Source organism: Lysobacter sp. M15 (assembly GCF_022662515.1).
GTDB lineage: Bacteria > Pseudomonadota > Gammaproteobacteria > Xanthomonadales > Xanthomonadaceae > JAKPBU01.
Genome location: NZ_JAKPBV010000006.1, coordinates 172007 through 228995, shown reverse-complemented (window position 1 = coordinate 228995; position 56989 = coordinate 172007). Strand labels below are relative to the sequence as shown.

50 protein-coding genes and 3 pseudogenes (1 of these 53 only partly in view) are annotated in these 56989 nt (G+C 67.4%); 31 read left to right on the top strand and 22 right to left on the bottom strand.

Annotated features, from left to right (window positions below):
* Both MC380_RS06245 and MC380_RS06240 read right to left on the bottom strand, forming a co-directional pair.
* Positions 1–679, bottom strand: the 5' portion of a protein-coding gene (locus MC380_RS06245) for a hypothetical protein (RefSeq protein WP_242163684.1). It extends 377 nt beyond the left edge of the window; only the first 679 of its 1056 coding nucleotides appear in the window; the start codon lies at positions 677–679; its stop codon lies beyond the left edge, outside the window.
* Between the two features lie 34 nt (positions 680–713).
* Complete coding sequence (locus tag MC380_RS06240; RefSeq protein ID WP_242163682.1) at positions 714–1427, bottom strand: helix-turn-helix domain-containing protein; 714 nt, start codon at positions 1425–1427, stop codon at positions 714–716.
* Positions 1428–1520: 93 nt separating this feature from the next.
* Between MC380_RS06240 and ubiE the strand changes: the two genes are divergently transcribed.
* The 5 genes from ubiE (at position 1521) to MC380_RS06215 (ending at position 7338) form a co-directional block, all read left to right on the top strand.
* A complete protein-coding gene (ubiE, locus tag MC380_RS06235; protein ID WP_242163680.1) occupies positions 1521–2285 on the top strand; it encodes a bifunctional demethylmenaquinone methyltransferase/2-methoxy-6-polyprenyl-1,4-benzoquinol methylase UbiE in 765 nt (254 codons plus the stop codon).
* Positions 2286–2473: 188 nt separating this feature from the next.
* Positions 2474–3385: a GGDEF domain-containing protein gene (locus MC380_RS06230; RefSeq protein ID WP_242163679.1), complete on the top strand. Its 912-nt coding sequence runs from the start codon at positions 2474–2476 to the stop codon at positions 3383–3385.
* A gap of 61 nt (positions 3386–3446) precedes the next feature.
* On the top strand, positions 3447–5501 hold the full coding sequence (locus MC380_RS06225) for a M1 family metallopeptidase (RefSeq protein WP_242163677.1): 2055 nt from the start codon (positions 3447–3449) through the stop codon (positions 5499–5501).
* 2 nt (positions 5502–5503) lie between these two features.
* Entirely contained in the window at positions 5504–6487 is a 984-nt protein-coding gene (locus MC380_RS06220; RefSeq protein ID WP_242163675.1) for an alpha/beta hydrolase, read from the top strand.
* Positions 6488–6618: 131 nt separating this feature from the next.
* Positions 6619–7338: a hypothetical protein gene (locus MC380_RS06215; protein ID WP_242163673.1), complete on the top strand. Its 720-nt coding sequence runs from the start codon at positions 6619–6621 to the stop codon at positions 7336–7338.
* Between the two features lie 384 nt (positions 7339–7722).
* Here MC380_RS06215 and MC380_RS06210 read toward each other — a convergent pair whose 3' ends face one another.
* On the bottom strand, positions 7723–8655 hold the full coding sequence (locus MC380_RS06210; protein ID WP_242102456.1) for a carbohydrate kinase family protein: 933 nt from the start codon (positions 8653–8655) through the stop codon (positions 7723–7725).
* A 269-nt stretch (positions 8656–8924) separates the two neighbouring features.
* Between MC380_RS06210 and MC380_RS06205 the strand changes: the two genes are divergently transcribed.
* The 14 genes and pseudogenes from MC380_RS06205 (at position 8925) to MC380_RS06140 (ending at position 25641) form a co-directional block, all read left to right on the top strand.
* Positions 8925–9968 (top strand): rod shape-determining protein, encoded by a 1044-nt coding sequence (locus MC380_RS06205; protein WP_242102457.1) that lies wholly within the window; start codon positions 8925–8927, stop codon positions 9966–9968.
* A 203-nt stretch (positions 9969–10171) separates the two neighbouring features.
* Positions 10172–11200: a rod shape-determining protein MreC gene (mreC, locus tag MC380_RS06200; protein WP_242163671.1), complete on the top strand. Its 1029-nt coding sequence runs from the start codon at positions 10172–10174 to the stop codon at positions 11198–11200.
* Positions 11197–11673 carry a rod shape-determining protein MreD gene (mreD, locus tag MC380_RS06195; RefSeq protein WP_242102459.1) on the top strand — a complete coding sequence of 159 codons (477 nt, stop codon included), beginning with the start codon at positions 11197–11199 and terminating at the stop codon, positions 11671–11673. The genes mreC and mreD overlap by 4 nt, the downstream gene beginning before the upstream one ends.
* A gap of 10 nt (positions 11674–11683) precedes the next feature.
* Positions 11684–13534 (top strand): annotated as a pseudogene (gene mrdA, locus MC380_RS06190) (penicillin-binding protein 2); the annotation flags it as partial.
* Positions 13535–13647: 113 nt separating this feature from the next.
* Positions 13648–14751 (top strand): rod shape-determining protein RodA, encoded by a 1104-nt coding sequence (rodA, locus tag MC380_RS06185; RefSeq protein WP_242102460.1) that lies wholly within the window; start codon positions 13648–13650, stop codon positions 14749–14751.
* An 892-nt stretch (positions 14752–15643) separates the two neighbouring features.
* A complete protein-coding gene (gene mltB / locus MC380_RS06180; protein ID WP_242163669.1) occupies positions 15644–16780 on the top strand; it encodes a lytic murein transglycosylase B in 1137 nt (378 codons plus the stop codon).
* On the top strand, positions 16777–18207 hold the full coding sequence (locus MC380_RS06175) for a septal ring lytic transglycosylase RlpA family protein (protein ID WP_242163667.1): 1431 nt from the start codon (positions 16777–16779) through the stop codon (positions 18205–18207). Before mltB ends, MC380_RS06175 begins: the two co-directional genes overlap by 4 nt.
* A 94-nt stretch (positions 18208–18301) precedes the next feature.
* A complete protein-coding gene (locus MC380_RS06170) occupies positions 18302–19546 on the top strand; it encodes a D-alanyl-D-alanine carboxypeptidase family protein (protein WP_242163665.1) in 1245 nt (414 codons plus the stop codon).
* A gap of 120 nt (positions 19547–19666) precedes the next feature.
* Positions 19667–19945: a DUF493 family protein gene (locus tag MC380_RS06165; protein ID WP_242163663.1), complete on the top strand. Its 279-nt coding sequence runs from the start codon at positions 19667–19669 to the stop codon at positions 19943–19945.
* A gap of 11 nt (positions 19946–19956) precedes the next feature.
* Positions 19957–20622: a lipoyl(octanoyl) transferase LipB gene (gene lipB / locus MC380_RS06160; RefSeq protein ID WP_242102966.1), complete on the top strand. Its 666-nt coding sequence runs from the start codon at positions 19957–19959 to the stop codon at positions 20620–20622.
* Positions 20623–20628: 6 nt separating this feature from the next.
* Positions 20629–21153 (top strand): hypothetical protein, encoded by a 525-nt coding sequence (locus MC380_RS06155; RefSeq protein ID WP_242163660.1) that lies wholly within the window; start codon positions 20629–20631, stop codon positions 21151–21153.
* A 7-nt stretch (positions 21154–21160) separates the two neighbouring features.
* A complete protein-coding gene (lipA, locus tag MC380_RS06150) occupies positions 21161–22186 on the top strand; it encodes a lipoyl synthase (protein WP_242102466.1) in 1026 nt (341 codons plus the stop codon).
* A 435-nt stretch (positions 22187–22621) separates the two neighbouring features.
* Positions 22622–24694 (top strand): annotated as a pseudogene (locus tag MC380_RS06145) (carboxy terminal-processing peptidase); the annotation flags it as partial.
* A gap of 125 nt (positions 24695–24819) precedes the next feature.
* On the top strand, positions 24820–25641 hold the full coding sequence (locus tag MC380_RS06140) for a methylated-DNA--[protein]-cysteine S-methyltransferase (RefSeq protein ID WP_242102467.1): 822 nt from the start codon (positions 24820–24822) through the stop codon (positions 25639–25641).
* A 97-nt stretch (positions 25642–25738) separates the two neighbouring features.
* Here the strand turns inward: MC380_RS06140 and MC380_RS06135 are convergent, their stop codons facing one another.
* Positions 25739–26227, bottom strand: coding sequence for an Lrp/AsnC family transcriptional regulator (locus tag MC380_RS06135; protein ID WP_242102468.1), 489 nt, complete (start codon positions 26225–26227; stop codon positions 25739–25741).
* A 68-nt stretch (positions 26228–26295) separates the two neighbouring features.
* Here MC380_RS06135 and yedA point away from each other — a divergent pair, with 68 nt between their 5' ends.
* The 3 genes from yedA (at position 26296) to MC380_RS06120 (ending at position 28785) form a co-directional block, all read left to right on the top strand.
* Positions 26296–27204 (top strand): drug/metabolite exporter YedA, encoded by a 909-nt coding sequence (yedA, locus tag MC380_RS06130; RefSeq protein WP_242163658.1) that lies wholly within the window; start codon positions 26296–26298, stop codon positions 27202–27204.
* A gap of 136 nt (positions 27205–27340) precedes the next feature.
* A complete protein-coding gene (gene rarD, locus MC380_RS06125) occupies positions 27341–28252 on the top strand; it encodes an EamA family transporter RarD (RefSeq protein WP_242163656.1) in 912 nt (303 codons plus the stop codon).
* 26 nt (positions 28253–28278) lie between these two features.
* Entirely contained in the window at positions 28279–28785 is a 507-nt protein-coding gene (locus tag MC380_RS06120) for a DinB family protein (RefSeq protein ID WP_242163654.1), read from the top strand.
* A 98-nt stretch (positions 28786–28883) separates the two neighbouring features.
* On the opposite strand, the gene MC380_RS06115 is transcribed toward MC380_RS06120, so the two are convergent.
* The 11 genes from MC380_RS06115 to MC380_RS06065 form a co-directional block, all read right to left on the bottom strand.
* Entirely contained in the window at positions 28884–31073 is a 2190-nt protein-coding gene (locus MC380_RS06115) for a xanthine dehydrogenase family protein molybdopterin-binding subunit (protein WP_242102472.1), read from the bottom strand.
* A gap of 301 nt (positions 31074–31374) precedes the next feature.
* Positions 31375–31956, bottom strand: coding sequence for a hypothetical protein (locus MC380_RS06110; RefSeq protein WP_242102473.1), 582 nt, complete (start codon positions 31954–31956; stop codon positions 31375–31377).
* A 12-nt stretch (positions 31957–31968) separates the two neighbouring features.
* Positions 31969–34185: a xanthine dehydrogenase family protein molybdopterin-binding subunit gene (locus tag MC380_RS06105; protein ID WP_242163652.1), complete on the bottom strand. Its 2217-nt coding sequence runs from the start codon at positions 34183–34185 to the stop codon at positions 31969–31971.
* Between the two features lie 10 nt (positions 34186–34195).
* Complete coding sequence (locus MC380_RS06100) at positions 34196–34651, bottom strand: (2Fe-2S)-binding protein (protein ID WP_242102475.1); 456 nt, start codon at positions 34649–34651, stop codon at positions 34196–34198.
* Between the two features lie 170 nt (positions 34652–34821).
* The gene (locus MC380_RS06095; protein WP_242163650.1) at positions 34822–35121 is read right to left on the bottom strand and encodes a hypothetical protein; all 300 of its coding nucleotides are present in this window, start codon (positions 35119–35121) and stop codon (positions 34822–34824) included.
* Complete coding sequence (locus MC380_RS06090) at positions 35118–36443, bottom strand: ABC transporter permease (RefSeq protein ID WP_242163649.1); 1326 nt, start codon at positions 36441–36443, stop codon at positions 35118–35120. Before MC380_RS06090 ends, MC380_RS06095 begins: the two co-directional genes overlap by 4 nt.
* 109 nt (positions 36444–36552) lie before the next feature.
* Positions 36553–37719, bottom strand: a complete 1167-nt coding sequence (locus tag MC380_RS06085; protein ID WP_242102478.1) for an ABC transporter permease — start codon at positions 37717–37719, stop codon at positions 36553–36555.
* Positions 37720–37820: 101 nt separating this feature from the next.
* On the bottom strand, positions 37821–38522 hold the full coding sequence (locus MC380_RS06080) for an ABC transporter ATP-binding protein (RefSeq protein ID WP_242102479.1): 702 nt from the start codon (positions 38520–38522) through the stop codon (positions 37821–37823).
* Between the two features lie 73 nt (positions 38523–38595).
* Positions 38596–39852 (bottom strand): efflux RND transporter periplasmic adaptor subunit, encoded by a 1257-nt coding sequence (locus MC380_RS06075; RefSeq protein ID WP_242102480.1) that lies wholly within the window; start codon positions 39850–39852, stop codon positions 38596–38598.
* A gap of 173 nt (positions 39853–40025) precedes the next feature.
* Positions 40026–40322 carry a transcriptional regulator gene (locus MC380_RS06070; RefSeq protein ID WP_242102481.1) on the bottom strand — a complete coding sequence of 99 codons (297 nt, stop codon included), beginning with the start codon at positions 40320–40322 and terminating at the stop codon, positions 40026–40028.
* Complete coding sequence (locus MC380_RS06065; protein ID WP_242102482.1) at positions 40319–40894, bottom strand: hypothetical protein; 576 nt, start codon at positions 40892–40894, stop codon at positions 40319–40321. Before MC380_RS06065 ends, MC380_RS06070 begins: the two co-directional genes overlap by 4 nt.
* Before the next feature lie 280 nt (positions 40895–41174).
* Between MC380_RS06065 and crcB the strand changes: the two genes are divergently transcribed.
* Together crcB and MC380_RS06055 are read left to right on the top strand one after the other, a co-directional pair.
* Positions 41175–41567 carry a fluoride efflux transporter CrcB gene (gene crcB / locus MC380_RS06060; RefSeq protein ID WP_242102967.1) on the top strand — a complete coding sequence of 131 codons (393 nt, stop codon included), beginning with the start codon at positions 41175–41177 and terminating at the stop codon, positions 41565–41567.
* The gene (locus MC380_RS06055) at positions 41564–41908 is read left to right on the top strand and encodes a DUF190 domain-containing protein (protein ID WP_242102483.1); all 345 of its coding nucleotides are present in this window, start codon (positions 41564–41566) and stop codon (positions 41906–41908) included. Before crcB ends, MC380_RS06055 begins: the two co-directional genes overlap by 4 nt.
* Before the next feature lie 48 nt (positions 41909–41956).
* On the opposite strand, the gene MC380_RS06050 is transcribed toward MC380_RS06055, so the two are convergent.
* Positions 41957–43327: a leucyl aminopeptidase family protein gene (locus MC380_RS06050; RefSeq protein WP_242102484.1), complete on the bottom strand. Its 1371-nt coding sequence runs from the start codon at positions 43325–43327 to the stop codon at positions 41957–41959.
* A 185-nt stretch (positions 43328–43512) separates the two neighbouring features.
* On the opposite strand from MC380_RS06050, the gene MC380_RS06045 reads away from it, so the two are divergent.
* Entirely contained in the window at positions 43513–44760 is a 1248-nt protein-coding gene (locus MC380_RS06045; RefSeq protein WP_242163647.1) for a hypothetical protein, read from the top strand.
* Between the two features lie 13 nt (positions 44761–44773).
* Here the strand turns inward: MC380_RS06045 and MC380_RS06040 are convergent, their stop codons facing one another.
* The 6 genes from MC380_RS06040 to MC380_RS06015 all read right to left on the bottom strand — a co-directional run bounded on the left by MC380_RS06040 (position 44774) and on the right by MC380_RS06015 (position 49835).
* The gene (locus MC380_RS06040) at positions 44774–45517 is read right to left on the bottom strand and encodes an HAD-IA family hydrolase (protein ID WP_242102486.1); all 744 of its coding nucleotides are present in this window, start codon (positions 45515–45517) and stop codon (positions 44774–44776) included.
* A 90-nt stretch (positions 45518–45607) separates the two neighbouring features.
* Complete coding sequence (locus tag MC380_RS06035) at positions 45608–46735, bottom strand: AI-2E family transporter (protein ID WP_242102487.1); 1128 nt, start codon at positions 46733–46735, stop codon at positions 45608–45610.
* Complete coding sequence (locus MC380_RS06030) at positions 46732–47190, bottom strand: protein sip-5 (RefSeq protein WP_242102488.1); 459 nt, start codon at positions 47188–47190, stop codon at positions 46732–46734. The genes MC380_RS06035 and MC380_RS06030 overlap by 4 nt, the downstream gene beginning before the upstream one ends.
* Before the next feature lie 24 nt (positions 47191–47214).
* Positions 47215–47769 (bottom strand): phage holin family protein, encoded by a 555-nt coding sequence (locus MC380_RS06025; RefSeq protein WP_242102489.1) that lies wholly within the window; start codon positions 47767–47769, stop codon positions 47215–47217.
* Positions 47770–47781: 12 nt separating this feature from the next.
* Positions 47782–48144 carry a hypothetical protein gene (locus tag MC380_RS06020; protein ID WP_242102490.1) on the bottom strand — a complete coding sequence of 121 codons (363 nt, stop codon included), beginning with the start codon at positions 48142–48144 and terminating at the stop codon, positions 47782–47784.
* A 251-nt stretch (positions 48145–48395) separates the two neighbouring features.
* Positions 48396–49835 (bottom strand): trypsin-like peptidase domain-containing protein, encoded by a 1440-nt coding sequence (locus tag MC380_RS06015; protein WP_242102491.1) that lies wholly within the window; start codon positions 49833–49835, stop codon positions 48396–48398.
* 645 nt (positions 49836–50480) lie between these two features.
* On the opposite strand from MC380_RS06015, the gene MC380_RS06010 reads away from it, so the two are divergent.
* From MC380_RS06010 to MC380_RS05985, 6 genes and pseudogenes are all read left to right on the top strand, one after another.
* Complete coding sequence (locus tag MC380_RS06010) at positions 50481–52646, top strand: adenosylcobalamin-dependent ribonucleoside-diphosphate reductase (protein WP_242163645.1); 2166 nt, start codon at positions 50481–50483, stop codon at positions 52644–52646.
* A 195-nt stretch (positions 52647–52841) separates the two neighbouring features.
* Entirely contained in the window at positions 52842–53399 is a 558-nt protein-coding gene (locus tag MC380_RS06005; RefSeq protein ID WP_242163643.1) for a hypothetical protein, read from the top strand.
* A gap of 102 nt (positions 53400–53501) precedes the next feature.
* Complete coding sequence (locus tag MC380_RS06000; protein WP_242163641.1) at positions 53502–54374, top strand: NrdJb; 873 nt, start codon at positions 53502–53504, stop codon at positions 54372–54374.
* 10 nt (positions 54375–54384) lie between these two features.
* Positions 54385–55431 carry an SIR2 family protein gene (locus MC380_RS18005; RefSeq protein WP_242163639.1) on the top strand — a complete coding sequence of 349 codons (1047 nt, stop codon included), beginning with the start codon at positions 54385–54387 and terminating at the stop codon, positions 55429–55431.
* A gap of 264 nt (positions 55432–55695) precedes the next feature.
* Positions 55696–55809: pseudogene (locus tag MC380_RS05990) on the top strand (NrdJb); the annotation flags it as partial.
* 7 nt (positions 55810–55816) lie between these two features.
* Positions 55817–56473 (top strand): hypothetical protein, encoded by a 657-nt coding sequence (locus MC380_RS05985; protein WP_242163638.1) that lies wholly within the window; start codon positions 55817–55819, stop codon positions 56471–56473.
* Positions 56474–56989: the final 516 nt, after the last annotated feature.

The window sequence follows — 56989 nt, the reverse complement described above, 5'->3', positions numbered from 1 at the left end:
CGTAGAGCTTTTCGGCCGTGGCCCAGCCGCCGCTGGAGCCGCGCTCGCAGCGGCCGTAGGCCGACCAGCCGCGGGTGACGAAATCATCGAGCAGTTCCACGTGCACGGTATGCGGCCCCTCGGGCAAGCGCACGTCGTAGCTGCGGCTGTCCTGCCGGCGCCACAGCATCAGTTCGCGCAGTGGCGGGGTCCGGCCAAGCTGTGCGTGGAAGCCGCGCCGCTCCAGTTCGGCCGTGAGGATCGGTTCGAGCGCGTCGAAATCCGCAGCACCCTCCGCCGCGGAACCCAGCAGTGCCTGCAGCTGGGCGTGCAAGCGCTGTTCGAGCGATTGGCGTTGCGCCGGCGCCTGCAGTGCGTGCCACCAATAGTCCCGGTACAGGCGCAGGACTTCCACGACGAATTCGTCCTCGATGCTTTCGACCAGGCGCGGCGGTGCGGAGCGCTGCAGGCGGGCGAACATGCAGGCGCGATAGCCGGCATCCTTGGCGGAAAACTCTGCTGCCGGCACGGGTTCGAGCGCGGCGAGCGCTTGGCCGGCATCGCCTTGCAGAATGGCGCTGGTCGACGCGGCGATGGCGTCCTGGGCTGCAGGCGAGCTTTCATGGCGGCTGGCGGCAGCCGTACCGGCGATCAGGGCGGCCAGCAGGCAGCTGCCGGGAAGCGAGCGAATCGTTGACATGGGGTTTCCGGCGATGGTGGCCGTGGAGCGGCCGTCATGCCGATTGCGCCATGCGCGAACCGCAAGCGTCTTGTACGCATTTGATCTGGGCGCGCAGCCGCGCGGGGGTCAGCCCGCTGCAGCCCCGGACCACCCGGTTGAAATGGCTTTGATCGGTGAAGCCGGCCTGCGCAGCAATATCCGCCAGCGAACCCGGACCGGTCAGCAGGCCCAGCGCGCGTCGCCAGCGCAGCTCCAGGCGCAGCGCCCGCGGACCCATGCCGTGCGAGCGCCGGAATGCGCGGCTGGCGTGGCCGGCGCTCACCCCGAGCCGGGCGGCGATGGCACCGCAGGACTCATCGGAGTCGCGCAATGCCAACAGGAAGGCCGCCTGCCAGTCCGAGGCGGCCGGTTGCAGGGGCTCGGAGGCTTCGAACAGCGCGCGGACCGCCCGGGGGCCGGCCATGCGCAGGACCTGCTGCGCCTCGGACAGGCTCGGCACCGTGCAGGCCACCGCGCGATGGAGCTTGAGGTCGGCTTCCAGCGGCAGGTTGAGCACGCGCGCGCCCTGCCGGCCGAAGGTATTGCCATGCGCATGGAAAGCCGGATGCAGCAGCAGCGTGCCGGGTTCGCACAGGATCGGTCCGTCGATGCTGGCTTCGACATGGCTGCCGTCCACCACCAGCGCCGCGTAAGGCCGGGTATGGCGATGCGTGTCGAGAGCGTTCCCGCCGCCGTGACGGGTCTCGTAGCAGCCGGCTGAGTCCATCGTCCGGATCGTACGGCGCGAGTCGGGAAGGTCACGCCCCGAAAGTCACGGCGCAGGGCCGGGAGCGGCCGCAAAGGGGTGCGATAATGCGGTATGGGTACCGACCAGACCACCAGGCCAGCCACCACCCACTTCGGCTACCGCGAAGTGCCTGCGGCCGAGAAGCAGAAGCTGGTCGGCGAGGTGTTCTCCTCGGTGGCCGGGCGCTATGACCTGATGAACGACCTGATGTCGCTCGGCATCCATCGGGTGTGGAAGCGGTATTACGTCGCGACCGCGCCGGTGAAGCGCGGCGACCGCGTGCTCGACCTCGCGGGTGGTACCGGCGACATCGCCGCGCTGCTCAGGGATCGCGTCGGCGAGACCGGCGAGATCGTGCTGGGCGACATCAACGGCGCCATGCTGCGCACCGGCCGCGATCGCATGACCGACCGCGGCAACGTGCGCGGCTTCGAGTACGTGCAGTGCAATGCCGAGGCGCTGCCGTTTCCCGACGCCAGCTTCGACCTGGTCACCATCGCCTTCGGCCTGCGCAACGTCACCGACAAGGACGCCGCCCTGGCCGAGATGCGGCGCGTGCTCAGGGTCGGCGGACAGGCGCGGGTGCTGGAGTTTTCCGAGGTGAAGGCCGAGTGGTTCAAGCCGGTTTATGATTTCCATTCGTTCAACATCCTGCCGCGGCTGGGCAAGCTGTTCGCGAACGATGCCGGCAGCTACCAGTACCTCGCCGAATCGATCCGCAAGCATCCCTCGCAGGAAGCCCTCAAGGGGATGATGGAAGCCGCCGGATTCGATCGCTGCAGCTACCGGAACCTGTCCGGCGGCATCGTGGCGATCCATATGGGGTATCGCGTCTGACCAGGGCTTGAAACAGGCGGTGAGCCAGGGTGATACCGGCATCGGCCGGACTTCCTGACAGACACTTTTTGGGGGGCCCGGATTTGCCGGGTGCGGCGCAGTGGTTTGCGCATAGGGGGGGAGATGCACGTAGCAACGTGGACGCGCCGGGCGGCCTGCATCAGGCCCCGCGCGCATGGGCTGCCGCGATGAAGACATATGCGGTCTTCTCGCACCTGTTTCCGCATTCCTACCGGGCCAAGATCATGGCGGTGATGCTGGTGTGCATCGCCCTGCCGATGCTGGCGCTGGTGGCGTGGCTGGCCAGCAACAACGACGCGGCGCCGGAGCGCATCCTGCTCGGCATCGGCATCGGGCTCGCCGCGACGCTGGTGGGCACGGTGGTGGCGCTGCTGCTGGTCTACCACCTGCTGCAGCCGTTGCGCCGCGCCGTCGCGGCGCTGGACGATTACGAAGGCCAGCGCGTGCTGCCCCGGCTCGTGCCGCACGAGCTGGGCCAGGATGAGATGAGTCGCCTGCTCAACGGGATCCAACGGGTCCTGCATAACGTCGACGGGGCGCGACGCCACCTCGAACAGTACGCGCTGGAAGACCCGTTGACCGAAGCGATGAACCGTCGCGGCTGCACCAACGCCCTCAATGCCTCGGTGGAGGAAGCCCGGACCGGCCGTACCCCGTTCACGCTGTTCGTCGTCGACCTCGACAACCTCAAGACCATCAACGACGAACACGGGCACGCCGCAGGCGACTTCGCGCTGGTCTCGCTGGTGCGGATCGCACGCGAATGCTGCCTGGGCGAGCGCGACTGGATCGGCCGCTGGGGCGGAGACGAGTTCGTGCTCGGCATGCACGCCGATCCCGACATCGCACTGGACCGGATGCGGGTCTGGATCGAAGTGCTGTCGCGGCCGGTCGATGGCATGCGGCCCGTGCATGTGAGCGTGGGCGCCGCCGCGTGGCGTCCCGGGCTGGAGGCGGGCCAGCTGTATCGCATGGCCGACGCGGTGATGTACCAGGCGAAGTTCGCGGGCGGGCGCAGGGTGCTGGTGCACGAAGCGCAGGACGAAGACAGCGAGATCGCGAGCCCGCGCCGCGCCTGACCGGCGCGCGGGGGCAAGGCCTTACACTGCGGGTTTCCCGATCACGCAGGCCAATCGCCCGATGCGCCATCCGATCCTGATGCTGTCCCTCGCCGCCATTCTCGCCGCCGGTTGCAACCGCGACCCGGCACCGGCCACTGAAACCGCCCAACCCGCCGCGCCTGCCACGGCAGCGGCGCCCGCCGCGGCCGCGATCACCGACGAATTCTCGTACGCGCAGCCGGACAAGGTGCGGATCGCCGACCTGGCGCTGGACCTGGCGCTCGACTTCGCCGCGAAGCAGTTGTCTGGAACCGCCACCTACACCCTCGAGTGGAAGGACCAGTCCGCGACCGAACTGGTGCTGGACGCGCGTGCGCTGACCATCGACAAGGTCGAGGCCGAGGGCGCCGGCGGCGCCTGGGCCCCGCTGCAGTTCGCGCTCGCACCGGAGGACAAGACCCTGGGCAGCAAGCTCACCATCCAGGCGCCGCAGCGCCCGGCCAAGGTGCGGGTGACTTACAAGACCTCGCCGGAGGCCTCGGGTCTGCAGTGGCTGGAAGCCTCGATGACCGCAGGCAAGCAGCATCCCTTCATGTTCAGCCAGTCGCAGCAGATCCACGCGCGTTCCTGGGTGCCGCTGCAGGACACCCCGCAGGTGCGCTTCACCTACACCGCGCACGTCACCGCGCCGGCGGAGGCGATGGTGCTGATGAGCGCCGACAACGATCCCAAGGCGGTACGCGACGGCGACTACAGCTTCAAGATGCCGCAGAAGATTCCGTCCTACCTGCTGGCGATCGCCGCGGGCGACCTGGTGTTCGAGCCGATCTCGCAACGTGCGGGCGTGTGGGCCGAGCCGGGCATGGCATCGAGGGCGGCGGAAGAATTCTCGGACACCGAGAAGATGATCCAGACCGCCGAGAAACTGTATGGCCCCTACCGCTGGGACCGTTACGACATCCTGGTGCTGCCGCCCTCGTTCCCCTATGGCGGCATGGAGAACCCGCGCCTGACCTTCGCCACGCCCACGGTGGTCACCGGCGACAAGTCGCTGGTCTCGCTCGTGGCCCACGAGCTGGCCCATAGCTGGTCGGGCAACCTGGTCACCTTCGCCACGCCCAACGACGCCTGGTTGAACGAAGGGTTCACCAGCTACGTCGAGAACCGCCTGATCGAGGCGCTGTACGGCCAGGAGCGTGCGGCGCAGGAAACGGTCATTGGCCGCAACGAGCTGAAGGCGGAATACAAGACCATCGACCCGAAGCTGCAGGTGCTGTCGCTCAAGCCCGGCGCGGTGGCCGATCCGGACGAGGCCTCCAGCTCCACCGTGTACACCAAGGGCGCGTGGTTGCTGCAGTTCCTGGAGCAGCGCTTCGGGCGCGCGGATTTCGATGCGTTCCTGCGCGGCTACTTCGACCACTACGCGTTCCAGAGCATTCCCACCACCGAGTTCCTGAAGTACGCCAAGGCCAATCTGCTCGACAAGCATCCGGGCAAGCTGACCATGCAGGAACTGGAGCAGTGGGTGTACGAGCCCGGCATTCCGCCCGGCGCACCGCAGGTGCAATCGCGCGGGTTCAGCGTGGTCGATGCCGCGCGCGTGGCCTGGCTCGGCAGCGCGCAGCTGCCGGCGCCGGCGGTGACCTCCGCCTGGAGCACGCAGGAGTGGGTGCACTTCATCGAAAGCATGCCCGAGACGCTCACCCCCGAGCAGCTCAAGCAGCTCGACGATGCCTACAAGCTCACTGGTACGCCCAACGGCGAAATCGCCCAGCGCTGGTATCCGCTCACCGTGCGCAGCGGTTATGCCGAAGCGCGCCCGGCCATCGCCGAATTCCTGCAGCGCATCGGCCGGCGCAAGCTGATCATGCCCACCTACGAGGCGCTGGTGAAAACCGACGACGGCCTGGCCTTCGCCAAGGACGTGTTCGCCAAGGCCAGGCCCGGCTACCACCCGATCACCACAGCTTCGGTGGAAGCGACGATCGCGCAGGCCAAGCCGGCAGCGGCCAGTGCGACGCCTACGTCCGATGCTGCGGCGGCGGAAGACAAGCCGACCGCAGATGACGCGGAGAAGAACGCTACCCACACCGACGGCACCTCCGGAACGGCGGAGCCCGCCGAAACGAACTAGGCGTGCACCTGGCGCGAACACTCCGTCGGATCCTGATCGCGGCCGCCGTCATGGCGGCCGCGCTGTTCGCGATCGCGGCGATCGTGGTCTGGCGCGATCCGTACGCCGTGGTTCGCACCGAGTACGCGCGCCAGCGCATCGCCGCGGGCCTGTCGCAGGCTGTCGTGCATGCTGCCGGGCATCGATGGGTGTATGCCTACAGAGACAGCGCGTCCACGGGCGCCCCGACCGTGGTGATGCTGCATGGCTTCACCGGCAGCAAGGAGAACTGGTATCCGGTCGCGAAACGCCTGCAGGGGCGCTACCGGCTGCTGATCCCGGACCTGCCCGGCTGGGGTCAGAGCGAACGCAGGCGTGGCGTCGACTATGGCTACATCGCTGAGGCCGAGCGCGTCGCTGCGTTCCTGCGCGCGATCTCGCCCGGCAAACCCGTCGTGCTGCTCGGGCATTCCATGGGAGGCGGCATCGCGCCGCTGGTCGCGGCGCGCCATCCCGACCTGGTGTCGCATGTGGGCCTGCTCGCTGCGGCCGGCGTGCGCTTCCGCGACAACCAGTTCGGCAAGGATGTCCTGGCCGGGGAGAATCCGTTCGGCGTGCAGGACGCCGGGTCGCTGCAGCACTACGTGGACATCCTGTTCCAGTCCGACGCAGCCAAGCCGTGGATTCCGTGGCCGGTGTCGGAAATCGTGATCGCGCGACGTCGCGCCGATGCGCGTTTCGAGCAATCCGTGCTCGACCGGATCGGGCGCAGCAACGAGCGCTTCGCACCCGGCAATGCCGCACGCGAAGCGCACCAGCCGGCGCTGCTGCTATGGTGCCGCCAGGATCAGGTCATCGACGCCAGCGCGATGGAGTTGTATGCCGCGGACATGCCGCAGGCGCGCAAGGTGCTGCTGGAAGGCTGCGGGCACATGTCGCTGGTCGAGCAGCCGGACAATGTCGCGCACGCCATCATGGAACTGATCGAAGAGGGCAAGCCCAGATGAAATCCACATCTCTACCTGATTCCGTTTGCCCTGAGCGTAGCGCCGCAGGCGCGGAGTCGAAGGGCGGTTCTTGCGAAACTCCGGACGGATCCTTCGACTTCGGCGCTGCGCGCCTACGCTCAGGACGAGCGGTGATCCTGGCGCTCGCGGTCTGTGGCGCGATCCTGTTGCCCGCCTGCAAACGCAGCGACCCGCAGGCCGAGGCCGCAGCCGCCGCCGCGAAAACCGCCGCCGCCGAAGATGCGGCGAAGCAGTCCGCCGCCGCCTTCGACGATGCGGTCTCCAAACAGAACTGGCCGCTCGCCAAGGCCCAGGCCGACGTGCTGCTGGCGCAGTATCCCGACACCGAAGCGGCCAGGCGCGTGCGCGCGCAGTTCGATGAAGTGAAAGCCAAGGCCGACGCGATGCGCGAGCAGACGCGCATGGCCTCGCTGTGGAGCTACAACAGCGAAACGGTCGAGGGCGGACAGCAGCTGTCGGCATCGATCTACGCGAAGGAGGACATCGACACCGACGGCAGCGGCGCGAAGCCGGTCCGCCTGATCTTCCGCGACCATCCTTCCTGGGGAAAGAGCGCCTACCTGGTGCTGCAGGCCGGCGACTTCGACTGCTACGGCGGCTGCCGCGTGCCGGTGACGCTGGACGACAAGCCGGCAAAGACCCTGCCGGCCTCCCGCCCGAAGACCGACGAGGCCATCGCCATGTTCATCGACGACGAGCGCGCGCTTTGGCGGATGACCAAGGGCGCCAAGGTCATGCGCATCGAGTTCCCGACCAAGGCCGTGGGCAAGAAGACCGCGGTGTTTGAAGTGGGTGGGTTGGACCGGAGCAAATTACCCGGTTGGGATTAACGTAGGGCGGATCTCGACCCGTCTAACCATGTTGCTTCTTGCAAGGCGGGTCGAGACCCGCCCTACAGGGTTGAGTGCGACAATCTGGACCGGCGATTAATCATGGTCGCGAGCTTTTCGAAATCTGCATGCAATCCAGATGCAGATCGCAATCCCAGCGCCTGAAGCGACTAGGACCCACCAGCCACCTGCGTATATCAGCCATTCCCACGTCTGATCAGCGCTGCAATAACGACCCGGTTTCCAGCCATTGCAGAGTCGTGCCGCAACGTTCCATGCCAAGAAACAGCATAGGGCGATGGCGATGACAATCAGGCCGAAGCTACCCGGTTCTACGTGTTTCGGAAAAGCGGATCGTTTGCCGCGCCGCTTCATTGGTATCGATTACAACGCATACCCGAACTGCTGCTTGAACTGCTCGGCGAATTCGTCGTAGTCGAAGCGCTGGTTCTGGGTGCCGGGATGTTCCACTTTCAGCGCGCCCATCAGGTTGCCGATGCGGCCGATGGTCATCCAGTCGCAGCCGCGTTCGATGCCGAAGATCAGGCCGGCGCGGAAAGCGTCGCCGCAGCCGGTGGGATCGGTGACCCGGCGCTCGTGCGCAGGCGGGACGTCGTAGGTCCTGCCGTCGGCGTAGATCACCGCGCCCTTGGGGCCGCGGGTGGCGATGTAGGCCTTCACCTTGCCGGCGATTTCGGCCTCGCTCCAGCCGGTGCGTTCGACCAGCAGGTTGGATTCGTAGTCGTTGACGGTGACGTAATCGGCCTGCTCGATGAACTCGCGCAGCTCGGCGCCGTTGAACAGCGGCATCGCCTGGCCGGGATCGAAGATGAAGGGGATGCCGCCTTCGGCGAATTCCTTCGCGTTCTGCAGCATGCCCTCGCGGCCATCGGGGCTGACGATGCCGATGCTGACGTCGGCCACGTCGCGCACGTGGTTCTCGTAGCTGCGCATCATCGCCCCGGGGTGGAAGGCGGTGATCTGGTTGTTGTCGTGATCGGTGGTGATGAACGCCTGCGGGGTGAACAGCTCGTCGATGACCTTGACGTGGTCGAGCACGATCTCGTGCTCGGTGAACCACTCGCGATACGGCCCGAAGTCCTGGCCGACGGTCGCCATCGGGATCGGATGGCCGCCGAGCAGCTTGAGGTTGTAGGCGATGTTGCCGGCGCAGCCGCCGAACTCGCGCCGCATCCGCGGCACCAGGAACGACACGTTGAGGATGTGCACCTTGTCCGGGAGGATGTGGTTCTTGAACTGGTCGGGAAACACCATGATGGTGTCGTAGGCCAGGGAACCGCAGATCAGGGCTGCCATCGGAATCGGACTCGGTCGGGTGCGTCAGGGCCGGGTAGGGTAGCCGGGCGGGCGCAGGCGGGCCAGTTGCGTCCCGCTGCACAAGCACCGTGCCGGATCGGAAGCAGCGGTGGCAGGGCGTCGTACCGCATGTCGATCGCACCCGGTCGCGCAACCGACTCTGGCGCCGCCTGGCAGTCTCGCGCCGGGCTCGGCCGGTGGGAGGGAAGGAGGTAAAGCTGCTAGGCTAACGCCCCTTTTTCACCGATTCCTCACGGCGCCCCCGACCGATGTTCAAGAAGTTCCGCGGCATGTTTTCCAACGACCTGTCCATCGACCTGGGCACGGCCAATACCCTGATCTATGTCCGCGGGCAGGGCATCGTGCTGAACGAGCCGTCGGTGGTGGCGGTGCGCCAGGACCGGCTGGGTGGCGCGCGCTCGGTGGCGGCGGTGGGCAGCGAGGCCAAGCAGATGCTCGGCCGCACCCCCGGCCACATGCACACGGTGCGGCCGATGAAGGACGGCGTGATCGCAGACTTCACCTACACCGAGGAGATGCTCAAGCACTTCATCCGCAAGGTGCACAAGTCGCGCTTCCTGCGGCCCAGCCCGCGGGTGCTGGTGTGCGTGCCCTGCGGCAGCACCCAGGTCGAGCGCCGCGCGATCAAGGAGTCGGCCGAGGAAGCCGGCGCACGCGACGTCTACCTGATCGAGGAGCCCATGGCGGCCGCGATCGGCGCCGGTATGCCGGTGACCGAGGCGCGCGGCTCGATGGTGGTCGACATCGGCGGCGGCACCACCGAGGTCGCGGTGATCGCCCTCAACGGCATCGTTTATTCGCAGTCGGTCCGGATCGGCGGCGACCGCTTCGACGAGGCGATAATCGCCTACGTGCGCCGCCATCACGGCATGCTGATCGGCGACACCACCGCCGAGCGGATCAAGCTGGAGATCGGCTGCGCCTATCCGCAGCAGCACGTGCGTGAGATGGAGGTCTCGGGCCGGCATCTGGCCGAGGGCGTGCCCAAAATGATCTCCATCAATTCCAACGAGGTGCTCGACGCCCTGCGCGAGCCGCTGTCGGGCATTACCGCGGCGATCCGCCAGGCGCTGGAGCAGACTCCGCCCGAGCTGTGCGCCGACGTGGCCGAACGCGGCATCGTGCTCACCGGCGGCGGCGCCATGCTGCGCGACCTGGACCGCCTGATCAGCGAGGAAACCGGCCTGCACGTGCAGGTTGCCGACGACCCGCTGACCTGCGTGGCCCGTGGCGGCGGCCGCGCGCTGGAGCTGGTCGACATGCACGGCAACGAGTTTTTTGCCTCGGAATGAGCGCGTGCGGGCACCGGACGCTCGACCCTAGGCCCTGAAACGAGCTGCGGGAGGGGGCAGGGTGAGCCGCGTGGTCCCGCCAGTTCCAGGCGCGTCCGGAAAGGGGAGGGCGCAACGCCCGGTGTCCAGCGTCGAGCCTCGCCACCGTCCGCGTCGCCCGCGTTCCAATCGTTTCAATCCGTCGCCGAGTCTTCGCCCCTGACATGCCCCGATACGCCGGCCCCACTGCCAAGCGCACCGGCGACGTCGCCGGCACCCTGCGATTGCTGGCCTATCTGGCGGCGGCGATCACCCTGATGGTCGTGGACCACCGCGGCGGCTGGCTCGGCCAGCTGCGCGCGCAGGGTGAGGTCGTGATGCAGCCGGTGTGGTGGCTGGCCGGACTGCCCGGCCGCATCGGCGACAGTGCCCGCGGGACCGCGCGGACCCATTCCAGCCTGACCGCGGAAAACCGCACGCTGCGCAACGCGCTGCTGGTCAGCGGCGCGCGCGTGGCCCGGCTGCAGGCGGCGGCGGACGAAAACCAGCGCATCCGCGACCTGCTGGGGGCCGCCCGACGCGGCCGGCTGGACGTGCAGCTGGTGCCGATCCTGGACATCGACCTGGACCCGAGCCGCCAGCGCGTGGTCCTGGATGGCGGTGAGCGCGACGGGGTGCGCCTGGGTCAGCCGGTGATCGATGCCGGCGGAGTGGTAGGCCAGATCATCGCGGTCACCCCCACCACGGCCACGGTGCTGCTGATCACCGATCCGGCGCATGCCATGCCGGTGGAAGTGGCGCGCAGCGGTGTTCGACTGATCGTGTACGGCAACGGCCGCAGCGACCAGCTCAGCCTGGTCAACGTGCCGCTCTCGAGCGAGGTGAAGGTGGGCGACACCATCGTGACCTCCGGGCTGGGCGGCCGCTTCCCGGGCGGCTTCGCGGTCGGCACGATCACTGCGCTGCGCCCGGACGAGAGCCGCGCGTTCCTGGTCGGCGAGGTGAAGCCCGCAGCGCGGCTCGATCGCGGCCGCGACGTGCTGCTGCTGCGCGAATCCGCCATCGCCGCGCGCGCAGCGACGACCGGTGCCAGCCGTCCCGCCGGTGCTGGTGTCGACGCGCCGGCCACGGCGATCGGTGCGGAAGCCTTCGCCCGCCCGGCCGATGCGCCGACCCGTCCCGCGCCCGACGGTGCAGGCAGCCAACCCGCCGCTGCGCAGCCGCCCGCGCCCGCCACGGAGCCCGCGCCATGAGCCGCACCCGCAACAGCTGGCTGCTGCCGGTGAGCCTGCTGCTGGCGTTGCTGCTGGGCCTGTTGCCGCTGCCCACGTCGTTGCAGCCGTTCCGGCCGTATTGGCTGGCGCTGGTGCTGGCGTACTGGGTCCTCGAGGAAGAGGACCGTGCCGGCCTGGGTCTGGCGTTCCTGGTCGGGGTGGCCGCCGACATCGCCTACGGCGGCCTGCTCGGCGAACAATCGCTACGGCTGGTGGTCATGGTGTTCATCCTGCAGCGTTTCCGGACCCAGCTGCGCTTCTTTCCGATGCCGCAGCAGGCCCTGGTGGTGGGCGGACTGCTGCTGAACGACCGCGTGATCAGCGCTGGCCTGCGCCTGGCGCTGGGCGAACCGCAGCTGCCGTGGAGCTACTGGTGGGCGCCGCTCGCCGGCCTGCTGCTGTGGACGCCGCTGTTCGTGCTGCTTGATTCGCTGCGGCGGGAACGGCGATAGGCAGGCCCTGATGATCCAGCGCCGCCAGCGCAAGGCGTTGAAGAACCCGCGTGCCGAAGCGGACCTGTTCCGGGTACGCGCGGCGATCGGTTTCGGCGTAGTGTTGCTGTCGCTGGTGGGGCTGGGCCTGTGGTATTTCCGCCTGCAGGTGCTCGAGCACGAGGACTACGCCACGCGCTCGGAAGCCAACCGGATCAAGCCGCGCCCGGTGGTGCCCGGACGCGGTCTGATCTACGACCGCAAGGGCCGGATCCTGGCGGACAACGTGCCCGCGTACCGGCTCGACGTAGTCCCCGACGATGCCGGCGACATCACTCGCCTGCTCGCCTCGCTCTCCAGGATCGTCTCGCTCACGCCCGAGGACATCGCCCGCTTCCAGGAGGCGCGCAGGGCGGGGCGTGGCTTCCGTCCGATCACGCTCAAGCTGCGCCTGAGCGATGCCGAGGTCGCACGGTTCGCGGTGGACCGCTGGCGCTATCCGGGCGTCGAGATCGTGCCCTACCTGAGCCGGGTCTATCCCTACGGTGAGCTGCTGGCGCACGTGGTCGGCTACGTCGCCCGGATCGACAAGCAGGACATGGCGCGCTTCGGCGAAAGCACGCCGTTCACCCATATCGGCAAGACCGGACTGGAGCGCTATTACGAAGACGCGCTGCGCGGCAAGCCGGGTTTCCAGCAGATCGAAACCAACGTGGACGGGCGTGCGATCCGCTCGCTGGGAACCGTGCCGGCGGTGCCGGGCACCGACCTGCGGCTGTCGATCGACGTCGACCTGCAGCGCGCGATGGTGCTCTCGTTCGGCGAGCTGGAAGGCACCGCGATCGCGGTGGATCCGCGCACCGGCGAGATTCTGGCCATGGCCAGTCTGCCGTCCTACGACCCCAACCTGTTCGTCAACGGCATCTCGCACGCCGACTTCAAACGGCTCAACGAAAATCCTTCGCGTCCCCAGTTCAACCGCGCGGTGCTCGGTGGGGTCGCACCGGGCTCCACCATAAAGCCGTTCTTCGGCCTGGCCGGCCTGGACAGCGGCGCGCGCAGGGCCGAAGACCGGACCCTGTCGACCGGCATGTTCTACATCGGCGGCCAGCGCCGCGGCTACGGCGACTCGCACCGCGGCGGCCACGGCTGGACCGACCTGCGCAAGTCGATCTACGAATCGGTCAACACCTATTACTACAGGCTGGCGCTGGACATGGGCATCGCGCGCGTCGATGAGTACATGGCGCGCTATGGCTTCGGCCAGCCCACCGGGGTCGATCTGGCCGGCGAGATCCCCGGCATCCTGCCATCGCCGGCATGGAAGCAGAAGAATGCGGGCAGCCAGGGGCGCTGGTACCCCGGCGATACCGCGATCACCGGCATCGGCCAGGGCTTCTGGAAGGTCACGCCGCTACAGCTGGTGCAGGCGACCGCGGCGCTCGCGAACGACGGCTGGTTGCGGCGTCCGCACCTGGTGCGCGATGTGCGCACCGGTTACGCCGCGGCCTGGACGCCCGCGCCGCAGCCCGAACCGAGGCGGATCAGCGACAACCCCGCGCACCTGGCTGCCGTACGCGAAGGGATGATCGCGACCGTGCACGGGCCAGGCACCGCCACCAATATCCGTCCCGGCCTGACCTATCTCATCGCGAGCAAAACCGGCACCGCGCAGGTGGTCAGCCGCCGCAGCCAGGGTGCGATCAACCCGCGAAGCCTGCCCATGCATCTGCGCCATCGCGCGCTGTTCATCGCCTACGCGCCCGCGGACCAGCCGACCATCGCGGTGGCGGTGGCGATCGAAGGCGGTGGTTACGGCAGCGCCACCGCAGCGCCGATCGCGCGCAAGATCCTCGACGCGTGGGTCGTGGGCAAGATGCCGGAGGTGCCGGACGACACCCGGATCCAGGTCGGCACGATCGCCGTGGAAGAGGCCGCACCGCCCGCCGACGACGTGCCCTCGGCCTCGACGGCGCCTGCGGCGACCTCCCGGCAATGAGCGCCATCCTGCGCTGGCTGCTGGACATCTTCGTGCGTCTGACGCGCACCCTGGACTGGCCGCTGTGCGCGGCGCTGATCGCGCTGATGGCGATCGGTCTGGCGGTGCTGTACAGCGCCGGTGGCGAAAGCCCGCGCCTGGTCTACGCGCAGGGCGCGCGCTATGCGGTCGGCTTCGGTGCGATGTGGCTGCTGTCGCGCCTGTCGCCGCACAGACTGCGCAACGCCACCCCGCTGGTGTATGCGCTGACCCTGGTGCCGTTGCTGCTGGTGCTGGTGATCGGCGAAGGACGCAGCGGCGCGCACTGGATCAACCTGGGCGTGTTCTATTTCCAGCCCGCCGAGCTGCTCAAGCTCAGCCTGCCGATGATGGCCGCCTGGACCCTCAACCGCGGCCGCTTGCCGCCCGGTTTCGGCACCGTGCTGGTGAGCTCGGCGATCATCGCCCTGCCCACGGGGCTGATCCTGCTGCAGCCCGATTTCGGCACTGCGATGCTGGTCGCCGCCAGCGGCGCATTCGCCCTGTTCCTGGCCGGGCTGTCCTGGTGGTGGTTCGTGGCCGGCGCGGCCGGGATCGCCGCGGCCGCGCCGGTGGCGTGGTTCTGGCTACTGCGTCCCTACCAGAAGGACCGCATCCTGACCTTCCTCAACCCAGAATCCGATCCGCTCGGGACCGGATGGAACATCATCCAGTCGAAGATCGCGATCGGCGCGGGCGGGTTGAGCGGCAAAGGCTGGGGGCAAGGCTCCCAGTCGCACCTGGATTACCTGCCCGAGCACACCACCGACTTCATTTTCGCGGTGCTGAGCGAGGAATTCGGCTGGATCGGCGTGGCCACGGTGCTGACCCTGTACCTGTTCGTGATCGGCCGCTGCCTGTGGATCGCCAGCGAGGCGCGCGATGGCTATTCGCGCCTGCTCGCCGGCGCGCTGGGGCTGGCCATGTTCGTGTACGTGATCGTCAACGGCGGCATGATCTCGGGCCTGCTGCCGGTGGTGGGCGTGCCGATGCCGCTGCTCAGCTACGGGGGGACGGCGGCGGTGTCGCTGCTGGCGGGGTTGGGGGTGGTGATGTCGGTGCGGGCGCACGCGGTGCGGTAAGAGACCGCAACTCCCTGCGCGTATCCGGAGTGCGGGGTCGCGCGACTGATCAACGTGTGGGGCATATCGAATTTTGCTTCGGGCGTGAGCAGCTTTGATTTTCGGCGGCTACTGCAAGACTTGGAATTCCTTGTCATCCCCGCGCAGGCGGGGATCCAAGGACGTTGCTGCTTGCCCTGCTCGTGGGTTTCGCGCTGATTACCTTTAAGAGCAGGGCTTTCGCCTACCGGCGAGTTACTTTTCTTTGCTGGTGCAAAGAAAAGTAACCAAAAGAAAGCACCTTTCTCGCGAGATCAAACTCGCTCAAGGAATGTGCGGTGTCGACGCCATTTTCGCAGCGGACATCCGTGTCCGCTCCGAAAACGGCCGGCATCCATGCCGGCCGCCCTCCGGGTGTCCGGGTGTCCGGGTGCGGATCGCATGCACATGGTTGGGAAGGTCAAGGGCCCGGTCGAGCCATGAACCGCAGGCGCGTTCGGCGAATGCATTGCTTCTGCTTTTCAGCTTTTGACTTTCTTGCCCCGCCAGCAGCCATCAGCGTTCGGAAACCCCGGAGGGGCGGCGGCCATGGATGGCCGCCGTTTTCGGACCGAGGCAGGATGCCGAGTCCGAAAATTCCTTGGCCACCCAGAGACCTTGAGCGACTTGTCGAGGAAGGTGCTTTCTTTGGTTACTTTCTTTGCACCAGCAAAGAAAGTAACTCGCCTTCAGGCGAAAGCTCTTTCATAAATTGCCGGTGGACGACGCAACTCATGATTTCCAGCTGTCTTGGATGGGCGCACTTAGGCGCCTCCACGATCCAAGAACCCACCACAACAACCCTGTATAAGCCCCTGATGTGATTGGGGTCCGTGGCTTTACAAAGGGGCGGGTCGTGCTACCCTCGCCGCCGATGATCCGACGCGCCGCCATCGCTTCCGCGCCCGCCGTGATCGCAGCGCTGCTGCTGGCGGCCTGCGCGACGCAGGTGCCTCCTCCACCGTCACCGCAGCAGCAGGCACCCGTGCCTCCCTCGCAGCCGGTGGCGCCGGCCCTGTTGCCACCCGTCCCGCAACCGCCCGAGCGACCGGCCGCCCCGCCGTCGGTCACCGATCCGGCGATTCCGCAGCCGCAGCGCGAGGCCGCATTCGTCGAATACGCGGCCAGCACCTATGGCGTGCCGCCCGAGACGATTCGCGCCACGCTGGCCCAGGCGGTGTACCAGCAGAAGATCATCGACGCGATGACCCGTCCGGCCGAGGCGGTGCGGCCATGGCGCGACTACCGGCCGATCTTCCTCAACGACGCGCGCATCAGCGGCGGTCGCCAGTTCTATCTGCAACACCGCGACGCCCTGGATCGCGTCGCCGCCGAGACCGGCGTGCCCGCCGAATACATCGTCGCGATCATCGGCGTGGAAACCAGTTACGGGAAGATCACCGGCAGCTACCGGGTGCTCGATGCGCTCTACACCCTGGCCTTTTCCTATCCCAAGCGCGCGCCGTTCTTCGCTGGCGAACTCGCGCAGCTGTTCGGACTGGTCAAGGCCGAGCCGCAGCTGGACCCGCTCACGCTCAAGGGCAGCTACGCCGGCGCCATGGGCATGGGCCAGTTCATGCCGTCCAGCTACCGCCTGTGGGCCAAGGACGGCGACGGCGACGGGCGTCGCGACCTGCTGACGCATACGCCGGATGTGTTCGCCTCGATCGCCAACTATTTCGTGCTGCACGGCTGGCTGCGCGGCGCGCCCGTCGTGGCGCGGGCGCAGCGCGCGCCGGGTGCCGCAGACTTCGTGCCCGAGGGCGATCCGAAATCACTGGAGCCGAACTACCCGCTGGCGCTGCTGGCGCAGCGCGGCTACACGCCGATGGCGGGAGAGCCGACCGCGGAAGGCGCCACCGTCATCTCGCTCGATGGCGACGCCGGCCGCGAATACTGGCTGGGATACCGGAATTTCTACGTAATCAGCCGTTACAACCGTTCGCCCATGTACTCGCTGGCGGTGCATCAGCTGGCCCAGGCGATCCGCGCGGGAGTGCCCTCGCAATGAACCGTCTCGCTCTGGGCGCGTGCATCGCGCTCGCGCTGTCGGCGTGCGCGAGCGCGCCGAAGAAATCGGACTCCCAGGCCGTCGCGTTGGGCGACCCGGGCAGCATCGCCCGCGCGGAGCTTCCGCCGGCGCAGCGCAAGCGTTCGCCCTACGCACCCGCGCAGGAAGACGTCGGCAAGCGCGGCAACTACACCAGCGGCGGACTGTATGCGCCGCATATCCAGGACAGCGCGCCGGACGACCCGCTCCACGACGTGGACCAGATTCCGGAACCCGACGTGGTCGACGAACCGCGCTCGCGCTACGGCAACCGGTCTCCGTACAAGGTGCTGGGCAAGTCGTATTCGGTGCGCGATTCGGCTGAAGGCTATGTCGAGCAGGGCCAGGCCTCCTATTACGGCAACAAGTTCCATGGGCGCCGCACCTCCAACCTGGAGGTGTACGACATGTACGCCCTCACCGCGGCGCACAAGACCCTGCCGCTGCCCAGCTTCGCGCGCGTGACCAACCTGGAGAGCGGCAAGTCGGTGGTGGTGCGGGTCAACGATCGCGGACCGTTCCATGCCGGGCGGGTCATCGATTTGAGCTATGCCGCAGCGGTCAAGCTCGGCTACCGCAGCAAGGGCACGGCACGGGTGGAAGTGCGCGGATTGAGCGCCGGCGAGAACGCGCGCGAGCGCTACGACGGCGTCGCGAAAGCCCCTTCTTCCGCACCCGCCAGAACGGCCCCGGCGGAGTTGACCCTGCCACCGGGCGTGCGCATCGCCACCGGCCGGCCTGCGACCATCCCGGCTGCGGCGCAGACCACGGCCTCGACCGCGATGGACCGCCTGGTCGGCATGTTGCCGGTCGCGGCCGCCAATGCCGGTGAGCGCCCGCCGCAGGGGCAATCGGGGGGCGCAACGTCGGCCGCCAGCCGCACCGTGGCGGCTTCCGCGCCCGTCACCGCCAAGCCCGGCACCGAATGGCGCTTCGACATGCTCCAGGACGGCAAGGCGATGACCGCCGACGAGTTCGATGCCTGGATGAAGTCGCGCAGGGCGCGGGTCGCGACCGGCAAGGCCGGCACCCCCGATCCGACCGGGTCTGCCGCGCCGGGCTCCGCCGTCGCCGCTGCTTCCTCGCCTGCCGCACCGCCACCGCCGACACCGCAGGCGGCCGCCGCGCGCGTCGCCGCCGTCGCGCCGGCCGGCAGCGGCCTGGTCACCTTGCAGGTTGCCGCCTTCGCCAACCAGCAGAACGCCGGACAGGCCCTGGCCATGCTCCGCGATGCCGATATCGCCAATGCGCGCCTGCTGGACGCCAGCGTCAACGGCAAGCAGGTCTGGCGCCTGCGGGTGGGGCCGGTGGATGCGGCGCGCGCGCCGGAACTCGCCGCCCGCGTCGTGGGTCTGGGCTTCGACCAGCCGCAACGCGTTCGCGAATAGCGTTCAGACTAGAATTCCGGGCTGCCGCACGCGGCATCCACCTGTCGAAACCACCGCCCGGCGCAGATCGGGCGTTCCGGAGCCTCTCCAGTCGATGAAGTCCCTTGCCCCGAAGTCGAGCCTGCTCGCTGGTCTTGGCGCCAGCCTCTTAGTCACCGCCACTCTTGGGCTCGCCTTCGCGCAGACGCCATCCACGCCCCGCCCGGCCACCCCGAAACCCGCCGCCGCCGCGCTGAGCGACAACCTGCCGGTGCCGCCGGCGCCGGCGCCTGAGACCTCAAAATCCTGGGTGCTCATGGACTACGCCACCGGTCAGATCCTGGCGGGCGAGAACGCGGATACGCCGGTCGAGCCGGCCAGCATCACCAAGGTCATGACCAGCTACGTGATCGCCGCAGAGATGGCCGCCGGCAAGGTCAAGGCCACCGATCCGGTGATGATGAGCGAGAACGCCTGGCGCAGCGGCGGCGCCGGCACCGACGGCAGCTACAGCGGCTTCGAGGTCAACAAGACCGCGCCGCTGGAACAGATGGAAAAGGGCATGGTGGTGCAGTCGGGCAACGATGCGGCGATCGCGCTGGCCGAACACATCGCCGGCAGCGAATCCGCCTTCGCCGCGCTGATGAACGCGTATGCGAAGAAGATCGGCATGCGCAACAGCCACTTCGTCAATCCGCATGGCCTGCCCGCGGAGGGACACATCACCACCGCGCGCGACCTGGCGCTGCTCGGACGCGCGCTGATCCGCGATTACCCGGTGGCGTATTCGTACAACAAGATCAAGGAATTCACGGTCGGGCCGATCACCCAGCCCAACCGCAACCTGCTGCTGTGGCGCGACCCGTCGGTGGACGGCATCAAGACCGGGCACACCTCCAGCGCCGGATACTGCCTGATGGCGTCGGCCAAGCGCGGCGACCAGCGCCTGATCAGCGTGGTGATGGGCGATACCAGCGAGAACCAGCGCGCGGTGGATTCGCAGGCGCTGCTCAACTGGGGCTTCCGCTTCTACGAAACCCACCAGCTCTACCCGGCTAACAAGCAGGTCACCCAGCAGAAGGTCTGGAAAGGCCAGGCCGACGCGGTCTCGCTCGGCGTCGCCGAGCCGCTGCTGGTCAGCACGCCGCGCGGCAAGTACGGCCAGCTCAAGGCGACCATGGACGTGCCCAAGGTGCTGGAAGCGCCGATCGCCAAGGGCCAGAAGATCGGCACGGTCAAGGTCAACCTCGGCAACCAGGTGGTCGCGCAGCAGCCGCTGATCGCCCTGGAAGGCATCGAGCAGGCCGGCTTCTTCAAGCGCCTGTGGCATGCGTTCCTGATGTGGTGGGATTCGGTGTAGGCACCGGTCCATCGAGGGCGCGCGGTGTTCGGCTCTGCGCGCCAGCGTTCACCGATCGCAGCTGCGGGGCGCCATCTGGCCGGAACTTGGCTTTGATGCGCCGGACCCCATAATCCGGCGATGGAGATCAAATCCGACAATCCCGAACACGGCTTCCAGTTTCCCGGCACGTTCGAACTCTCGGCCATGGGCGCGGCTGAGAAGGACCTGGAAACGGTGCTGCCGACCCTGTTGATGGACGCCGGGATCGAGGTGCTGCACGAATCGGTGACCTGGAAGCATTCGTCCAACGGGCGCTACGTGTCGGTGCGCATCGCCTTCCGCGCCGATTCGCGCGAACAGTACGACGCTGCGCATGCCGCGCTGCGCGCGCATCCCGAGGTGAAGTGGACGCTGTAGCCCCCGGCGCCCTGGAGGTGGTCCCGGCTCCGGGCGCGGCCGAAACCGGCATCGTGCGCGACCTGGGACGCCAGCCCTACGAGCCGGTCTGGCGGGCGATGCAGGCCTTCACCGATGCGCGCGATGAGGCGACGCCCGACGAGCTGTGGCTGGTCGAACACGAACCGGTGTTCACCCTCGGCCAGGCCGGCAAGCCCGAACACGTGCTGATGCCGGGCGACATCCCGGTGCTGCACGTGGACCGCGGCGGGCAGGTGACCTACCACGGCCCCGGGCAGATCGTCGCGTATCCGCTGCTCGACCTGAGACGGCTGAAGATCGGGGTGCGCGAATACGTGCATCGCATCGAGCAGGCGGTGATCGACACATTGGCCGAATGGAACATCGAAGGCGCGCGCCGCGAAGGCGCGCCCGGCGTGTACGTCGCCGACGCCAAGGTGGCTGCGCTCGGGATCCGGGTGCGACGCGGCTGTACCTTCCACGGCCTGGCCTTCAACGTCGCGATGGATCTGGAGCCGTTCGGACGGATCAATCCCTGCGGTTACCAAGGGCTGCAGGTGGTGGCCATGGCCGACCTGGGCGGGCCGTCGAGCCCGGACGCGGTCAAGCCGGTGTTGCTGGAGGCGCTCGCCAGGCAGTTCGGATTGCGGCTGCCGTCGGCCCGGGCCAGCGGCTGAACCGCGATGGCAACGCCGGTCCGCGCCTCGTCGCTGCCGCCCGGTGCGTTGTTGGCCGCCTATCACAGCGCGGGGCATTACACCGACTGCTACCAGACGCGTATCGACGCGCGGCCCTCCCAGGCCGCCTACGTCGAGGCCTTCTACACCTCGTGGCTGTTCAAGCTCGAGCGCCGGATCCTGGCGCTTGCGTCGATGCCGTCCACGGATGTCGAAGCGGCGGAACTCGCCGCAGGCACGCGCGAACATTTCGCCGCCTGGCGGGTCGAGGCACGGACTCCGGAACAACTGCTGCTGTGCGACGTGCAGGGGCGCACGCGCTCCTGGCTGATGAGGGCGGACGCCGCGCCTGGCACCGGCAGAACGCTGTATTTCGGTTCCGCCATCGTGCCCGCCCCAGACGCCCGGCCCGGCGCGGCGGCGCTGGATTTCCCCTACGGCGCGCTGCTCGGCTTCCACCGGCTCTATTCGCGGCTGCTGCTGGCGGCGGCGGCGGCGCGTCTGGAACGCGGCGCCAGCCGACTACAATGAGGCCCTCATGAGCACCACGTCCTCCCGCAGCATCCCCCTGCAGATCCTCGGCGAGACAGCGTCCGCCGGTACCCAAACCGCCCCGCTGCAACCGGGGGCGAAGCAGGTCGCGGGCGACAAGATCGCGCGCTCGCCGGTGCAGTTCGCCGACGCGCCAGTGCTGCGCAAGCCGTCCTGGATCCGGGTGCGGATCCCGTCGGACAACTCGGTGGCCCGACTCAAGGCGAAGCTGCGCGAGAACCGGCTGGTGACGGTGTGCGAGGAAGCCAGCTGTCCGAACATCCATGAGTGCTTCGGCCACGGCACGGCCACCTTCATGATCCTCGGCGAGGTCTGCACCCGGCGCTGCAGTTTCTGCGACGTGGCCCACGGACGGCCCAAGCCGCCCGATCCGGCCGAGCCCCTGCACCTGGCGCAGACCATCAAGGACATGGGCCTGCGCTACGTGGTGGTGACCAGCGTCGACCGCGACGACCTGCGCGACGGCGGCGCCACCCATTTCGTCGACTGCATCAGCGCGATCCGCGAGTTCAGCCCGGCGACGAAGATCGAAATCCTGACCCCCGACTTCCGCGGCAAGGGCCGCATGGAACGCGCGCTGGAAATCCTGGCGGCGAATCCGCCGGATGTGTTCAACCACAATATCGAGACGGTGCCCGACCTGTATCCGAACGTGCGTCCGGGCGCCGATTACCAGTGGTCGCTGACCCTGCTGCAGAAGTTCAAGGCGCAGCATCCCGGTCTTCCGACCAAGTCCGGGATCATGCTCGGCCTGGGCGAGACCATGGAACAGGTGCAGGAAACCCTGCGCGACCTGCGCGCGCACGATGTGAACATGGTCACCATCGGCCAGTACCTGCAGCCCAGCGCGCACCACCATCCGGTGATGCGCTACTGGACGCCCGACGAATTCAAGGCGCTCGAGGAATTCGGCATGGCGCTGGGGTTTACCCACGTGGCGTCCGGCCCGCTGGTGCGCTCCTCCTATCACGCCGACCGGCAGGCGGCCGAGGCCGGCGTCGCCGCCGCGTAGGACGCCCGGCCGGCTTGAAACACACGCTCGCTTCCTGCGTGCCCCCAAGACCGCCCTCCACCACCCTGAATAGCAGCGGACCGGCGGTACCGGGGCGCCGACGATTCGTTCACATCCGCACCGTTTGCCGCGGTTAGAGTGAATCCGACGCTGGCGAAGCAACTTCCGGCACTGTCGTGTGGTCCGAGGCCTTCCCAAGCTGTCCTTGACGTTCAGACCGATGCGACGGCCGTATGGCCGCGAGAGAACTAGATGAAGACGCAACAAACCTTGCTGTTCCTGTCCCTGACCCTCTCCGCCGCCCTGTTGTCCTCGGCCAGCGGCCAGCAGACGTCTCCGACCAGTCCGGCCGAAACGCCGGCCGGAGTCGACAAGTCGCTGATCAAGGACATTCCGCCGGCGCGCGCGGTCGATGCGCCGGAAGTCAGCGCCGCGCAGACCACCACCTCCAAGCTGGTCTACGGCCTGCTCTCGGACAGCCGCTACGCCTACCGTCCACGCGCGCTCGACGATGCGCTGTCGCAGAACATCTTCACCGATTATTTCGAAGCGCTCGACGGCGCCAAGCTCTATTTCACAGCCCAGGACGTAGAACAGCACGCCGCGCTGCGGACCGGCTTCGACGAGGCGATCAAGGAGGGCAACGTCGGCCCGGCCAACGAGATCTTCGCCCTGTACCAGAAGCGCGCGGTCGAGCGCATGGACTACGCGCGCAGCCTGCTCAAGCAGGACATCTTCGATTTCACCGGCAACGAAAAGTGGTACTACGACCGCGAGGATGCGCCCTGGGCGAAGGACACGGCCGAACTCGACGGGTTGTGGAAGCAGGCGGTCCGCAACGACTGGCTGCGTCTGAAGCTGGCCGGCAAGCAGCCGGCGGAGATCGTCAAGACCCTGGACAAGCGTTACGCGAACCAGGCCAAGTCGGCGCTGGAACTCGACGGCGAGGATTCGTTCCAGCTGTTCATCAACGCCTACGCCAACGCGATCGATCCGCATACCGATTATTTCAACCCGCGCGCGGCCGAGCGCTTCAACCAGAGCATGTCGCTCTCGCTCGAGGGCATCGGCGCCGTGCTGCAGAAGCAGGACGACGTGGTGGTGATCCGCGAAATCGTGCCAGGCGGTCCTGCCGACCTGAGCAAGAAGCTCAAGCCCGGCGATCGCGTGGTCGGCGTGGGTCAGGGCGCCGGTGGCGCGATGGAAGACGTGATCGGCTGGCGCATCGATGACGTGGTCGAAAAGATCAAGGGCCCCAAGGGCACCCAGGTGCGGTTGGACGTGGTGCCGGCCGAGGCCATGCTCGACAGCAAGCCGGCGCGGCTGCTGATCACCCGCGCCAAGGTGCGGCTGGAAGAGCAGGCGGCCAAGTCCAAGGTGATCGAGATTCCGGCCAATGGCGACATGCCAGAGCGCCGGATCGGCGTGATCGAGCTGCCCGCGTTCTACCAGGATTTCGAGGGCCGCCGGAACAGCAATGGCGACTATGCCTCCGCCACCCGCGACGTGGGCAATCTGCTCGAGCAGTTCAAGCAGCAGAAGCTCGACGGCGTGGTCCTGGACCTGCGCAACAACGGTGGCGGTTCGCTGAACGAGGCGGTGGAACTGACCGGTTTGTTCATCGACCAAGGGCCGGTGGTGCAGGTGCGTGAATCCGGCGGTCGGGTCGCTGTGGAAGGCGACCGCAATGCCGGTGTCGCCTGGGAAGGGCCGCTGGCGGTGCTGATCAACCGCGGCTCGGCGTCGGCGTCTGAAATCTTCGCTGGCGCGATCCAGGACTACGGGCGCGGCCTGGTGATCGGTGAAACCACCTTCGGCAAGGGGACCGTGCAGAACCTGGTGGATCTGGATCGCTGGCCGGCGAACGAAGGCCAGCAGTTCGGTCAGGTGAAGCTGACCATCGCCCAGTTCTTCCTGCCCGGCGGCAGCAGCACCCAGAACAAGGGCGTGGTGCCCGACATCGCTTTCCCGGTGACGGTGGACGCGAGCGAGTTCGGCGAGAGCACCTACGACAACGCGCTGCCGTGGTCGAAGATCGCGGCCGTCGAGCACACCCGCTACGGCAATTTCGAGCCGTTGCTGCCCAAGCTGGACGCACTGCACGACGCGCGCGTGGCCAAGGACAAGGAATTCCAGTGGACGCTGGAGGACGTGGCCGAATTCAAGGCCGAGCGCGACAAGAAGTACGTCAGCCTCAACGAAACCGAGCGTCGCGCCGAACGCGACAAGCAATCGGCCAAGACCAAGCAACGCCAGGCCGAACGCAAGGCGCTGGGGCTGCCGCTCGATCCGCTGGCCGACGACTCTGATGACGACGGCCTGACCGCGAACGAGCGCGACGTGGCCAAGGACGCCGCGCGCGAAAAGGCAGCCGAGGACCGTCCCGATCCGCTGCTGCGCGAGTCGGCCGCGATCCTGGCCGACGCGACCACCCTGCTGCAGACCGATCGCGCGCTGTCGGCGCAGGTGCTGACTGCGGCGAAAACGCCGGGGCACTGGGCTGATTAAGGGGGCCGTAGGTCGGCCCTACGCGGCCGACGCGTGCGGCGCGCCGCCGTCGGGGGCGTAGCCCCGACCTACGCATCGCAGGATTCGGATAGCGGGCGCCCTGGGCGCCCGCTATCGTTTTCGCCATGGACAAGAACACTGACAAACTCGAACGCGTCCGCCAGCTGCTCGACGGCGGAGAGCCGACGCTGACCGAGCTCGGCAAGGCGGTCGGCATCAGCCCCTCGCACCTGCAGCGCCAGTTCAGCGCGCGCTACGGACTGAGCCCGGCCGAGTATCTGCGCCAGCGCAAGCTCGGCACGCTCAAGGCGCAGCTGCGCGAAGGAAGCGACGTGACCACCGCGCTCTACGACGCGGGCTACGGCTCGCCTTCGCGGGTATACCAGGACGGCGCCGCGCAGCTGGGCATGACGCCTGGCCGCTATCGCGCCGGAGCGCCCGACGAAGACATCCGCTGGAGCCTGATCGATACAGCGCTCGGCACCGCGCTGGTAGCGACCACTGCCCGCGGCATCTGCATGGTCGAGCTGGGCACGGATCCGCGCGCGCTGGAAGCCGGGCTTCGCCGCGAGTTTCCGCACGCGCGTCTGCAGCGCGTCGACGCCGGCCGCGACGAGTTCCTGGCGCCGCGCGTGCGCGCCGTTGCTCAGCGGCTGGCCGGACGCGGCGACGAGGTCGAGCTGGATCTGGTCGGGACCGCGTTCCAGAAGCGGGTCTGGGATGCGCTGATGAAGATTCCCCGCGGCCAGACCCGCAGCTACGCCGAACTGGCCGCCGCGCTCGATGCGCCGCAGGCCACGCGCGCGGTCGCGAGCGCCTGCGCGCGCAACAAGGTGGCGGTGGTGGTGCCTTGTCACCGCGTGGTGCGCGGCGACGGCTCGCTCGGCGGCTACCGCTGGGGCCTGCCGCTCAAGCAGCAGCTGCTCGAGCGTGAGCGCGCGGCGTGACCCGACGGTGGGAGCGCGCTTGCTCGCGAATGCCTTTGAATTCCTGCCGGAGTGTGGGGAAGAGCAATCGCGGCCAAGGCCGCTCCCACGTGTCGATTTACTTCCGCGGCGCCGCACGCGTGGGCAGGGCCAATCCGCGCTTGACGGTGTCGAACACCAGATGGGTGTCGTAACGACGGATGTTGCCGTCGTCCTTGAACAGGCGTTCGGCGGCTTGCCGGTATTCGGCCAGGCTGGTGGTGGCCATGATCACCAGATAGTCCTGCTCGCCCGCCAGCTGGTAACACTGCTGGACTTCAGGCGCGGCGCGCATGCGGGCATAGAAAGCCTTGAGCTGGCGCGTGGACTCGCGCTCCATCGTCACCCACACGGTGGCGAGCACCAGATTGCCGAGCAGCTCCGGTTCGAGCACCGCCATTTCCCGCATCAGTCCGCTGCTGCGATAGCGGGTCAGGCGCCGCTGCACGGCGCTGGCCGACAGGCCCACGGCGTCGCCAAGCGCAGTCAGCGTTTGTCCGGCATCGGCCTGCAGCAGGTCGAGCAGGCGGTGATCGAAATCGTCGAGCAGAAGGGGGGCGTCGGGCACGCAAAATTTTTGCGCGTTTGCGCAGGAATTTTCAAGCGACTTCCGTCATTCAACGCTAATCTGATCGCATGAATACGATCACGGCAGCCTCCGCCCAGCCCACGCCGGCGCGCTGGAGCGTGCCGCTCGCGCTCGCCGCGGTGTACCTGATCTGGGGGTCGACCTACCTAGCGATCCGCTTCGCGCTGGAGGGCGGTTTCCCACCGTTCCTGCTCGGCGGGATCCGCTTCACCCTCGCAGGCTTGCTGATGTTCGGCTATCTGCGCCTGCGCGGCGCGGCGGTGCCCACCCGCGCGCAGTGGGGCAACGCCGCGGTGATGGGCGTGCTGCTGCTGTTGCTGGGCAACGGCATGGTGAACGTGGCGGAGAAGACCGTCTCCTCCGGCATGACCGCGGTCGCGGTGGCGTCCGCGCCGCTGTGGATGGGCATCTTCGCCGCGATGCGCGGCGAGCGCCCGACCCGGATGGAATGGACCGGCCTGGGCGTCGGCTTCCTCGGGGTGCTGTGGCTCAACGCCGGGAGCAGCCTGACCGCCTCGCCGGTCGGCCTGGTCTGCCTGCTGGTGGCGTCGGTGGCGTGGTCGTTCGGTTCGATCTGGAGCCGCGGACGCGACATGGCGCCTCCGTTCATGGGTGCGGCCGCGCAGATGCTGTGCGGCGGTGTGGCGATGCTGGTGGTGGGTCTGGCGACCGGCGAGCGCCTGCACGCGATGCCTACACCGGGTGGACTGGCGGCGTTCGCCTATCTGGTCGTGCTCGGCTCGCTGATGGGTTTCACCGCCTACATCTGGCTGCTCAACCACGTGCGGCCGGCCTTGGCCGGCAGCTACGCCTACGTCAATCCGGCGATCGCGGTGCTGCTGGGCGCGTTGCTGGCCAACGAGCGTTTCGGCGCAGGCGAACTGGTGGCGATGGGCGTGATCCTGCTGGGCGTGGTCGCGATCACATTCGCCAAGGCGGCCAAGGCCAAACAATGATGTGGGAGCGGCCCTGGCCGCGATTGCTTTCCCTGCGTCGCCAGTAAAGTCAAAGGCAATCGCGGCCAAGGCCGCTCCCACAGGCTCCCGCGAGACGCCCGACGCTTCGGCGCTCCGCTTGTAACGGACCGTATCCATGTCCTCGAATCGACGCGACACCATCGCCGGCCTCTGGGTCGCCGCGGCCACCTTCGCGGTCTGGGGCCTGATGCCGTTGTACTGGCACCTGCTCAAGTCGGTCCCTTCGCTGCAGATCGTGCTGCACCGGATCGCGTGGAGCGCGGTCTTCGTGTGCGGCTGGCTGCTCTGGAAACACGGCCGCGGCTGGTTGCGCAACGCATTGTCGCAGCCGCGCCTGGCGTGGATGCTGGCCTGCAGCGGCGTGCTGATCGCGTTCAACTGGGGCCTGTACATCTGGGCGGTGAATGCCGGGCACGTGGTCGAGACCAGCCTGGGCTATTTCATCAATCCGCTGCTCAACGTGGTGATCGGCGTGCTGTTCCTGCGCGAGCGGCTGTCGACACTGCAGTGGCTGTCGGTGGGCATCGCCGCGGCCGGGGTGCTGTGGCTCACTTTCAACTACGGCAGTTTTCCGTGGATCGCCATGGCCCTGGCGCTGTCGTTCGCCCTGTACGGCCTGATCCGCAAGCTGGCGGCGGTCGACTCTGTCGTCGGGATGGGCGTGGAAAGCGCCTACCTGTTCGTGCCGACGCTGGCCTGGCTGCTGTGGAACGAAAGCCACGGCATGGGCGGTTTCGGCGCCGGCTACGGTGCGTGGACCAGCGCATTGCTGATGTTCGCCGGCATCCTCACCGCGCTGCCGCTGGTCGGCTTCGCCTTCGCGGTGCGCCGGATTCCGCTGTCGACCGTGGGCCTGATGCAGTACATCGCGCCGACCCTGCAGTTCCTGATCGGCGTGTTCGTGTTCCACGAGCCGTTCGACCGCGACCGCGCGATCGGCTTCGCCTTCATCTGGCTCGCGCTGGCGGTGTTCGCGGGCGATGGCCTGCTGCGCTCGCGCAGGGTCGCGTTGCCGGCCGCCGCATGAGCGGCGCGGGCGAAAAGGACCGCACCATGATCGACGCCACCACGCTCCAGGCCCTGCGCGACTTTCCCCGCCAACTGCAGGCGCACTACCGCGCGATTCCGGAAGGTCGCGCGCACTGGGCGCCGCGCTCCTGGGACGGCATTCCCAGCGAGCGCTTCACCGCGCACGAGCAGGTGTGGCACGTGCATGACATCGAGCTCGAGGGTTACCGGGAACGCTTCCGCCGCACCCTGCATGAGCATGCACCGGTGCTGGTGGACATCGACAGCGAGGCGGTCACCCCGGCGCGCAACTACGCGGCGCGCGATATCGAAGCGGCGTTCGCCGGTTTCGCGCAGGCGCGCGCCGAGACGGTCGGGATGATCGCCGCCTGGGACGACGCCACGCTCGCGCGGCCGGCGGTGTTCGAAGGCTATGGCCCGACCACGCTGCGCGGTCTCGTGCACTTCCTGTGCAGCCACGATCAACAGCATCTCGCGGGGTTGCAGTGGTTGGCTGGGAAGATCGCCGCGGAGGGCGTGCAACGCGGCTAGCGCGCCAGTAAGGCAGCGGTGGACACTTTTTTCATACCCCCGTGCCGGGTCGTGTGGTTGGGCAGGGCGACATCGGCGGGACTGCCATGGCGGCCGCCTCAGGCTTTGCCCGGTTGGGTCGCCGCGGGTTCCAGTGGCAATTCGCGCAGGCGTTGGCCGGTCAGCGCGAAGACCGCGTTCGCCACCGCCGGCGCGATCGGCGGCACGCCGGGCTCGCCGATGCCGGAGGGTTTCTCGGTGCTCGGCACGATGTGCACCTCTACCTGCGGCATCTCGTTGAAGCGCAGCACGCGGAAGTCGTGAAAGTTCGACTGCTGTACGCGGCCGTCCTTGAAGCTGAGCCGGCTGTGCAGCGCGGCCGCCAATCCAAAGGCGATGGAGGATTCCATTTGCGCACGGACGCCCTCCGGATTGACCACGATGCCGCAGTCTACCGCGCACACGACGCGATGCACGCGGATCGCGCGGCCGGCGACCGGGTCGTCTTCCATCGATACCTCCGCCACTTCGGCGACGTAACTGCCGGCAGTTTCGAATACCGCCACGCCGCGCGCGCGGCCCTGCGCCCGTGGCGTCTTCCAGCCGGCCTTTTCCACGGCCAGGTCGAGTACGCCCAGGTGGCGCGGATAATCCTTCAGCAGCAAGCGTCGGTATTCGACCGGGTCCTTGCCGGCCGCGTGCGCGAGTTCGTCGATGAGGCTTTCCATCACGAACACGTTGTAGCTGGGCCCGACCGAGCGCCACACCAGCACAGGGATGCCCGTCGCGGGCGAATGCAGGTCGACGCGATGGTCCGGGATGGCCTTGAGATAGGGCGCATCTATGACGCCACCGACCGAAAAGGCGTCGACGCCGTTCCTCACCATCATCGGTTCGAGCGGCGTGCCGGCGGCGAGCGACTGCCCGACCAGCGTGTGCTGCCAAGCGACCGGCAAGCCGCCGGCGCCGAGTCCGACATGCACCTGTTGCACGAACATCGGCCGGTAGTAGCCGCCCCGAATGTCGTCCTCGCGCGTCCACACCGTCTTGACCGGCGCACCGGCGGCCTTGGCGACATGCACGGCCTCGATGACGAAATCCGACGGCAAGCGCCGGCCGAAACCGCCGCCGAGGAACATCGTGTGGAGCCGGACCTGCTCGGGATTGAGGCCAGTGATCTTCGCGGCGGCCAGCTGGTCACCGGTCTGGGACTGGGTGCCGGTCCAGAGCTCGCAGCCATCCTTGTCGATCTTCACCGTGCAGTTGAGGGGTTCCATCGGCGCGTGTGCGAGATAGGGCACGGCGTACTCCACGTCCAGCGTCTTCGCCGCCTTCGCGAGTGCGGCCTCCACGTCGCCTGCCTGTGCCGCCACGTTGCCGGGCGTCGCCGCGAGCCTGCGGAATTCCTCGCGCAGCTGCGCAGTGTCGAGGCCGGCATTCGGGCCGAGGTTCCAATCGATCTTCAGCGCATCGCGGCCGAGTTTGGCGGCCCAGAAGTGATCGGCGACAACCGCCACGCCACTGGGCACTTGCACCACATTGCGTACGCCGGGGATGGCCTTGGCCGCGGCGTCGTCGAACGATTTCACCGTGCCGCCGAACACCGGCGAGCGCGCGACCAACGCGGTCAGCAGGCCAGGAAACTGCACGTCCATGCCGAACTGCGCGCGGCCACTGGTCTTCTCCGGCGTGTCGAGGCGTTTGGTGGGCTTGCCGATGAACTTCCAGTCCTCCGGGTCCTTGAGCTTGAGCGAGGCCGGGTCGGGCGGTGCGAGCTTGCCGGCATCGTCGGCAAGCTCGCCATAGCGAATGCGCTGCGTGCCGGCGACGACTGTGCCGTTCTCGGTGCGCAGTCGTTCGACCGGCAGGTTCAAGCGCATGGCCGCGGCCTGCAGCAGCATCGCGCGCGCGCCGGCGCCGGCCTGGCGGTAACGATCGAACTCCGACCAGGTGGAGCTCGAACCGAAGGTAGTCTGGCCGCCGAACGCGGAGTGCATGTAGGCCGGCGCAACCGGCGCGTGCTCGACCCTGATCCTCGACCAGTCGGCGTCGAGTTCCTCGGCGATCAGCATCGGCAGCATGGTCCAGATGCCCTGGCCCATTTCCGAATGCGCGCTCAGCACGGTGATGCTGTCGTCAGCGGCGATGCGCAGGAAAGCGTTGGGGGCGAAGGCGGCCAAGGCCTGCGCTTCCTGCGCGAGCGCAAACCGCTTCGCCACCGGGATGGCGATGCCGATGACCAGGCCGCCGCCGGCCAGCGTGGCGGTTTTGAGTAAATTGCGGCGGGACAGCTTGCTTGCGGCGTTCACGGAGGCCTCCGTCGCTGGTCTTGTCCTTCTCCCTCCGTGAGAAGGTGCCCGGAGAGCTTGCCCCGGACTCGATCCGGGGGCGGATGGGGGTTTGCCTTCGACAACGTGATTGGAGGGCGAGACCGGTTGTTGTCGCTGCGTCAGGCATGACGGGCTTCTGCAGGGCCGGGCTTGCCTGGAACCCAGGAGCTAGCTGTCCGGGCAGACTCGGATCTACAGACAAGCTGCGGCTTGCCGGGCGTATTCAATCGATCGCGCGGCGGGCACATGAACGTGCCCGCCCTGCGCCGTTCGAAGTCACTCAAGCGCCGGGGCAGGGGGCGCCTGCGTCCATCCAGGTCTTGAATGCGGCCACGAAGCGCTCGTGCGGCACCGGCACCGGCTTGCGCTCGCCGCCCGGCTCCCAGCCCCACAGCACCAGCTTGTCCTCGCTGACATGCTTGAACATGGCGTCGAGGTCGCGATCGCCGTTGCGCTTCTTGTCCTTGATCATCGCGCACAGCTCCGCCGCGGGCACGCCGATCCAGGCCATCTTCTGGTCCGGCGGCGGCAGGCCCCAGTGCGGGGCGCCGGGCGGCGCGTGCGGGCCGTAGCTGGCCGGCGAATTCTTCTCGCCATGGCAGGTGCTGCACGGCAGGCCGGGCGCGCCGTGTCCGTCAGGGCCGCGCACCACGTTCATCGCATGTGGCGTCTGCGTATCGAACTGCAGCGGCGCGTCGCCGGGGATGTGGCAGTTGCTGCAGCGCGGGTGCTGGAACACCTGCTCCACGGTCTTGAACGCCTCCAGCCCCTGTGCCTGCTGCTCGGGGCTCGCGCGCTTGCAGGCAGCGGGCGCGAGGGCGAGAAGGATTGTCGCGGGAAGGATCGCGAGTAACCGGCGCATGCGCATGCCTCCTCAGGACTTCGCCGCGGAAGTGGCGGCGGTGTCATTGGCGGCGAGCCGCAGCGGCAGCTCGCGCAGGCGCTGTCCGGTCAGCGCGAACACCGCGTTCGCAACCGCCGGCGCGATCGGCGGCGTGCCCGGTTCGCCGACGCCGCCCATCTTTTCGCTGCTCGGCACGATGTGGACCTCGACCTTCGGCATTTCCGACATGCGCAGCACCCGGTAGTCGTGGTAGTTGGATTCCTGCACGCGGCCGTCCCTGAAGGTCAGCTTCGAGTACAGCGCCGCGCCAAGGCCGAATGCGATCCCGGATTCCATCTGCGCGGCCACGGTCAGCGGGTTCACCACCGGACCGCAGTCGATCGCGCAGACCACGCGATGCACCTTGATCGCACGGCTGCCATCGCGCATGTCCTCGACCGAGACTTCCGCCGCCTGGGCGACGAAGCTGCCGAAGGACTCATGCACGGCGATGCCCTTGCCGCGGCCCTTGGCGAGTGGCGTGTCCCAGCCGAATTTTTCCGCCGCCAGGTTGAGCGCGGCCAGATGGCGCGGATGGTCCTTGAGCAGCTGGCGTCGGTATGCGAGCGGATCCTTGCCGGCGGCATGGGCGAGCTCGTCGACCATGCTCTCCATCACGAAGCCGTTGTAGCTGTGCCCGACCGAGCGCCACCACAGCACCGGGATGTTGGTCTTGGGCGAATGCAGGTCGACCCGATGCGCCGGCGTGCCCTTGATGTAGGGCGAGTCGGCGACGCCCTCGACCGAGGTGGCATCGATGCCGTTCTTCACCATCATCGGCTCGAACGGCGTGCCGGCGAGGATCGACTGTCCGACCATCACCTGCTGCCAGGCAACCGGAACACCATCGGCGTCCAGCCCGACCTTCGCCTTCTGCACGTAGGCCGGTCGGTAGTAACCGCCGCGCATGTCGTCCTCGCGCGACCACACCGTCTTGACCGGCGCCTTGGCGGCCTTCGCCACTTCCACCGCCTCGTTGACAAAATCCGACGTCGGCGTGGCGCGCCGGCCGAAGCCGCCGCCGAGGAAGGTGGTGTGAATGAGGATCTGCTCGGGCTTCAGACCGGTGATCTTCGCGGCGACCTGCTGATCGATGGTCTGGAACTGGGTGCCGGTCCAGATCTCGCACTGGTCGGCGTCGATCTTCACCGTGCAGTTCAACGGCTCCATCGTTGCGTGCGCGAGATAGGGCACGGTGTATTCGGCTTCCACCGTCTTCGCCGCCGTGGCCATCGCCGCGGCGGCGTCGCCGGCCTGCACGGCGACCGCGCCGGGCGTGCCGGCGAGCTTCGCGAACTCGGCGTGCAGGGCCTGCGTGTCGAGCGCGGCGTTCGGGCCCGGATCCCAGTCGACTTTGAGCGCGTCGCGGCCGAGCTTTGCGGCCCAGTAATGGTCGGCGATCACCGCGACGCCGCTGGGCACCTGCACCACGTCGCGCACGCCGGGCACGGCTTTCGCGCCCGTGGCGTCGAAGGATTTCACGCTGCCGCCGAACACTGGTGCGCGCGCGACCATCGCGGTCTTCAGGCCATCGAACTGCACGTCGATGCCGAAGATCGCGCGGCCGCTGATCTTTTCCGGCGTGTCCAGGCGCCGGGTCGGCTTGCCGATGAGTTTCCAGGCCTTCGGGTCCTTGAGGGCCAGGGACTTCGGATCCGGCGCGGCGAGTTTGCCGGCGTCGTCGGCGAGCGCTCCGTAGCGCACGCGCTGATCGCCGGCGACGACTTCGCCGTTCTCGGTGCGGATCTCCGCCACCGGCACGCCGAACCGCGCGGCGGCGGCCTGCACCAGCATCGCGCGCGCCGCAGCCCCGGCCTGGCGATAGCGGTCGAACTCGCTCCAGGTCGTGGTCGAACCGCCGGTCATCTGCATGCCGAAGCCGGTATGCGCATAAGCCTGCGCGGCGGGCGCATGCTCGACCGTGATCCTGGACCAGTCGGCGTCGAGCTCCTCGGCGATCAGCATCGGCAGCGCGGTCCAGATGCCCTGGCCCATCTCGGAATGCGCCAGCAGCACGGTGATGCTGTCGTCGCCCGCGATACGCAGGAAGGCATTGGGCGCGAAAAAAGCCGTGGTGGCGGCTTGCGCCTGCTGCGCCAACGCCATGCGCGCGGCGACGGGCACCACGAAACCGATCACGAGTCCGCCGCCGGCGAGCGCGCCCGCCTTGAGGAACCCACGCCGGCTGGTTTTCTGGATGGCGTTCATCGCGCGGTCCTCAGGCCTTGGACAGTTCGGCCGCGCGATGCACCGCCGCGCGGATACGCGGATAGGTGCCGCAGCGGCAGATGTTTCCGCTCAGCGCATGGTCGATGTCGGCATCGCTGGGGGTCGGTACCTGCGCCAGCAGCGCCACGGCCGACATGATCTGCCCGGACTGGCAGTAGCCGCACTGGACCACGTCGAGTTCGGCCCATGCCTTCTGCACCGGATGGCTGCCGTCGGCCGACAGGCCCTCGATGGTGGTGATCTTCTTGCCGGCGACTGCTTCGACCGGGGTCACGCAGCTGCGCAATGGCGCCCCGTCCACATGCACCGTACAGGCGCCGCATTGCGCGATGCCGCAACCGAACTTGGTGCCGGTCATGCCCATCAGGTCGCGCAGCACCCAGAGCAAGGGCATGTCGGCCGGGGCGTCGACCTCGTGCGTACTGCCGTTGACGATCAGTTTCATGCACAACTCCCTGGCGGCGGCTGGGGGTGCTTGCAGCTTACTCCCGACAGGATGCGGACCGTAACCGGGTTTGGTTCAAACCGGATGACGCAGCCGGCACCGTCCCTCGACCTGTGAGGGCTCGACCGCGCAGCCGCGGCGGCCCGGCCTGCGGGCAGCGGACCGCAAGCTCAGCGCTGCAATAGCAGCCAGGCGACCAATGCGGCGATCAGCGCGCTGGCGCACGACACCACGGTCCATGCCCGGCGTGCGCGCAGTCGCGCGCGGGCGATCAATTCGTCGCGCAGCCTGGCGCCCTGCGCCACCAAGGGCGCCGCTTCGGCTTCGGCCCGGGCGAAGTGGGCCTGCGCGCGCTGCGGTTGCGCGTGCGCGCGCAGGGCGGCGTCGTCGTGGATCTCGAGGATCCGCGCCTGCAGCTCCGCCAGCTGTCGGCCCTGTTCGGCCAGCGATGGCCTGCGCGCGCCGCTCACGCCGCGCGCAGGGCCTCGGTCACCGGCATCCGCGCCGCGCGGATCGCCGGGAACAGGCCGCCGACGAAACCGATCGCCAGCGCCCACTTCAGTCCCGTCCACAGCACCTCGGGCGAAACCTGGAACGCGAACGTGAGCTGGCCCACGCCGCCGGCGATGGTCGAGGCGGTGTAGCCGTTGAAGATCAGCCAGGCGATCAGCCCGCCGATCAGCCCGCCGAGCAGGGCCAGCAGCATCGTCTCCAGCATCACCGCAACGACCACGGGCACGCCGCGGAAGCCGATCGCGCGCAAGGTGGCGATCTCGCGCGCGCGCGAGGCGACCGTGGCGAACATGGTGTTGAGCGCACCGAACACCGCGCCGATCGCCATGATCGCCCCGACCACGATGCCGATGATGCGGATGATCTTGGTCATCTGCTCGGACTGCTTGCTGAAATAGTCCAGCGTGGTCTGGGTGTCCACCTCCACACGCGGATCGGAGGCGAGGTTCGCCTTGAAGGTCTTGAACGCGTTGGCGTCGGCCAGCTTGACGGTCACCGAGGTGCGGGTACTGCCGCGGCGATAGGTGGCCGCGACGATGTCGGCGTCGCCCCACACCTCCGAATCCATCGCGTCGCCGGCATGGAACACGCCCGCCACCGTCCACAGTTCGCTGCCCAGACGGATCTGCTTGCCGACCTCGAGGCCGCGGAACTGGCCCTGCGCGCCGGTGCCGACCACGACCTCGCGCCGGCCGGATTCGAACGTGCGGCCCTGCACGATCTTCAGGTCAGGACGCACGGCCCACGCCTGCGGACCGACGCCGCGCAGCTGCACGCTGCCGTCCTCGTCCGGGCCACCGTCCTTCAGCGGCAGGTTGGCGGCCACCACGATCTCGGGCGAGGCGATCGCACGGCCGTCGGCATCGCGCGCGATGCCGGGCGCCTGCTCGATGACCTTCACCGCATCGTTCATCAGCGTCGACATCACCTCGGCCGCCGAAGCACCGCGCATCACGATCGCGGTGTCTTCGCTGCCGCTGGCCCGCAGGGTCTGGCGGTAGCCCTCGGCCATCGCCAGCATCGCCACCAGCACGCCGACCACGCCGGCGATGCCGAGCACGATCACCGACGAGGCGCCCAGCCGCTGGCGCAGCGTGCTGATGCCCACGCCGGTCACCGAGGCCGCCTGGCGGCCGCGCCGGGTGACCAGCATCCACACCGCAAACAGCGCCGCGATGCCCAGCAGCACGAACCACGGCAGTACCAGCCAGGCGACGATGCCGGCGACCACCGCCAGGAACAGTCCGAAGCCGCCGAAAAAGTTTTTCACGCGATTCATTGCCATGCCCTCATTGAGTCCGCGTTATCCATCCGGCCAGCCCGGCGCGGCACGCCGGGTATTCGCCATGAGCGTGCGGCGATGCCGCGCAAACGGTCGCTGTCCATCTTCAGCGTCCAGCCAGTGCATCGACGATGTTCAGGCGCATCGCACGCAGCGCGGGCAGCGCCCCCACCAGCAGGCCGATCGCGACCATCAGGGCCAGGCCGAGCAGCCAGCTGCTCAGCCCGATCGGCGGCAGGTTGATCATGCCGCCCGAACCCGCACCCACGATCGGCCCGAGCACGGCCGCGAGTGCGAGTCCCAGTACCCCACCGATCAGCACCAGCAGCACCGATTCGGCCAGCACCAGTCCCAGCACGCTGCCGTCGCGGAAGCCGATCGTCTTGAGCACGGCCAGTTCCGGGATGCGCTCGCGCACCGCCTGCGCCATCGTGTTGCCGGTGAGCAGCAGCAGGGTGAAGAACACCGCGCCCATGATCGAACCCACGATCAGGCCGATATCGGCGGTCTGCTTCATCCACGCCGCGGTCGCGGCGGCTTCGGTCTGGGTCTTGGTTTCGTTGGCCGAATTGGCCGACAGCGCATCGATCGCCTTGGCCACGCGGTCGGCCTGGCTGGCGTCGTTGACGCGGACCACGTACCAGCCGGCCTGGCCCTGGTTGTAGGGCGTGGACTCGTCGAAGTACTTCCATTGCAGCAGCAGCATCTGGTCGTACCAGCCGCCGCTCTTCTTGTCGGTGGCGCTCAGGGTGCCGACGATGTCGAAGTCCCAGTTCTTGCTGCCGTCGCGGTTGGGGAAGATGGTCGACTGCAGCGGGATCTTCTGCCCCACCTTCCAGCCGAAGCGCTTCATCAGGCCTTCGCCGACCAGCACGCCAGTGCGGGTGCTGTTGAACGCCGCGCGCTGCTTGGGATCGACCGCGATCTCCGGATACACGTCGAGATAGTTCGGCGCCACGGCGAAGCTGAAGATCTGGTTGCGCGGATCCTGGTAGGCGCCGCCGAACCAGTTGGCGTAGGTGACGGTCTTGACGCCGTCCACCTGCGCGATCCGGCTGTTGAGGGCCATCGGCAGCGCCTGGATGAAGGACAGGCGCGAGCCGACCTGCAGGCGCTCGGCGCCCTGCGCGCTGCGCCCGGCCTCGGCAAAGCTCTCGCGCACGCCATTGAGCAGGCCGAACAGCAGGAACGCCGCCAGGATCGACAGCAGGGTGAGCACGGTACGGGTCTTGCGCCGGAACAGCTCGGCCCAGATCAGATGCAGGTATTTCATGTCGGTATCCCGTTGTCGGAAAACAGGAACTAGGGGCTAGAAACTAGGAACTAGCGAGGACGGATGCGGCAGCTTCCCCTCTAGTTTCTGGTTCCTCATCACTAGTTCCTTTCCACTGCGTGCTCGACCTGTTCCACCAGCACACCCTTGTCCAGGTGCAGCGTGTGGGTCGCGTACTCGGCGGCCTTCGGATCGTGGGTCACCATCACGATCGTCTTGCCGTGCTCGCGGTTGAGGGTCTGCAGCAGGCCCAGGATCTCCTCGGCCGACTGGCGATCCAGGTCGCCGGTGGGCTCGTCGCAGATCAGCAGGGTCGGGTCGGACACGATCGCGCGCGCGATCGCCACGCGTTGCTGCTGGCCGCCGGACAGTTCGTTCGGCTTGTGCTTGATACGGTCGCCCAGGCCGACCAGCTTGAGCGCGGTTTCCGCGTTCTGCTTGCGCTGCGATGCGCCCAGCGGCGTGAGCAGCAGCGGCAGCTCCACGTTCTTCTGCGCGCTCAGCATCGGCATCAGGTTGTAGAACTGGAACACGAAGCCGACATGGTCGCTGCGCCACTGCGCCAGCTGGCCGCCGCGCATCTGGTCGATGCGTGCCCCGTCCACGGTGATCTCGCCCGCGGTCGGCGCGTCCAGCCCGCCGATCAGATTGAGCAGGGTGCTCTTGCCGGAGCCCGAAGGTCCCATCAGCGCGATGAAATCGCCGCGGTCGATCTCCAGGTCCACGCCGTGCAGCACCTCGATCCTTTCCGGGCCGCGCTGATAGGTCTTGCTCAGGTTGCGGGTCGATACCAGGGTTGCCATTGCGTCACTCCGTTAGGTAGTCCTGCGTTGCTGTTTGCATTGCCGTACAAGGGTGCCGACGGATGGGGAGGCGTCATTTCGACGCTTCCGCCTCCGCCTTGCGTACCTTCCCGCCGTCCTGCAGCTCTGCCGGCGGATCCAGCACCACGGTCTCGCCGGCGCTCAGGCCGGACAGCACCTCGCGGTCCCCGCCCAGCGCGCGGCCCAGCTTGAGCGTGCGCAGTTCGGCGCGATCCGCGTCCTCGCCGGTGACCGCGAAGGCCACGTCGCCACCATCGCGCTGCACGATCGCGTCCGACGGCACGCGCACGCCACGGCGCGCGGGTGCGTCGGCCGGGCGCGCGGCCTCGAGGAAGCTGACGTTGACGCCCATGTCCGGCACGATCCGCGGGTCCTTCTGTTTCAGCGCCACCCGCACCTTGACCGTGGCCTTGCCGCGGTCGGCGGCGGGAATGATCGCGATCACCTCGGCCGGGATCTTCCAGTCCGGATACGCATTGAGCGTGGCTTCCACCGGCATCTTCGGCTTGACCCGGCCGATGAAGGCCTCGCCGACTTCCACCTCGATCTCCAGCGAATCCATGTCGACCACGGTGCCGATGCCGGTGCGGGTGAAACCGCCGCCTGCGGACAGCGGCGAAACGATCTCGCCCGGCTGCGCGGCCTTGGCCGTCACCACGCCTGCGAACGGCGCACGCACGATGGTGTTGTCCACGCCGAGGTCGGAGATGTGCAGCGAGTCCGCCGCCACCTTCGCGTTGCGCTGCGCGGTGACCAGTTCGGCACGCAGGGCATCGCGCTCCGCCACCGCCTGGTCGTACTGCGCCTTCGACACCAGCTGCTGGCCGACCAGGCGCGACAGCCGCGCGGCATTCGCCTCGGCCTCGCGCAGGCGTGCCTGCACGCCGGTCGCCTGGCTGCGCGCCGCCTGCAGCTGCGAGGCGCTGAGTTCGCGCTGGGCATCGGCATCGATCGGGTCGAGCGTGGCCATGACCTGGCCTTCCTCGACGCGCTGGCCTTCCTCGATCAGCACTTCACGCACCTTGCCGGTGATCTTGGCCGAGACCGTGGCCATGCGCCGCGCCACCACATAGCCGCTGGCATCCAGTACCGACGCCGCCGCGCCGCCATTGCCACCCGTGGCGGTGACCGTCGCGGTTTCCACCACGACGCCCTGGTCGCGGGTGAAGAACAGCCACGCCGCCGTGGCGATGAGCACGAGCGTTGCGACCACCGCCAGCGCGATCCACAGGCCCTTGCGCGATGCGGGCGGTGGCGGGGCGCTGCGGTCGATCCTGAGCGAATTGAGCAGGTCGGCGTTCGAACTCATCGGCACAGCGCTCCTTGCAGCCTCCGGTCGCGGGGCGGGGCGTAGTTTGACTACCCACCCGACGGTGGGGAAGGGCCACTTTCGACCCGGCATTGCCCGCGCGCTCGTGCGCTGCGGCCATCCCCAGGCTGTCCGTGGTTCGCGTCAGGGCACGGTTTCTCACAGGTTCGCACTCATCCGGCGGCGGCGATCACATCGCGCAGCGCACGCAGGTGGCGGTCGAGCGCCTTGCGCCCCGGTTTCGTCAGCGCGTACCAGGTCACCGGTTTGCGCTCGACGAAATCACGCCGCAGCGATATGTAGCCGGCATCCTCGAGCTTGCGCAGCTGCGCGCCCAGGTTGCCGTCGCTCATGTCGAGCTGCTGCTTGAAGCTGGCGAAGCTGATCTCGCCGTGCCGCGCCAGCAGCACCGCGATCGCCAGCCGGGCGCGGTGTTCCAGCACTGTATCGAGCCCCTCCAGGGCTTTCATGCACCCGCGTCCTGCGCGAGCGCGCGCTGCGCCGCCAGGCCCGCCCACACCAGCGACAGCGCGATGACGACACCCGTGATGGTCCAGGCATAAGGCGGCACGAACACGGTCATGACGCCGTAGGCGGCGAGCATGAGCACGCCGCTCCACAGCAACGGGCGTTCCAGGTGCACGCCCGCCAGCGCATACAGCAGGCCTGTGGTGAACAGGAAACCGGCACCGCCCTGCTGCGGGCTCACCCGGCCCATGAACATCGGCAACGCGGTGAGCAGGAAGGCGATGCCGCCGATGCCCCAGTGCAGGCCGTAGCGCAGGCCCAGCTCGCGGTCGTTGATGCCGCTGCGCTGTTCCGCGCGCGCGCCCAGCCACCAGCTCAGCAGTCCGCCGCCGACGCCGGCCGCGAGCCAGAATAGGTTGGTGGCCCGTGGCGCGAAGTCGGGCAGGGCGAATCCCACCGCAATGATCGCGGCCCACAGGAAATAGATCGCCGGCACGCCCATCGGCCGGTCGCGGCGGCGCACGGCGCCGGCGATGTAGTCGAGATCCTGCTGCAGCTGCTCGTGACTGGGCATGTGTGTGCTCCGTTCGTGGAGATATCGCAGAGTACTCTATAAACTAGAGTTGTCAAGGGTATCAATGGCGCATATGCACGCGGATAGCCGCGCCGTGCGCCGCTGTCGATTGCGTATGATTCCGGCGGCAGGCGATGGCCTGCTCCGGCAAGCGCGAACCGCCACCATGGCGGATGCCTGCCCCCGGCGCCGGGTGCGTGCTGGCGCAACGCCGGCTGGGCGAAGAAGTGTTGCGGCAGCGGTATGCGCCGAAGCCGTAGAGGAGACCCGCGTGGATGCGATGGCAGCGTTGAGCGTATTCGTCGGGGCGGGCCTCGGGGCGCTGTTGCGATGGGGTCTGGGCAGCGCGTTGAATCCGCTGTTTCCGAACGTCCCGCTGGGCACCCTGGCCGCGAACCTGGTCGGCGGTTTCCTGATGGGCCTGGTGCTTGGCCTGTTCGTGCAGTTCGAGACCCTGCCGCCGGCGCTGCGGCTGGCGGTGACGACGGGCTTTCTCGGCGGCCTGACCACGTTCTCGACGTTCTCGGCGGAAACCACGACCCTGCTCCTGCGCGGTCAGTACGGCTGGGCTTCCGTCGCCGTCGCTGCGCACGTGGTCGGTTCGCTGCTGGCCACGCTGGCCGGCATCCTCGCCGTGCGCATGTTGCTGCGATATTCGGGAGGTGGCGCATGAAGGGCGTGCATCTGCGGCTGTACACCTACGAGTACCGCAAGCATCACGGCGAGCCGGTCTACGCCTGGCTGCTCGACCACGCGCGCAAGCTCGGCATCCCGGGCGGCTCGGCCTACCGCGCGATGGCCGGTTACGGCCGGCATGGCCTGCGCCACGAACAGCATTTTTTCGAGCTTGCGGGGCAGGAACCGGTGCTGGTCGAGTTCATCGTGTCGGCGCAACAGGCGGACGCGTTTATCGCGGCACTCGAAGCCGAAGGCCTGGATCTGTTCTACGCCTGCCTGCCGGTCGAATATGGCGTGACCGGTGCGCGCGAGGCGCCGCCACGAGATGACGACTAGCCTGCGACGCCTGCGATCCGGCCGCCGGCGCCGGCCTGGTCGTGCCGCTTAGGCGTAGCGCGCTTTCAGCATTGCGAACGCGGCGCGCAGCGCCTGCGCCTCGCCGCCCACCGGGCGGCCCGCACGCTCGCTGTCGTTCCAGCTGTACACGTCCAGATGCGCCCAGGCCTGGCCCTTGGGCACGAAGCGCTGCAGGTAGATCGCGGCGGTGATGCTGCCGGCCATGGTCGAACTGCTGGCGTTGGCGATGTCGGCCACGTGGCTGGTCAGATAACGCACGTACGGCTGCCATAGCGGCATCCGCCACAGCGGATCGCGGGTCTGCGTGCCGGCCGCCAGCCAGTCGTGCGCCAGCGCATCGTCGTTGCTGTACAGCGCCGGCAACTCGGGGCCCAGTGCGATGCGCGCCGCGCCGGTGAGGGTGGCGAAGTCCAGCAGCAGTGCGGGCGATTGCTCGCCGGCGTAGGCCAGCGCATCGCACAGCACCATCCGGCCTTCGGCATCGGTGTTGTCGATTTCCACGCTCACGCCCTTGCGCGTGGCGACCACCTCACCGGGGCGGAAGGCGTTGGGTCCGATCGCGTTCTCCACCGCCGGCACCAGCAGGGTCAGCCGCAGCGGCAGCCTGCGCGCCATGACCAGCTCGGCCAGCGCGATTGCATGCGCCGCGCCGCCCATGTCCTTCTTCATGTTGCGCATGCCGGCGGCGGCCTTGATGTCCAAACCGCCGGTGTCGAAGCACACGCCTTTGCCGACCAGGGCCAGATGCGGATGGCTGGCATCGCCCCAGCGCAGTTCGATCAGGCGCGGTGCGCGGTGCGAGGCCCGTCCCACCGCATGGATCGCCGGGAAATTGGCCTCCAGCAGCGCATCGCCTTCCACCACCTCGACTTCAGCGCCGTGGGCCAGCGCGATCTCGCGCACCACCTGCTCGAGCTCCTGCGGGCCCATGTGCTCGGTCGGGGTGTTGACCAGGTCGCGCACCCGCGTGCAGGCCGCGATCAGGTCGGCGGTTTCGGCATCCGCATCGTCCAGCACCAGCCGCGCGGGTGCGCGCGTGGCCGCCTTGTAGCGGGTGAACCGGTACGCGCCCAGGCCCCAGCCGAGCTGCAGCGCACGGCGCGCGTCATCGTCCAGTTCGCCCTGCAGGCGCCAGTCGCCCGGCGGCAGCGCATAGGGCGCGTGCGCGTAGGCGAATGGATCGTGCGGGTCCGCAACGCCGAGCACCGCGCCGCCGATGCCGTTGCCACCCGGCAGCAGCACCAGGCTGCCCGTGCCCGCGCTGAAGGTCTGCGCGTCCAGCCACTGTCCGATTTCCGGCAGCTGCGCCTGGCGCCATTCGTCCAGTCCGGCCTGCTGCACGCAGTGCAGCGGACGGGCGTCGGCGGAGCTGGCGGCGAATGCGTCGGCTGGATTCATGTCGATGCGCTGCGGAAGGGCCGTTGGTCGGCCACGGAGCCATTCTAGCCGGGCGCCGCGGTGCCGGTTTGGCGCGCGCGTGTGGATGCGCGAGGCGCTCACGCGGTCGCATGACTGTCGCCACTGCCTGCGGCAGGCGTGCCCATGATGGAATCTGGGCGGATTTTTTACCGAGGTGATGCGTGATGCGTTGGCGCTGCTTGCTGTCGACCGTGCTGCTGCTGTGTGTGTGCGTCGCTGCGCGCGCTGAAGGCCCGCAGGCCCCGGCGCCCACGCGCGTGGTGGTGCTGGGCGTGAACCACGCCGCGCAGCTCGTGTCCGAGGCGGACCAGCCGGGCATGCTGCTCGCCTTCATCCGGCAGCTGGCGCCGGACGCGGTGTGCGTGGAGCGCGAGCCGGAGGCATACGCGCGCAACGACCACTACGAATTCACCTACGAGATCCAGGACGTGGTGCTGCCCAATGCGCGCGAGCACGGGTTGGAGATCTGCCCGTTCGATTGGGAGCCCCCGCGCGAAGACCAGATGCTCGGATGGGGCCTGGCCCTGTCCGAGCCACCGGAGGTGCGGCAACCCTCCGGGTTCCAGGGCTTCCTTTCGTTCCCCGAAGTCGAGGCGCTGCGCCGCGGATTCTTCCAGGCCGACGATGTCGCGTCGCTGGCCAAGGTGCACGAATGGATCCGCACCCCCACGCAGCCTGCTTCGCGCGACTTGGCCCGGCGCATGTATCTGTACCGCACGTTCATGCAGGCGCAGCGGATCCGGGCCGCGGCGCGGCGCTGGCCCGGCGGCACCGTGCTGGTGGTGGTGGGCGAGTTCCACAAGCACGACATCGAGTCGATCCTCGCCGACGATCCCCGCATCGCGCTGGTGCAGCCGTCCTCGCTGCCGGCGCCGACGTTGCAGGAGGCAGAGCGCGTCAGCAACCGCGCGCACCGCGTCGCCATCGCCAGCTTCAACCTGCTCGGTGCCCAGGCGGGCACCGGCAACGTCGACTGGCCCTGGGTGGCGCGCGTGCTCGATGCGCTGGAACGCGAGCGCGAGGATCCGGAAACCCGCTTGCTGCGCACCCGGCATGCGCGGCTGACCGGGCGCATCGATGCGGCCGCCGCCGCCGTACGCTACCGCGCCATCGCCGCCGACCCGGCCGCGCGTGCGATGCCGACCTGGAACGGCGTGCTCGACCGCAGCCGCGTGGATTCGTATTTCGATCCGTTCGGCAATCTGCGCACCGACCAGCGCGCACGCGTGGAACTGGCGCGCGAACTGTACCGGCAGGGCGATGCCGCAGCGGCCGATGCGCTGCTGCCCGCGCTGCAGGCCGAACTCGAGCCGAAGCAGGCGCGCCAGCTGCAGGCCTACTGGCAGCGCGAGTTGGCTGCCGTCGATGCCGGTCAGGGCGCGGCCGGCAAGGAAGCCGCGCGGCCCAGGTGATCCGCGCCGCTGCCTAGGCGGCAGCCGATCTCACCGCCGCGGCATCCAGCCAGTCGGCGAGCGCGGTCAGCGAATCGAACTGCAGGTCGGGCGCGGGTTCGTGCGCCGGCCACGGCATCGCGTCGCCGGGCTTGTCGCCGCGGTGGATCCAGCAGCTGCGCAGTCCTGCGCGCGACGCGCCGAGCATGTCCAGCGCGATGTCGTCGCCCACGTGCAGCACCTCGTCCGGCGCGCATTGCAGCCGGGCGCACGCGGCCAGGAAGATCCCGGCTTCGGGCTTGGGCGTGCCGTGCATCAGTGCGCTGAGCTGATCGGCGAACAGATGGTCGATGCCGATCGCCGCCAGGTCGGCATTGCCGTTGGACAAGGCGAGCACCGGCACGCGTGCGGCGATGCGCTGCAGGCCGTCAAGCGCATCGGGGTAGAAGTCCACCCGGTTGCGCTCGCGGTGGAACAGCGCATGTGCGGCGTGGGCCAGGCCCGGATCGCCGCCGGTCTCGCGCAGCGCGCGCTCGATGGTCAGGCGCCGCAGCGCGGACAGGTCGTGCACCAGGTGCGGATTGTCGGCGTGCACCTGGCTGCGCAGGGCGTGCATGCCGGGGGACGTGCCGTTCAACAGCGGAAAGCGCTCGGCCGTCGCCGGACTGTGTTCCAGGAACCAGTCGTGCAGGCTCTGTTCGATCCTCGCGCCGATCGGCGCGAAGGGCCAGAGCGTGTCGTCGAGATCCAGGGTGATGGCGCGGACGGTGAAACTCACGCGCGCATTGTAGAGCAGAGCTTGCTCCGCTTTGTGGGCTACGTCGTCCGCGTCTTCCGGTGCTCCCGCAGCAGCGGAGCAGGTCTCGCGCTACTCCAGCACCTTCGCCCAGCCTTCCAGCCCATCGATCTTGGTCAGCACGATCTTGACGCACACGATCAGCGGCACCGCCAGCAGCAGGCCGATGATGCCCCAGGCCCAGCCGAACACCATCAGCGCCAGCATCAGCACCAGCGGCGAGATCGCCATGCGCTTGCCGAGCACCAGCGGGGTCAGGATCTGGCCCTCGATCGTATGCAGGCCCAGGTAGATCGCGGCCGGCAACATCGACGGCAGCGGATAGTCGAACTCCACGAAGCCCATCAGCAGCATCAGCAGCACGCCGATCAGCGGGCCCACGTAGGGCGCGAAGTTCAGCACCGCCGCGACCGTGCCCCACAGCAGCGCTTCGGGCATCGACAGATCGCAGAACCAGTGCAGCGCGGCCGCCAGCACCAGGCCCACCGCCACGTTGATCAGGCTGATGGTCAGCACGTAGCGCGAGATCTCCTGCTCGATCGACTGCAGGATGTCCACCGTCAGCCGCTTCTGCTGGCGGTTGGGCAGGTTCGCGATCGCCGCATGCTGCAGGCGCTCGCCGAAGATCATGAAGAACAAAGTCAGCAGCACCACCGCCAGCACCGAGGCCAGCAGCTTGGGCGTGGTGGTGAGTGCGCCGTAGGGATCGTTGAGTTCGGTGCGCACCACCTGCACGTTGCGGGCGCTGCCGTCGGCCGCGCGGGCGATATTTTCCGCGGCCTTGTTGGCGTCGGCCATCGGCTTGGTCATGCGCTTGAGCTGCGGCCCCAACTGGCGCAGCTCGCGCGGCACCTGCTCCACCCATGCGCTCGCCGGTTCCACCAGTTCGCGCCCGAGCGCGACCACGCCGGCGATCCCGGCGGCCACCAGCAGCACGGCCGCCAGTGCGCGCGGGATCCACAGCTTGCCCAGGACGCGGATGATCGGATTGCCGACCAGGGAGAAGAACAGCGCCAGCAGGATCGGCAGGATCAGGTCCTGCGCGGCCCATGCGGTGAAGATGATCGCCAGCGCGGCCAGGATCCGCAGCGAGGTGCTGGCGCGGACGACCCCACCGCGCTCACCCGGTGACGCGGGACCGGTCGTGCCGCCGGCGGCGGCGGGTGCCGGCGCAGCGGGCATGGCGTCGGGCGTGCTCACAGGTGGCCGCTGCCGCGAAAGGTCTCCGGAACCTCGTAGGGCGGCGGTGGTTCCGGGGTGTCGTCGTTGGCCGGCGGCGGCATGCCGTCGGTCTTTCGCTCGACGGTTTCGGCGGCCTGCTTGGCATCCGAGGCCTCGCTCGCCGCGGCCTGTGCGCTGCCGCCGGCGAACAGGCTGCTCAGCGCGCTGATCAGCTGCAGGGTGCCGCCGCCCGCCGCCTTCTTGAACGGCTCGGCGCGGCCCACGATGAAGCCGCTCACCAGCCCGGCGATCACGATCCGCCCCGGCGTCCACATCGCGCGCCAGGACGATTTCACCTGGCGCCAGTCGGCGCCGGTCTGGCGTTCCTTGGCCTCGAGCGCGACCTCCGCCTGTCGCACTTTCTCGATCAGTTGCTCGAAACCCACGTGGGTCTGCTCCAGGTGCGATGGTGCGTTGGACGGATGATCGCTCACGGCAGCGTGTTTATGGCGACATGCCTATGGCGGGGTGATGTCGACGCCGAGTCCTTTCTTCACGGGTTGGCCGTCGGTGCTTTCGGCCACTTGCTCGGCCGCTTTCTTGGTGGACTGGCCCGAACTCGGCTCGGGCATGAAGTCGGCCAGCTCGCCGATGCCCAGCCGCGCCAGCTGCCGGCGCGTGGCCTGCATCCTCGTGTGGTCGAAGTAGCGTTGCGCCTGCCAGATCGCCCAGCCGGTGATCGCGGCGCTCAGCACCGCGCACAGCAGCAGCGCCGCGGCGAACGACATGCCCAGGCCGCGGCTGAGCCAGGTCACCAGCGCGGCCATCAGCAGCAGCCAGCACGAGGCGCCGAACGCGATCGCCACGCCGGTGAGCGCCAGCGTGCGGCCGAAGGCGCTGCGCGCCAGCGACACGTCCGCACTGAACAGGATCCGGAACGCCTTGAACGCATCGTTGCCCGCGCTCCAGGTGGCGCGTCCGGTGTCCTTGAGCTGCGCGAACGCCTCGTCGATGCCCGGTGCGCGCTGGGCCTCGTCCCGCCGCGTTCCCGGCTGGTCGCCTTCTTCCGCCATCGTCGCGTGGGCTTACTTGTCGCCGCTGCGCGCCAGCTTGGCGATGATCCAGCCGGCGGCGAAGGCCATGCCGAACGAGGCCAGCGGGCGTTCGCGGATCAGGTCCGAGGCGCTCTCGATCAGGTCGCGGCCCTTGTCCATCAGCACGTCGACCTGCTCCATCGACGCAGCGCCCGCGCTCTCGAGCGCGGCGATGCCCGACAGTGCGCCGTCGGCCAGTTCGGCCTTCACCTGCGCCTTGCCGAGCTTGGCTTCGTCGCCGGCCGCAGCGGCCACGCCCTTGATCGCATCGCCCGCCGCGCCTGCGGCCTGCTTCAGATGCGCGCCGGTTTCACCCAGGTTGCTCTTGAGGTTGTCGGTGGCGGTCGGTGTCATGTTCGGGTCCTCGTTTTGTTGGAAGGCACGCGCCGCGGCGCAGTGGGTGCAGCATGGTCAAGCCGGTGAAAAGCCCGCGTGAGCGTAACGCCAGCAAAGCTCTGAACCACCAAACCGGCGCCAATTAATGTGGGAGCGGCTTTTGTGGGAGCGGCCTTGGCCGCGATTGCTGTCCCCAGGAAACCCAGCTTCCGATTCCGATTCGGAACGCCGAAAGAGCAATCGCGCGCAAGCGCGCTCCCACAGGCCCCCTAGCGCAGCAGCAGCCGGCCCTGTTCGCGGCCACGCAGCACCTGCAGCGCCAGCTGCTCGGGCGCACGCGCCAGGCTGGCGCGGAATCCGTCGAGATCGCTGAACGCGCCGCTGCTCGCGGCCAGGATCACGTCGCCCGCCTGCAGTCCGTTCTGCGCCGCGCGGCTGCCGCGCGCCACGCTTTCCACCAGCACGCCGCGGATGCCCTGGCGGCGCAGCGCTTCGGGCAGGTCGGCGAAGACCGCGCCGGCCAGGCGCGGGTCGAAGCTGGCGCCATCGCGCGGCGCCAGGCTCAGCCCGGTGGTCAGCTGCAGCGCGCGGCCGTCGCGGCGCACGTCCAGGGCCACCTGCGCATCGGCCGCCTGCAGACCCTGGAAATTGCGCAGCGCCACGCTGCTGTCGATGCGCTCGCCGTTTGCAGCCAGGATCACGTCGCCTACCTGCAGGCCCGCTTTGGCGCCCGCCGATCCCGGATAGACCCGCGTCACCACCACGCCGCGCGCCTCGTCCAGCCCCAGGCCGCGATAGGTGCGCTCGTCCACGTCCTGGGTGTCGATGCCGAAGGTGCCGCGGCGCACGACACCGTTGTTCGCCAGCAGCTGGTTCTTGATGCTCACCGCCAGGTTCGAGGGAATGGCGAAGCCCAGGCCGATGTTGCCGGCCATCGAGCCGCGCGGATTGAAGCTGGCGGTGTTGATGCCGACCAGCTGGCCGGCCAGGTTGACCAGCGCGCCGCCCGAGTTGCCCGGGTTGATCGAGGCGTCGGTCTGGATGAAGTTCTGGAAGCCCACGCCCGGCAGGTTGGCGCGGCCCACCGCCGAGACGATGCCCGAGGTCACCGTCTGGCCCACGCCGAACGGATTGCCGATCGCCACCACGAAGTCGCCCACCTTCAGGCTGCCCGAATCGGCCAGCGGGATCGCGGTGAGCGGCGCGCCATCGGTGGGGATCCGCATCACGGCCACGTCGGTATCGGCATCGGAGCCTTCGAACTCGGCCTTGAGCGTGCGCCCGTCGGCCAGGGTCACCGACACGTCGTCGGCGCCCTCGATCACGTGGTGGTTGGTCAGCACCAGGCCCTGCGCCGCGTCGATGATCACGCCCGAGCCCAGCGATTCGTTGATCCGTTCCTGGGTCAGCTCGGGGAACATGCGGCGGAAGAACGGATCGTCGCCGAACGGGCTCACCCGCACCCGCTGCTTGGTGTGCACGCTGACCACGGCCGGCATCACCCGCTGCAGCATCGGCGCCAGCGAGGGCAGGGGCTGGCCGGGCAGCGATGCCGGCAGCTGGGCCACCGCGGGCACGCTCGCGGCGGCGCCGGGCTCGGCCCGCGCCGGCTGCTCCAGGCCGTCGCGCAGCGCGGTGGCGGCAAAGCCGCCGAACGCGGCGGCAAGGGACAGGGCGAGCAGGGTGGTCAGGGGCTTGGGGCGTTGCATGGACGTTCTCGAAAATCGTTCGGGCGGCCGCGGCCGCGCAGGCATTGGGGCAGGAGCGCTATCAGATCGCGTCCCGACGCGGGGATTCAAGCGCCCGGCGCGTTCGGAGGCTGCCGCCGGGGATCCACTGCAGTGTCCGCCCGGCGCCCGAAATCGGTGCTGAAAGCGGTTTCGCGGCAGGTCGCCAACCGGGCGCCGGGAATGTCCGGGGAATCTGCGCATTCATCGAAATACTGTTGACATGCCAACTGTGACGGGCGTAGCGTGGTATCCCGCGCCGCCACTACATCTTGGGGTCGACGCGGCGGGCAGGGCCCAGACATTGGGGGTTTGTGCAAAGCACCAATCCTCAAAACAGGCCGGAATACCGCGGAGCAGTCGCTACACCAGCCGGAGTAACAGCCGGAAAACCGACGCCTTGGGGAGGGCTCGTGACGGCAGTCGAGGCACAACGCAGAACAGTCAGCATCCAGGCGGCAGGGCGTGGCCCCACGAGGGCACGGCCGGTCGCGGCATCGCCGTCGGCGCGGTTCGCGCCCCGGCGTCGCTAACGGTTTTTTGCCCGCAAGGGCACAGGCAAGGCGCTACACCTACAACCACAAGAAGGCCGCCGCCCCGCGGCACGCAACACGGAGAACACCAGGAATGAGCACAGTACGTCTGGAGGCGGTGAAAAACCCGGCGGGCGGAGCCCCTGCGCAGCAGGAAATCCCGATGCAGCCCGCCTCGACCGACATCTGGGACAAGAAATACCGCCTCAAGACCAAGGCCGGCGTGCCGATCGACGCCGACATCGACGCCACCTATCAGCGCGTGGCCCGGGCCCTGGCCGATGCCGAGCCCACGCCCGAGCTGCGCGCCTACTGGAACGAGCGCTTCACCTGGGCGCTGCGCCGCGGGGCGATCCCCGCCGGCCGCATCACCTCCAATGCCGGTGCGCTCGAGCACAAGCCCGCCACCAGCACCATCAACTGCACCGTGTCGGGCACCATCACCGATTCGATGGACGGCATCCTCGACAAGGTCCACGAGGCCGGCCTGACCCTGAAAGCCGGCTGCGGCATCGGCTACGAGTTCAGCACCCTGCGCCCGCGCGGCGCGTTCGTGGCCGGCGCCGGCGCGTACACCTCCGGCCCGATGTCCTTCATGGATATCTACGACAAGATGTGCTTCACCGTGTCCTCGGCCGGCGGCCGCCGCGGCGCGCAGATGGGCACCTTCGACGTCAGCCATCCGGACGTGCGCGACTTCATCCGCGCCAAGCGCGAGGACGGCCGCCTGCGCCAGTTCAACCTGTCGCTGCTGATCACCGACGGCTTCATGCAGGCGGTGGCCGACGATGCCGACTGGCCGCTGGTGTTCCCGATCAACGAGAAGGAAATCGGCGACGTCGACCTGGCCAACGCCGACCAGGTGGTCTGGCGCGAGTGGCCCACCCACACCAACTACGTGGTCCGCGACGACGGCCTGGTCGCCTGCAAGGTCTACGGCCACCTCAAGGCCCGGCACCTGTGGGACATGATCATGGTGTCCACCTACGACTATGCCGAGCCGGGCTTCATCCTGATCGACAAGGTCAACGAGATGAACAACAACTGGTGGTGCGAGAACATCCGCGCCACCAACCCCTGCGGCGAACAGCCGCTGCCGCCCTACGGCGCCTGCCTGCTGGGTTCGGTCAACCTGACCAAGTTCGTGCGCAACGCCTTCACCGACCAGGCCAGCTTCGACTGGGAGGAATACAAGGAAGTCGTGCGCGTGTTCACCCGCATGCTCGACAACGTGGTCGAGGTCAACGGCCTGCCCCTGCAGCAGCAGCGCGACGAGATCCTGCGCAAGCGCCGCCACGGCATGGGCTTCCTGGGCCTGGGCAGCACCGTGACCATGCTCAAGATGAAGTACGGCAGCAAGGAGAGCTGCGAGTTCACCGAGCGCATCGCCCGCGACATGGCGGTGGCCGGCTGGGAAGTCGCGCTCAGCCTGGCCGAGGAAAAGGGCCCGGCGCCGATCATGGAGGAGCGCTTCACCGTCACCGCCGAGATGCTGCGCAAGCGCCCGGAAATGGCGGCCGATGGCTGGAAGCTGGGCCAGGAAATCCCCGGCAAGGTGCTGCACGCCAAGTACAGCCGCTACATGCAGAAGGTCGCCGAAGTGGCGCCCGAGCTGGTCGAGCAGCTGGCCGAAACCGGCGCGCGCTTCACCCACCACAGCTCGATCGCGCCCACCGGCACCATCTCGCTGAGCCTGGCCAACAACGCCAGCAACGGCATCGAGCCCAGCTTCGCCCACCACTACAGCCGCAACGTGATCCGCGAGGGCAAGAAGACCAAGGAGAAGGTCGACGTGTTCTCCTTCGAGCTGCTGGCCTACCGCCACCTGGTCAATCCCAAGGCCGTGCCGTTCGCCGAGGATCCGGCCGCCAAGCTGCCGGACTACTTCATCTCGGCCGACGACATCACCCCCAAGGAGCACGTCGACGTGCAGGCCGCGGCGCAGAAGTGGGTGGACAGCTCCATCTCCAAGACCGCCAACGTCCCCACGGATTACCCGTACGAGGACTTCAAGGACATCTACCGCTACGCCCACCAGCAGGGCCTGAAGGGTTGCACCACCTTCCGCTTCAACCCGGCCGCCTTCCAGGGCGTGCTGGTCAAGGAAGCGGACCTGGAAAACACCCTCTACCGTTTCGAGCTGGAGGACGGCTCCACCGTCGAGGTCAAGGGCAACGAGCAGATCGAATACGACGGCGAAATGCACACCGCGGCGAACCTGTTCGACGCGTTGAAGGAAGGCTATTACGGCAAGTTCTGAACACGCTCCCTCCCCCGATTGCGGGGAGGGTCGGGTGGGTGCGCGGCGCAAGCACGCGGCCTACACGCTGCAAAGCATGCAAGTCGGGTATAGGATCGCGCCAGCAGTCAACCTGCTCGCAGTACCCGTGAAACATCGCAACCTGCAACGCAAACAGAACTTCCACCCGATTGACCGCCCTTAAGGAGGGCACCCATGGCCAGGAAAAAGAGCAAGGGCAACGGCGTGACCGCAACCATTTCGGCCGCCGCCAGCAACGTCGCCGACACCGCAGCCAACGTCGGCAGCACCATCGCCTCCACCGCCGGCGGCGCCGTCGCCACGGTCAAGAAAGCCGCTTCCAAGGCAACCAAGGCCGTCAGCAAGACCGCGGCCACCGCCAAGAAGGCGGTCACCAAGCGCGTCACCAAGGCCAAGAAGACCCTGGCCGGTGCCAGCGCCGCCGCCAAGAAGGAAGTCGCAGCACTGCGCCGCAAGGGCGCCGGCAAGAAGGCCGCCAAGAAGAAGACGGCGAAGAAGTCGACGGCCAGAAAGGCACCGGCCAAGAAGGCCGCCAAGAAGGCCGCACCGCGCAAGGCGGCGAAGAAGTCGACGGCCCGCAAGGCCACCGCCAAGCGCGCCGTGAGCAAGGCCGCCAAGGCCGTGCGCAAGTCCACCGCCACCGCCAAGCGCAAGACCGCCGGCGTGGCGAAGAAGGCCAAGCGCAGCGCCGCCGGCAAGAAGGCCGCCGCCACCCGCGCGGCGAAGAAGTAAGCCGTTCCTCTCCCTCCCCTGCGAAGGCAGGGGAGGGTTGGGGAGGGGTGCTCTTCGCCCCCATATCAATAGCAACACGCACCGCACCAGGACACGCACGCAATGGCCGTCAAGATCGACAAGAAAATCAAGGGATACGCCGTGGTCACCCCCGAGGACAAGGCGCGCGAAGGCGCAGCCCCGGTCTCCGGCGAAAGCGTGCCCCGCTCCACGATCGAGGCGGAAGTCTCGGCCAAGCCCATGGCCGACGTGATCCAGATGCACGAGCGCATCGAGCGCCCGGAAGTGCTGATCGGCTCCACCTACAAGATCAAATCGCCGCTGGTGGAACACGCCATGTACGTGACCATCAACGACATCGTGCTCAACGCCGGCTCCGAGCACGAGCAGCGCCGCCCGTTCGAGGTGTTCATCAACTCCAAGTCGATGGAACACTTCCAGTGGATCGTGGCCCTGACCCGGATCATGTCCGCCGTGTTCCGCAAGGGCGGCGACGTGACCTTCATCGTCGAGGAGATGAAGGCCGTGTTCGACCCCAAGGGCGGCTACTTCAAGGCCGGCGGCGTGTACATGCCCAGCCTGGTCGCCGAACTCGGCACCATCGTCGAGGACCACCTCAAGACCATCGGCCTGATGCACGACCCGGAACTGAGCGAGCACCAGCGCGCCCTGATCGCCGAAAAGCGCCGCGCCTACGACGAACAGCAGAACAACGGCTCAAAAAAAAACGCTGAAGTAGCCGGTTCTTCCGCTCATCCTGAGCGTAGCCGGGCAAAGCCCGGCGAAGTCGAAGGGCCGGCCGGCCCCGACCGCAGCACCCCCGAAGGCCGCTCTGAGGAAGTCATCGAAGTCACCGGCGACGGCGCGAGCTTCCCGCCGTCCGCCACCATGTGCCACAAGTGCAACACCAAGGCCATCGTGATCATGGATGGGTGTGCGACTTGTTTGAATTGTGGGTATTCGAAGTGTGGGTGAGGCGAGGGGGGTGAATTCTCCTCCACCAAAGCGAGCGATTGTTTTCTCTGGGGCCGGTGCCTCTTTTGCTGTTGATCGGGGTGCATACCCAACAACTGCCGGCTTCTATGAAAAGCTGCCGGAGCGAATTCGACAGCACAAGTTGATCGCACGTCTTGTTGCAAACTTTGAGAAGAAATTTGGAGTAGGCCCCCCTGACGTTGAGAAACTTCTTTGGTCACTTGAAGAGATTGTTTCCTACTTACGCAAGGCTGAGGATTCAGATAGCCCCCTCAGTTGGGTGCTGCCAGACAATCACTTGGCAGTAGCGCTGGGCTTTCCAACGCTAGATGTAAGAGGTTTTGCGCGAGTCGCTCATCAAGGTGCGTCTCAAATAAACGACCTGCGAGACGTAATAAATTCTCAGCTTTACGACTACTACTCGGCAATTCCATCGCCAGAAAGCCTAAAAGAAAACTGGTGCTTGTTGCTGCAGGGATTAAAGGATCGCGGGTACTGGCTTGATCTGATAACGACGAACTACGATCTCGTTCTTGAGTATGCAACTCAGTACCAGAAGCTTGATCTAGGATTCGGAAAATCCTTTGGGGTTCTAAGTAGGCTCGACGTTGAGCTTTGGCGTCGTTCCATACATGAGAGTGAATTTGTTCCGTACGCAGATGGCTTAATTACAAAGCTTCATGGTTCCCTGAACTGGGAAAACGATCGAGGGGATGTGGTATTCGGTGGCACAACATTTAGGGCTAGACACGAACACCATGCGATTATTTACCCGGGATTTAAGGGTATACCATCAAAACAACCATTCTCGACCCTTCATGAGTATTTTGAACATGCGTCGCGAAAAGCCGACTTACTAGTGTTCATCGGATTTGCTTTTCGAGACGACTACATAAACTCGATTCTTTCGGCCGGTGCCATTAGCAAACGTGTTCTTGTTGTTGATCCCGGAACGATAAAAATCCCGAAGTCCCTGGAAACCACCGCTACTCATATTCGTAGTGGTTTTGATGCAAATAGTGTGTCCGAAGTGCTTGGGTATATAGACGGGAGCTAATCCGCGTAAACCAGCGTAGCCTGGGTAAGCGGCGCGCATTCGGGGCTGTTTGACATGAAAGTTCTTTGACAATCCAGACAACATCTATTCGAGGCTAGCTCGGGCCTTTTGACCGCAGATGTTTGTCTTCTCACGTAGGACACTGCAGCGCTTTCTATTCGACCTACACGGCGTGCTGGAAAGTGGCCAACTCACAAAATAGGGTCAGAGTAGACTTTCTCAATGAACTACGATAAACGCGAAACTGACCCCTGTTCTTTCCACGGCGCGAGCTTTCCGTCGTCCGCCACCATGTGCCGCAAGTGCAACACCAAGGCCATCGTGATCATGGATGGGTGTGCGACTTGTTTGAATTATAGGTATTCGAAGTGCGGGTAATCTAAATATGCGACGACGGCCAAACTATCTTTTCAGTGAAGGCGATCTTCGTGCAACGCTAGAAAGCCATAAAGAAGGCGCGCTCAAGAAGATCGCTCAATTTGATGAGAGTCGCCTACGTGACAACACCATAGAGGGACTTGAAGCGCAGCTTCTCGAAGAATATCTAGTTCATCCGCTTTTATTAGATAAAGGCAGCGTCCAGAAGTCCGTCAATGAAGTTCAGGTAGATGTTAGCGGAGATAGGAATCGATACATTAGAGATCGAAGCCAACCATTCAATGTCGGTGGCTACGAATATAAATGCGCATATAGGTATTCAGGGGACTCCCTGCTTTGGAAGCTCAGGCCGAGCAACTGGTCAAGCGTTCTTCCCGTTGGCAGTATCGAACCAGATGCAGGCGGTCGTGACGGAGTCATAACGTTCACAACGCAAGCTGCCGGCGAAGCAAATCCAGAGCAGATGATTTCTGCGATTGATCGGGAGCTTCAGACGACGGAGCAATATATCTCATGGCAATCGAATCAGGTTGATTCGTTCAATAGAGCTTTAGGAGATTCGTTGATTGCCGCGCTAAAAGATCGATTTTCAAGAATTGAATCCGCGGCAAAAACAGGGGTCAGAGTGGACTTTCTCAATGAACTACGAGAAACGCGACTCTGACCCCTGTTCTTCCGCTAATTCCTGTTTGGAATCAGTTCGCTTAGGACGCAACAAACAGCCCCGCTTCGGCGGGGCTTTGTCTTTGTGGGCCTATGCCTTAGCGAAATACATCTTCCAGCCATTCAGCTGCCTTCTCTTGAACAAGGTCAGTGGTGATCGAGTCAACGTCAACAGTTCCCACTGAGCCAGCATGCCCTCCACCGCGTGGGCGAATAGTGTTCTCTTGAATGTTGATGCTCTTGCGAACCTTATCCGCCTGGAAAGCGAGCTGAGCAGTATCGCCCCGAGAACGATACTGATGATCCCCCTCAAATAGCAGGCGAATTGTTACGTTAGGTGAGTGAGATCCTCTGCTGGACTGTATGAAAACAGGGGTCAGAGTCGACTTTCTCAGTGAACTACGAGAAACGCTACTCTGACCCCTGTTCTTTGCGCCTGATGTGCTGGGCGATGAGCGGTAAGGCCACTCCATCCGGGTGGCCTTTTTGTTGACCAGTCGCAGCCTGCGCGACATCG

What these genes read in the sequence shown, in the direction of transcription:
- MC380_RS06090 (WP_242163649.1), bottom strand. Translation starts at nt 36,443, where the DNA reads ATGAATCGCGTGAAAAACTTTTTCGGCGGCTTCGGACTGTTCCTGGCG.
- MC380_RS06020 (WP_242102490.1), bottom strand. Translation starts at nt 48,144, where the DNA reads ATGACACCGACCGCCACCGACAACCTCAAGAGCAACCTGGGTGAAACC.
- MC380_RS06210 (WP_242102456.1), bottom strand. Translation starts at nt 8,655, where the DNA reads ATGGCAGCCCTGATCTGCGGTTCCCTGGCCTACGACACCATCATGGTG.
- crcB (WP_242102967.1), top strand. Translation starts at nt 41,175, where the DNA reads ATGGCAGCGTTGAGCGTATTCGTCGGGGCGGGCCTCGGGGCGCTGTTG.
- MC380_RS06230 (WP_242163679.1), top strand. Translation starts at nt 2,474, where the DNA reads ATGAAGACATATGCGGTCTTCTCGCACCTGTTTCCGCATTCCTACCGG.
- MC380_RS06050 (WP_242102484.1), bottom strand. Translation starts at nt 43,327, where the DNA reads ATGAATCCAGCCGACGCATTCGCCGCCAGCTCCGCCGACGCCCGTCCG.
- MC380_RS06045 (WP_242163647.1), top strand. Translation starts at nt 43,513, where the DNA reads ATGCGTTGGCGCTGCTTGCTGTCGACCGTGCTGCTGCTGTGTGTGTGC.
- yedA (WP_242163658.1), top strand. Translation starts at nt 26,296, where the DNA reads ATGAATACGATCACGGCAGCCTCCGCCCAGCCCACGCCGGCGCGCTGG.
- ubiE (WP_242163680.1), top strand. Translation starts at nt 1,521, where the DNA reads ATGGGTACCGACCAGACCACCAGGCCAGCCACCACCCACTTCGGCTAC.
- MC380_RS06225 (WP_242163677.1), top strand. Translation starts at nt 3,447, where the DNA reads ATGCGCCATCCGATCCTGATGCTGTCCCTCGCCGCCATTCTCGCCGCC.
- MC380_RS06100 (WP_242102475.1), bottom strand. Translation starts at nt 34,651, where the DNA reads ATGAAACTGATCGTCAACGGCAGTACGCACGAGGTCGACGCCCCGGCC.
- MC380_RS06170 (WP_242163665.1), top strand. Translation starts at nt 18,302, where the DNA reads ATGAAGTCCCTTGCCCCGAAGTCGAGCCTGCTCGCTGGTCTTGGCGCC.
- MC380_RS06010 (WP_242163645.1), top strand. Translation starts at nt 50,481, where the DNA reads ATGAGCACAGTACGTCTGGAGGCGGTGAAAAACCCGGCGGGCGGAGCC.
- rarD (WP_242163656.1), top strand. Translation starts at nt 27,341, where the DNA reads ATGTCCTCGAATCGACGCGACACCATCGCCGGCCTCTGGGTCGCCGCG.
- MC380_RS06110 (WP_242102473.1), bottom strand. Translation starts at nt 31,956, where the DNA reads ATGCGCCGGTTACTCGCGATCCTTCCCGCGACAATCCTTCTCGCCCTC.
- MC380_RS06025 (WP_242102489.1), bottom strand. Translation starts at nt 47,769, where the DNA reads ATGGCGGAAGAAGGCGACCAGCCGGGAACGCGGCGGGACGAGGCCCAG.
- MC380_RS06070 (WP_242102481.1), bottom strand. Translation starts at nt 40,322, where the DNA reads ATGAAAGCCCTGGAGGGGCTCGATACAGTGCTGGAACACCGCGCCCGG.
- MC380_RS06140 (WP_242102467.1), top strand. Translation starts at nt 24,820, where the DNA reads ATGGACAAGAACACTGACAAACTCGAACGCGTCCGCCAGCTGCTCGAC.
- MC380_RS06205 (WP_242102457.1), top strand. Translation starts at nt 8,925, where the DNA reads ATGTTCAAGAAGTTCCGCGGCATGTTTTCCAACGACCTGTCCATCGAC.
- MC380_RS05985 (WP_242163638.1), top strand. Translation starts at nt 55,817, where the DNA reads ATGCGACGACGGCCAAACTATCTTTTCAGTGAAGGCGATCTTCGTGCA.
- mreC (WP_242163671.1), top strand. Translation starts at nt 10,172, where the DNA reads ATGCCCCGATACGCCGGCCCCACTGCCAAGCGCACCGGCGACGTCGCC.
- MC380_RS06080 (WP_242102479.1), bottom strand. Translation starts at nt 38,522, where the DNA reads ATGGCAACCCTGGTATCGACCCGCAACCTGAGCAAGACCTATCAGCGC.
- MC380_RS06240 (WP_242163682.1), bottom strand. Translation starts at nt 1,427, where the DNA reads ATGGACTCAGCCGGCTGCTACGAGACCCGTCACGGCGGCGGGAACGCT.
- MC380_RS06015 (WP_242102491.1), bottom strand. Translation starts at nt 49,835, where the DNA reads ATGCAACGCCCCAAGCCCCTGACCACCCTGCTCGCCCTGTCCCTTGCC.
- MC380_RS06155 (WP_242163660.1), top strand. Translation starts at nt 20,629, where the DNA reads ATGGCAACGCCGGTCCGCGCCTCGTCGCTGCCGCCCGGTGCGTTGTTG.
- MC380_RS06105 (WP_242163652.1), bottom strand. Translation starts at nt 34,185, where the DNA reads ATGAACGCCATCCAGAAAACCAGCCGGCGTGGGTTCCTCAAGGCGGGC.
- MC380_RS06120 (WP_242163654.1), top strand. Translation starts at nt 28,279, where the DNA reads ATGATCGACGCCACCACGCTCCAGGCCCTGCGCGACTTTCCCCGCCAA.
- rodA (WP_242102460.1), top strand. Translation starts at nt 13,648, where the DNA reads ATGAGCGCCATCCTGCGCTGGCTGCTGGACATCTTCGTGCGTCTGACG.
- MC380_RS06005 (WP_242163643.1), top strand. Translation starts at nt 52,842, where the DNA reads ATGGCCAGGAAAAAGAGCAAGGGCAACGGCGTGACCGCAACCATTTCG.
- MC380_RS06075 (WP_242102480.1), bottom strand. Translation starts at nt 39,852, where the DNA reads ATGAGTTCGAACGCCGACCTGCTCAATTCGCTCAGGATCGACCGCAGC.
- MC380_RS06175 (WP_242163667.1), top strand. Translation starts at nt 16,777, where the DNA reads ATGAACCGTCTCGCTCTGGGCGCGTGCATCGCGCTCGCGCTGTCGGCG.
- lipA (WP_242102466.1), top strand. Translation starts at nt 21,161, where the DNA reads ATGAGCACCACGTCCTCCCGCAGCATCCCCCTGCAGATCCTCGGCGAG.
- MC380_RS06085 (WP_242102478.1), bottom strand. Translation starts at nt 37,719, where the DNA reads ATGAAATACCTGCATCTGATCTGGGCCGAGCTGTTCCGGCGCAAGACC.
- MC380_RS06165 (WP_242163663.1), top strand. Translation starts at nt 19,667, where the DNA reads ATGGAGATCAAATCCGACAATCCCGAACACGGCTTCCAGTTTCCCGGC.
- MC380_RS06065 (WP_242102482.1), bottom strand. Translation starts at nt 40,894, where the DNA reads ATGCCCAGTCACGAGCAGCTGCAGCAGGATCTCGACTACATCGCCGGC.
- MC380_RS06055 (WP_242102483.1), top strand. Translation starts at nt 41,564, where the DNA reads ATGAAGGGCGTGCATCTGCGGCTGTACACCTACGAGTACCGCAAGCAT.
- MC380_RS06000 (WP_242163641.1), top strand. Translation starts at nt 53,502, where the DNA reads ATGGCCGTCAAGATCGACAAGAAAATCAAGGGATACGCCGTGGTCACC.
- mreD (WP_242102459.1), top strand. Translation starts at nt 11,197, where the DNA reads ATGAGCCGCACCCGCAACAGCTGGCTGCTGCCGGTGAGCCTGCTGCTG.
- mltB (WP_242163669.1), top strand. Translation starts at nt 15,644, where the DNA reads ATGATCCGACGCGCCGCCATCGCTTCCGCGCCCGCCGTGATCGCAGCG.